Origin of the sequence: Nocardioides pinisoli (assembly GCF_024199985.1) — a bacterium.
In the GTDB taxonomy this organism is placed as follows: Bacteria; Actinomycetota; Actinomycetes; order Propionibacteriales; family Nocardioidaceae; genus Nocardioides; species Nocardioides pinisoli.
The window spans coordinates 1-55,537 of record NZ_JANARS010000012.1; the positions used below are offsets into that span (position 1 = coordinate 1).

56 protein-coding genes, 1 tRNA gene, 1 rRNA gene and 1 other RNA gene (1 of these 59 cut by a window edge) are annotated in these 55,537 nt (G+C 72.8%); 31 read left to right on the forward strand and 28 right to left on the reverse strand.

Annotated elements, in window-relative coordinates:
- Nucleotides 1-26: 26 nt before the first annotated feature.
- The 3 genes from rrf to NCI01_RS20220 all read left to right on the forward strand — a co-directional run bounded on the left by rrf (nt 27) and on the right by NCI01_RS20220 (nt 1,904).
- Nucleotides 27-144: ribosomal RNA gene (rrf, locus tag NCI01_RS20210) — 5S ribosomal RNA — on the forward strand.
- Nucleotides 145-534: 390 nt separating this feature from the next.
- Nucleotides 535-1,233, forward strand: a complete 699-nt coding sequence (locus tag NCI01_RS20215; protein WP_254183293.1) for a tetratricopeptide repeat protein — start codon at nt 535-537, stop codon at nt 1,231-1,233.
- A gap of 191 nt (nt 1,234-1,424) precedes the next feature.
- Nucleotides 1,425-1,904 (forward strand): DUF3145 domain-containing protein, encoded by a 480-nt coding sequence (locus NCI01_RS20220; RefSeq protein ID WP_254183388.1) that lies wholly within the window; start codon nt 1,425-1,427, stop codon nt 1,902-1,904.
- A 273-nt stretch (nt 1,905-2,177) separates the two neighbouring features.
- On the opposite strand, the gene NCI01_RS20225 is transcribed toward NCI01_RS20220, so the two are convergent.
- The 6 genes from NCI01_RS20225 to NCI01_RS20250 all read right to left on the reverse strand — a co-directional run bounded on the left by NCI01_RS20225 (nt 2,178) and on the right by NCI01_RS20250 (nt 8,749).
- A complete protein-coding gene (locus NCI01_RS20225; RefSeq protein WP_254183294.1) occupies nt 2,178-3,608 on the reverse strand; it encodes an acyl-CoA carboxylase subunit beta in 1,431 nt (476 codons plus the stop codon).
- A gap of 29 nt (nt 3,609-3,637) precedes the next feature.
- Entirely contained in the window at nt 3,638-4,888 is a 1,251-nt protein-coding gene (locus NCI01_RS20230) for a beta-ketoacyl-[acyl-carrier-protein] synthase family protein (protein WP_254183295.1), read from the reverse strand.
- 110 nt (nt 4,889-4,998) lie between these two features.
- A complete protein-coding gene (locus NCI01_RS20235; RefSeq protein WP_172260204.1) occupies nt 4,999-5,244 on the reverse strand; it encodes an acyl carrier protein in 246 nt (81 codons plus the stop codon).
- Nucleotides 5,245-5,300: 56 nt separating this feature from the next.
- On the reverse strand, nt 5,301-6,314 hold the full coding sequence (locus NCI01_RS20240) for a beta-ketoacyl-ACP synthase III (protein WP_254183296.1): 1,014 nt from the start codon (nt 6,312-6,314) through the stop codon (nt 5,301-5,303).
- Entirely contained in the window at nt 6,314-7,498 is a 1,185-nt protein-coding gene (locus NCI01_RS20245; protein ID WP_254183297.1) for an acyltransferase domain-containing protein, read from the reverse strand. Before NCI01_RS20245 ends, NCI01_RS20240 begins: the two co-directional genes overlap by 1 nt.
- A gap of 78 nt (nt 7,499-7,576) precedes the next feature.
- The gene (locus NCI01_RS20250) at nt 7,577-8,749 is read right to left on the reverse strand and encodes a PucR family transcriptional regulator (protein ID WP_254183298.1); all 1,173 of its coding nucleotides are present in this window, start codon (nt 8,747-8,749) and stop codon (nt 7,577-7,579) included.
- 187 nt (nt 8,750-8,936) lie between these two features.
- On the opposite strand from NCI01_RS20250, the gene NCI01_RS20255 reads away from it, so the two are divergent.
- Nucleotides 8,937-9,923, forward strand: coding sequence for an alpha/beta fold hydrolase (locus tag NCI01_RS20255; RefSeq protein ID WP_254183299.1), 987 nt, complete (start codon nt 8,937-8,939; stop codon nt 9,921-9,923).
- A 59-nt stretch (nt 9,924-9,982) separates the two neighbouring features.
- On the opposite strand, the gene aceE is transcribed toward NCI01_RS20255, so the two are convergent.
- On the reverse strand, nt 9,983-12,763 hold the full coding sequence (aceE, locus tag NCI01_RS20260; protein WP_254183300.1) for a pyruvate dehydrogenase (acetyl-transferring), homodimeric type: 2,781 nt from the start codon (nt 12,761-12,763) through the stop codon (nt 9,983-9,985).
- A 246-nt stretch (nt 12,764-13,009) separates the two neighbouring features.
- Here aceE and NCI01_RS20265 point away from each other — a divergent pair, with 246 nt between their 5' ends.
- The 6 genes from NCI01_RS20265 to NCI01_RS20290 all read left to right on the forward strand — a co-directional run bounded on the left by NCI01_RS20265 (nt 13,010) and on the right by NCI01_RS20290 (nt 17,342).
- Nucleotides 13,010-13,438: a DUF3052 domain-containing protein gene (locus NCI01_RS20265; RefSeq protein ID WP_308213240.1), complete on the forward strand. Its 429-nt coding sequence runs from the start codon at nt 13,010-13,012 to the stop codon at nt 13,436-13,438.
- Nucleotides 13,435-15,126, forward strand: coding sequence for an AMP-binding protein (locus tag NCI01_RS20270; RefSeq protein WP_254183301.1), 1,692 nt, complete (start codon nt 13,435-13,437; stop codon nt 15,124-15,126). Before NCI01_RS20265 ends, NCI01_RS20270 begins: the two co-directional genes overlap by 4 nt.
- The gene (locus NCI01_RS20275; RefSeq protein WP_254183302.1) at nt 15,123-15,608 is read left to right on the forward strand and encodes a peroxiredoxin; all 486 of its coding nucleotides are present in this window, start codon (nt 15,123-15,125) and stop codon (nt 15,606-15,608) included. Before NCI01_RS20270 ends, NCI01_RS20275 begins: the two co-directional genes overlap by 4 nt.
- 233 nt (nt 15,609-15,841) lie before the next feature.
- Nucleotides 15,842-15,913: transfer RNA gene (locus NCI01_RS20280), tRNA-Val, on the forward strand.
- 112 nt (nt 15,914-16,025) lie between these two features.
- Nucleotides 16,026-16,418: a hypothetical protein gene (locus NCI01_RS20285; protein WP_254183303.1), complete on the forward strand. Its 393-nt coding sequence runs from the start codon at nt 16,026-16,028 to the stop codon at nt 16,416-16,418.
- Nucleotides 16,419-16,442: 24 nt separating this feature from the next.
- The gene (locus tag NCI01_RS20290; protein ID WP_254183304.1) at nt 16,443-17,342 is read left to right on the forward strand and encodes a serine/threonine-protein kinase; all 900 of its coding nucleotides are present in this window, start codon (nt 16,443-16,445) and stop codon (nt 17,340-17,342) included.
- A gap of 27 nt (nt 17,343-17,369) precedes the next feature.
- Here the strand turns inward: NCI01_RS20290 and NCI01_RS20295 are convergent, their stop codons facing one another.
- From NCI01_RS20295 to NCI01_RS20305, 3 genes are read right to left on the reverse strand one after another with little or no spacing between them, the layout of a single operon-like run.
- Complete coding sequence (locus tag NCI01_RS20295; protein WP_254183305.1) at nt 17,370-18,041, reverse strand: response regulator transcription factor; 672 nt, start codon at nt 18,039-18,041, stop codon at nt 17,370-17,372.
- Nucleotides 18,042-18,066: 25 nt separating this feature from the next.
- On the reverse strand, nt 18,067-19,545 hold the full coding sequence (locus NCI01_RS20300; RefSeq protein WP_254183306.1) for a sensor histidine kinase: 1,479 nt from the start codon (nt 19,543-19,545) through the stop codon (nt 18,067-18,069).
- Nucleotides 19,478-19,900, reverse strand: a complete 423-nt coding sequence (locus NCI01_RS20305; protein ID WP_254183307.1) for a hypothetical protein — start codon at nt 19,898-19,900, stop codon at nt 19,478-19,480. Before NCI01_RS20305 ends, NCI01_RS20300 begins: the two co-directional genes overlap by 68 nt.
- A 149-nt stretch (nt 19,901-20,049) precedes the next feature.
- Here NCI01_RS20305 and NCI01_RS20310 point away from each other — a divergent pair, with 149 nt between their 5' ends.
- The 4 genes from NCI01_RS20310 to NCI01_RS20325 are packed head-to-tail and all read left to right on the forward strand — an operon-like array spanning nt 20,050 to nt 24,602.
- Nucleotides 20,050-21,582 carry an AMP-binding protein gene (locus tag NCI01_RS20310; RefSeq protein WP_254183308.1) on the forward strand — a complete coding sequence of 511 codons (1,533 nt, stop codon included), beginning with the start codon at nt 20,050-20,052 and terminating at the stop codon, nt 21,580-21,582.
- A 22-nt stretch (nt 21,583-21,604) separates the two neighbouring features.
- Nucleotides 21,605-22,723, forward strand: coding sequence for a Nif3-like dinuclear metal center hexameric protein (locus NCI01_RS20315; protein WP_254183309.1), 1,119 nt, complete (start codon nt 21,605-21,607; stop codon nt 22,721-22,723).
- 29 nt (nt 22,724-22,752) lie between these two features.
- Nucleotides 22,753-23,493, forward strand: coding sequence for a zinc ribbon domain-containing protein (locus NCI01_RS20320; protein ID WP_254183310.1), 741 nt, complete (start codon nt 22,753-22,755; stop codon nt 23,491-23,493).
- Nucleotides 23,494-23,507: 14 nt separating this feature from the next.
- The gene (locus NCI01_RS20325; RefSeq protein ID WP_254183311.1) at nt 23,508-24,602 is read left to right on the forward strand and encodes an FUSC family protein; all 1,095 of its coding nucleotides are present in this window, start codon (nt 23,508-23,510) and stop codon (nt 24,600-24,602) included.
- Nucleotides 24,603-24,611: 9 nt separating this feature from the next.
- Here the strand turns inward: NCI01_RS20325 and yaaA are convergent, their stop codons facing one another.
- Nucleotides 24,612-25,391, reverse strand: coding sequence for a peroxide stress protein YaaA (gene yaaA / locus NCI01_RS20330; protein WP_254183312.1), 780 nt, complete (start codon nt 25,389-25,391; stop codon nt 24,612-24,614).
- Nucleotides 25,392-25,443: 52 nt separating this feature from the next.
- On the opposite strand from yaaA, the gene NCI01_RS20335 reads away from it, so the two are divergent.
- Nucleotides 25,444-26,895, forward strand: coding sequence for an RNB domain-containing ribonuclease (locus tag NCI01_RS20335; RefSeq protein ID WP_254183313.1), 1,452 nt, complete (start codon nt 25,444-25,446; stop codon nt 26,893-26,895).
- A 92-nt stretch (nt 26,896-26,987) separates the two neighbouring features.
- The gene (locus tag NCI01_RS20340) at nt 26,988-28,103 is read left to right on the forward strand and encodes a superantigen-like protein SSL4 (RefSeq protein WP_254183314.1); all 1,116 of its coding nucleotides are present in this window, start codon (nt 26,988-26,990) and stop codon (nt 28,101-28,103) included.
- A gap of 67 nt (nt 28,104-28,170) precedes the next feature.
- Here NCI01_RS20340 and NCI01_RS20345 read toward each other — a convergent pair whose 3' ends face one another.
- The 3 genes from NCI01_RS20345 to map all read right to left on the reverse strand — a co-directional run bounded on the left by NCI01_RS20345 (nt 28,171) and on the right by map (nt 30,437).
- The gene (locus NCI01_RS20345) at nt 28,171-29,055 is read right to left on the reverse strand and encodes a DUF559 domain-containing protein (RefSeq protein ID WP_254183315.1); all 885 of its coding nucleotides are present in this window, start codon (nt 29,053-29,055) and stop codon (nt 28,171-28,173) included.
- Nucleotides 29,056-29,199: 144 nt separating this feature from the next.
- Nucleotides 29,200-29,575: RNase P RNA component class A (gene rnpB, locus NCI01_RS20350), an RNA gene on the reverse strand.
- Nucleotides 29,576-29,588: 13 nt separating this feature from the next.
- Complete coding sequence (gene map, locus NCI01_RS20355; protein WP_254183316.1) at nt 29,589-30,437, reverse strand: type I methionyl aminopeptidase; 849 nt, start codon at nt 30,435-30,437, stop codon at nt 29,589-29,591.
- A 123-nt stretch (nt 30,438-30,560) separates the two neighbouring features.
- Between map and NCI01_RS20360 the strand changes: the two genes are divergently transcribed.
- Nucleotides 30,561-30,785 (forward strand): hypothetical protein, encoded by a 225-nt coding sequence (locus tag NCI01_RS20360; protein WP_254183317.1) that lies wholly within the window; start codon nt 30,561-30,563, stop codon nt 30,783-30,785.
- On the opposite strand, the gene NCI01_RS20365 is transcribed toward NCI01_RS20360, so the two are convergent.
- Nucleotides 30,786-31,406 carry a hypothetical protein gene (locus NCI01_RS20365; RefSeq protein WP_254183318.1) on the reverse strand — a complete coding sequence of 207 codons (621 nt, stop codon included), beginning with the start codon at nt 31,404-31,406 and terminating at the stop codon, nt 30,786-30,788.
- A gap of 75 nt (nt 31,407-31,481) precedes the next feature.
- Here NCI01_RS20365 and NCI01_RS20370 point away from each other — a divergent pair, with 75 nt between their 5' ends.
- Nucleotides 31,482-31,763 (forward strand): hypothetical protein, encoded by a 282-nt coding sequence (locus NCI01_RS20370; protein ID WP_254183319.1) that lies wholly within the window; start codon nt 31,482-31,484, stop codon nt 31,761-31,763.
- A gap of 19 nt (nt 31,764-31,782) precedes the next feature.
- On the opposite strand, the gene panB is transcribed toward NCI01_RS20370, so the two are convergent.
- The 8 genes from panB to NCI01_RS20410 form a co-directional block, all read right to left on the reverse strand.
- Entirely contained in the window at nt 31,783-32,640 is an 858-nt protein-coding gene (gene panB, locus NCI01_RS20375) for a 3-methyl-2-oxobutanoate hydroxymethyltransferase (protein WP_302182379.1), read from the reverse strand.
- Nucleotides 32,641-32,760: 120 nt separating this feature from the next.
- On the reverse strand, nt 32,761-33,261 hold the full coding sequence (locus NCI01_RS20380; protein WP_254183320.1) for a hypothetical protein: 501 nt from the start codon (nt 33,259-33,261) through the stop codon (nt 32,761-32,763).
- Between the two features lie 20 nt (nt 33,262-33,281).
- Nucleotides 33,282-35,252: an alpha/beta hydrolase gene (locus tag NCI01_RS22880; RefSeq protein ID WP_254183321.1), complete on the reverse strand. Its 1,971-nt coding sequence runs from the start codon at nt 35,250-35,252 to the stop codon at nt 33,282-33,284.
- A complete protein-coding gene (locus NCI01_RS20390; RefSeq protein ID WP_254183322.1) occupies nt 35,249-35,578 on the reverse strand; it encodes a hypothetical protein in 330 nt (109 codons plus the stop codon). Before NCI01_RS20390 ends, NCI01_RS22880 begins: the two co-directional genes overlap by 4 nt.
- Nucleotides 35,575-36,090, reverse strand: coding sequence for a hypothetical protein (locus NCI01_RS20395; protein WP_254183323.1), 516 nt, complete (start codon nt 36,088-36,090; stop codon nt 35,575-35,577). The genes NCI01_RS20390 and NCI01_RS20395 overlap by 4 nt, the downstream gene beginning before the upstream one ends.
- 70 nt (nt 36,091-36,160) lie before the next feature.
- Entirely contained in the window at nt 36,161-37,339 is a 1,179-nt protein-coding gene (locus NCI01_RS20400) for a PQQ-dependent sugar dehydrogenase (protein ID WP_254183324.1), read from the reverse strand.
- A gap of 83 nt (nt 37,340-37,422) precedes the next feature.
- Nucleotides 37,423-37,932, reverse strand: a complete 510-nt coding sequence (locus NCI01_RS20405) for a hypothetical protein (protein ID WP_254183325.1) — start codon at nt 37,930-37,932, stop codon at nt 37,423-37,425.
- A gap of 9 nt (nt 37,933-37,941) precedes the next feature.
- The gene (locus NCI01_RS20410; RefSeq protein WP_254183326.1) at nt 37,942-38,823 is read right to left on the reverse strand and encodes a GNAT family N-acetyltransferase; all 882 of its coding nucleotides are present in this window, start codon (nt 38,821-38,823) and stop codon (nt 37,942-37,944) included.
- Nucleotides 38,824-38,941: 118 nt separating this feature from the next.
- Between NCI01_RS20410 and NCI01_RS20415 the strand changes: the two genes are divergently transcribed.
- The 3 genes from NCI01_RS20415 (at nt 38,942) to NCI01_RS20425 (ending at nt 42,034) form a co-directional block, all read left to right on the forward strand.
- Nucleotides 38,942-40,984, forward strand: coding sequence for an NAD(+) synthase (locus NCI01_RS20415; RefSeq protein WP_254183327.1), 2,043 nt, complete (start codon nt 38,942-38,944; stop codon nt 40,982-40,984).
- 241 nt (nt 40,985-41,225) lie between these two features.
- Nucleotides 41,226-41,612 (forward strand): hypothetical protein, encoded by a 387-nt coding sequence (locus NCI01_RS20420; RefSeq protein ID WP_254183328.1) that lies wholly within the window; start codon nt 41,226-41,228, stop codon nt 41,610-41,612.
- Nucleotides 41,613-41,656: 44 nt separating this feature from the next.
- Nucleotides 41,657-42,034, forward strand: coding sequence for a hypothetical protein (locus tag NCI01_RS20425; RefSeq protein WP_254183329.1), 378 nt, complete (start codon nt 41,657-41,659; stop codon nt 42,032-42,034).
- A 41-nt stretch (nt 42,035-42,075) separates the two neighbouring features.
- Here the strand turns inward: NCI01_RS20425 and NCI01_RS20430 are convergent, their stop codons facing one another.
- Both NCI01_RS20430 and NCI01_RS20435 read right to left on the reverse strand, forming a co-directional pair.
- Nucleotides 42,076-43,374: a sensor histidine kinase gene (locus NCI01_RS20430; protein WP_254183330.1), complete on the reverse strand. Its 1,299-nt coding sequence runs from the start codon at nt 43,372-43,374 to the stop codon at nt 42,076-42,078.
- A 1-nt stretch (nt 43,375) separates the two neighbouring features.
- Nucleotides 43,376-44,068: a response regulator transcription factor gene (locus tag NCI01_RS20435; RefSeq protein WP_254183331.1), complete on the reverse strand. Its 693-nt coding sequence runs from the start codon at nt 44,066-44,068 to the stop codon at nt 43,376-43,378.
- Nucleotides 44,069-44,169: 101 nt separating this feature from the next.
- On the opposite strand from NCI01_RS20435, the gene NCI01_RS20440 reads away from it, so the two are divergent.
- The 7 genes from NCI01_RS20440 to NCI01_RS20470 all read left to right on the forward strand — a co-directional run bounded on the left by NCI01_RS20440 (nt 44,170) and on the right by NCI01_RS20470 (nt 51,900).
- Nucleotides 44,170-44,601 (forward strand): hypothetical protein, encoded by a 432-nt coding sequence (locus tag NCI01_RS20440; RefSeq protein ID WP_254183332.1) that lies wholly within the window; start codon nt 44,170-44,172, stop codon nt 44,599-44,601.
- Nucleotides 44,602-44,678: 77 nt separating this feature from the next.
- The gene (locus tag NCI01_RS20445) at nt 44,679-45,296 is read left to right on the forward strand and encodes a hypothetical protein (RefSeq protein WP_254183333.1); all 618 of its coding nucleotides are present in this window, start codon (nt 44,679-44,681) and stop codon (nt 45,294-45,296) included.
- Nucleotides 45,297-45,370: 74 nt separating this feature from the next.
- Nucleotides 45,371-46,717, forward strand: coding sequence for a type I glutamate--ammonia ligase (gene glnA / locus NCI01_RS20450; protein ID WP_254183334.1), 1,347 nt, complete (start codon nt 45,371-45,373; stop codon nt 46,715-46,717).
- 14 nt (nt 46,718-46,731) lie between these two features.
- Nucleotides 46,732-47,472 (forward strand): type 1 glutamine amidotransferase, encoded by a 741-nt coding sequence (locus NCI01_RS20455; RefSeq protein WP_254183335.1) that lies wholly within the window; start codon nt 46,732-46,734, stop codon nt 47,470-47,472.
- Nucleotides 47,469-50,447, forward strand: a complete 2,979-nt coding sequence (locus tag NCI01_RS20460) for a bifunctional [glutamine synthetase] adenylyltransferase/[glutamine synthetase]-adenylyl-L-tyrosine phosphorylase (protein ID WP_254183336.1) — start codon at nt 47,469-47,471, stop codon at nt 50,445-50,447. The genes NCI01_RS20455 and NCI01_RS20460 overlap by 4 nt, the downstream gene beginning before the upstream one ends.
- Before the next feature lie 53 nt (nt 50,448-50,500).
- Nucleotides 50,501-51,169 carry a SatD family protein gene (locus NCI01_RS20465; protein WP_254183337.1) on the forward strand — a complete coding sequence of 223 codons (669 nt, stop codon included), beginning with the start codon at nt 50,501-50,503 and terminating at the stop codon, nt 51,167-51,169.
- Nucleotides 51,166-51,900 (forward strand): hypothetical protein, encoded by a 735-nt coding sequence (locus tag NCI01_RS20470; RefSeq protein ID WP_254183338.1) that lies wholly within the window; start codon nt 51,166-51,168, stop codon nt 51,898-51,900. Before NCI01_RS20465 ends, NCI01_RS20470 begins: the two co-directional genes overlap by 4 nt.
- Before the next feature lie 75 nt (nt 51,901-51,975).
- Here the strand turns inward: NCI01_RS20470 and NCI01_RS20475 are convergent, their stop codons facing one another.
- Entirely contained in the window at nt 51,976-53,250 is a 1,275-nt protein-coding gene (locus NCI01_RS20475; RefSeq protein ID WP_254183339.1) for an SMI1/KNR4 family protein, read from the reverse strand.
- Between the two features lie 217 nt (nt 53,251-53,467).
- Here NCI01_RS20475 and NCI01_RS20480 point away from each other — a divergent pair, with 217 nt between their 5' ends.
- Both NCI01_RS20480 and NCI01_RS20485 read left to right on the forward strand, forming a co-directional pair.
- Complete coding sequence (locus NCI01_RS20480; protein WP_254183340.1) at nt 53,468-54,049, forward strand: TerD family protein; 582 nt, start codon at nt 53,468-53,470, stop codon at nt 54,047-54,049.
- Between the two features lie 141 nt (nt 54,050-54,190).
- The gene (locus NCI01_RS20485; protein WP_254183341.1) at nt 54,191-54,445 is read left to right on the forward strand and encodes a hypothetical protein; all 255 of its coding nucleotides are present in this window, start codon (nt 54,191-54,193) and stop codon (nt 54,443-54,445) included.
- A gap of 112 nt (nt 54,446-54,557) precedes the next feature.
- On the opposite strand, the gene NCI01_RS20490 is transcribed toward NCI01_RS20485, so the two are convergent.
- Nucleotides 54,558-54,875 carry a hypothetical protein gene (locus NCI01_RS20490; RefSeq protein ID WP_254183342.1) on the reverse strand — a complete coding sequence of 106 codons (318 nt, stop codon included), beginning with the start codon at nt 54,873-54,875 and terminating at the stop codon, nt 54,558-54,560.
- A 126-nt stretch (nt 54,876-55,001) separates the two neighbouring features.
- Here NCI01_RS20490 and NCI01_RS20495 point away from each other — a divergent pair, with 126 nt between their 5' ends.
- Nucleotides 55,002-55,190 (forward strand): hypothetical protein, encoded by a 189-nt coding sequence (locus NCI01_RS20495; RefSeq protein ID WP_254183343.1) that lies wholly within the window; start codon nt 55,002-55,004, stop codon nt 55,188-55,190.
- Nucleotides 55,191-55,203: 13 nt separating this feature from the next.
- On the opposite strand, the gene NCI01_RS20500 is transcribed toward NCI01_RS20495, so the two are convergent.
- A protein-coding gene (locus NCI01_RS20500; protein WP_254183344.1) for a nucleotidyltransferase domain-containing protein crosses the window boundary here: on the reverse strand, nt 55,204-55,537 show its 3' portion. The gene runs 278 nt beyond the window's last position; 334 of the gene's 612 nt are visible here — the last part of the coding sequence; the start codon falls outside the window, past its right edge; its stop codon occupies nt 55,204-55,206.

Consider the following 55,537-nt stretch of genomic DNA (forward strand, 5'->3'; position numbering starts at 1 on the left):
CGGAGGTTTGGACAGGTTGAAAGAGTTACGGCGGCCATAGCGAAACGGGAAACACCCGGTCCCATACCGAACCCGGAAGTTAAGCCTTTCAGCGCCGATGGTACTGCAACCGAGAGGTTGTGGCAGAGTAGGACGCCGCCGGACAAACATTTGGCAGGGGCCACCAGTGATCTGGTGGCCCCTGTGCCATTTCATGGCGCGGTATGAGTAGCGTTGACCCCGAGCGGGGACCCACGCGTGGAGAAGGGAAGTGCGGCTGTGGCCGAGGACCGTGGAGGACAGCGACCGTCGCGAGGCGGATCCGGTGCCGGCCGAGGAGGGTCGCCGAGCGGAGGCCGTGGCGGCTCCAGCTCGCGCTCCGGCCAGCGCGGTGAGTCCCGTGGGGATGCACGGAGCGACTCCCGTGGTGGCTCCGGCCGCTCCGGCGACTCCCGTGGCAAGACCGGAGGACGTCCGTCCCAGGGTGGCAAGCCGTCCGGCAAGCGTCCGGAGCGCTCGCAGGACCGCGCCTACCGGGGACGCTCGGAGGAGAAGGTGCGCACGGCCGACCAGGCGGCGTACGACGGCCCGGACCTGCCCGAGGGCATCACCGGCGCCGAGCTCGACCGGGGCGTCCGCGCCCAGCTGAAGGGCCTGCCCGAGAAGCTGGCGGCCCGCGTTGCCCGGCACCTGGCCGCGGCGGGCGTCTTCATCGACGAGGACCCCGAGCTCGCCTACCGTCATGCCCTCGCTGCCCGCGCCCGCGCGTCACGCATCGCTGTCGTTCGCGAGGCAGCGGGCGAGACCGCCTACGCCGCCGGCCACTACGCGGAGGCGCTGGCCGAGCTGCGCGCCGCCAAGCGGATGAACGGCGCGACCGACTACCTGCCGATCATGGCGGACTGTCACCGCGCCCTGGGCCACCCCGAGCAGGCGATCAAGCTCGCCAAGAGCCCGTCGGTGGCCAACTTCAGCTCGGAGGCCAAGGCCGAGATGACGCTCGTCGAGGCCGGCGCCCGGCGCGACATGGGGCAGCTGGACGCCGCCCTGCGCACGCTCGAGCTGGCCCCCCTGACCTCGAAGAGCCGCTCGTCGTGGGTCGTCCGGCTGCGCTACGCCTACGCCGACACGCTCGAGGCCGCGGGCCGCGAGTCCGACGCGCTGGCGTGGTTCCACCGCACGCACGCGATCGACTCCGACGAGCTGACCGACTCGGCCGAGCGGGCCGAGCTGCTGGAGCGGCGTCAGGCCTGATCGGCGTGACTGCTGGCGCTCGGGCGCCACATGGGTCACAATGGGGTCACTAATCACATAGGTGTCACTTGAGTCTCGTTGAGCACTGACGACAGAACGCTGGGGAAGGCGCATCTGGAGCGTCGGAACTCAAGGAGGTCACAGTGACCACACGCATTGCTTCCCGTCCGGACGGTCCGGCCACGAGGGGCATTCTCTACGTGCACTCTGCTCCCTCCGCACTCTGCCCGCACATCGAGTGGGCCGTGGGCGGGGTCCTCGGAGTTGCCGTCTCGCTCGACTGGACGCCGCAGCCTGCCCAGCCGGGGTCCTACCGTGCCGAGCTGTCCTGGTCCGGCTCCGCCGGCACCGCGGCGGCCGTCGCGTCGGCGCTGCGCGGCTGGAACCACCTGCGCTTCGAGATCACCGAGGAGCCGACCAGCTCCACGGAGGGCACCCGGTTCTCCTGCACGCCCGACCTCGGCATCTTCCACGCCATCACCGGCCCGCACGGGGACATCCTGATCCCCGAGGACCGGCTGAAGGCCGCGGTCGTGAAGGCCGCGCTGGGCGACACCACGCTGCTGCTCGAGATCGACAACCTGCTTGGCAAGCCGTGGGACGACGAGCTGGAGACCTTCCGCCACGCCGGCGAGGGCGCTCCGGTGCGCTGGCTGCACCAGGTCGTCTGAGGACGTCTCAGCGGTTGCGCCGATGAAGCGTGGACGTCCCAGTCACGCGGACCGCCGTCTCCTGCGCCGTGTCGTCGTACGACGCGAGGACGCCGCTGACGGTGAAGTGCCCCGGCCTCGTGACCCGCCGGCGCAGGCGGTAGGTCAGGACCGCTGACCTCGGCGTCGTCGGGCCCGATCAGCGGCTGGGCGCCGACGCCCGTGCCGTTGCGGACCTCCGCGCGCGTCGAGGTGTCCGACGAGCGACCGTGACGTGAGGTGCGTCCTGGCGGATTAGAGGGGGATGTTGCCGTGGCGCCCGCGGCGCACGCCCGCCGTGTCGATCTCGTGGCGCATGGCCTGGGCGATCGCGCTGCGGGTGCGGGAGGGCTCGACGACCTCGTCGACGACGCCGATCTCGACGGCCTTGTCGACACCGCCGGCGATCCGCTCGTGCTCGGCCGCCAGCTCGGCCTCGACCTGCGGCCGGATCTCGGGGGAGACCTCCGCGAGCTTGCGGCGGTGCAGGATCCGGATGGCGGCCACGGCGCCCATCACGGCCACCTCGGCGCCCGGCCAGGCGAGGACGCGCGTGGCGCCCAGCGAGCGGGCGTTCATCGCGATGTAGGCGCCGCCGTAGGTCTTGCGGGTCACCAGCGTCACGCGCGGCACGACGCACTCGCCGAAGGCGTGCAACAGCTTGGCCCCGCGACGGACGACGCCGTCCCACTCCTGCCCGACGCCGGGGAGGTAGCCCGGGACGTCCACGAGCACGACGAGGGGGACACCGAACGCGTCGCACATGCGCACGAAGCGGGAGGCCTTCTCCGCCGACAGCGAGTCGAGGCAACCGCCGAGGCGCAGCGGGTTGTTGGCGACGACGCCGACGGTGCGACCGCCGAAGCGGCCCAGGGCGGTGACGATGTTGGGGGCCCACCGGGCGTGGAGCTCCTGCATCGTCCCGTCGTCGAGCACCGCCTCGACGAGGGGGTGCACGTCGTAGGCACGCTTCTTGGACTCCGGCAGGAGCGCCTCGAGGTCGCGATCCTCGACGGCCTCGACGTCGAGGCTGTGCTGGGCGCCGAGGAGGGAGGCGACGGTGCGCGCCCGGTCGAGGGCCTCGCGCTCGGACTCGGTGAGGATGTGCACCACGCCGGAGCGCCGTCCGTGCGGCTCGGGTCCGCCGAGGCGGAGCATGTCGACGTCCTCGCCCGTGACGGACCGGACCACGTCGGGGCCGGTCACGAAGATGCGGCCCTCGGGGCCGAGGATGACCACGTCGGTGAGCGCGGGGCCGTAGGCCGCGCCGCCCGCGGCGGGGCCGAGGACGACGGAGATCTGCGGGATCACGCCGGACGCCTGGGTCATCACCTGGAAGATCCGGCCCACGGCGTGGAGCGAGAGCACGCCCTCGGCCAGCCGGGCCCCGCCCGAGTGCCACAGCCCGATGATGGGCACGCCGTCGGTGATGGCGCGGTGGTAGGCGTCGACGACGACGCGACACCCCAGGTCGCCCATGGCGCCGCCCATGACGGTGGCGTCGCTGCAGAAGGCGACGACGGACGTGCCGTCCACGCGCCCGACCGCAGCGAGCATGCCGGAGTCGTCGTCAGGGGTGAGCAGCTCCAGGGTGCCCTCGTCGAGGAGCGCGGTGAGGCGGTGGACCGGGTTGCGCGGGTCCTCCTCGCGGGGCAGCTTGGCGGGCTTGGTGGCGGTGGTCGTCATCGGTCGTCCTCCGTGGGTGGTGTCGGGTCTCAGACGCTGCCGAAGGCGACCGCGACGTTGGCGCCACCGAAGCCGAAGGAGTTGTTGAGGGCGACGATGTCGCCGTTGGGCAGGTCGCGCCGCGACGTCGGGATGTCGAGGTCGACCGCGGGGTCCTTGTCGTCGAGGTTGATCGTCGGCGGGCTGACCCGGTCGTGCAGGGCCATCACGGTGGCGACGGCCTCGAGCGCACCGGCACCGCCGAGCAGGTGGCCGGTCATCGACTTCGTGCTCGTGACCACGCAGCGGTCGACGTGCTCGCCGAGGACCGCGTGCAGCATCAGGCCCTCGGCGATGTCGCCCTTCGGGGTCGACGTGGCGTGGGCGTTGACGTGGACCACGGTGGCCGGGTCGACGTCGCCCTCGCGCAGCGCCATCTTGATGGCGCGGGTGCCGCCGCGACCCTCGGGGTCGGGCTGGGCGATGTCGTGGGCGTCGTTGCTGATGCCGGCGCCGCGCACCTCGGCGTAGATCGTCGCGCCGCGGGCGCGGGCGTGCTCCTCGGACTCGAGGACGAGCACGGCGCCGCCCTCGCCGAGGACGAACCCGTCGCGGCCGGTGTCCCAGGGGCGCGAGACGGTCGTCGGGTCGCCGCCCTCCTCGCTGCCCGTCTTGGACAGCGCCATCATGTTGGCGAACGCCGCCATGGGGAGCGGGTGGATCGCGGCCTCGGTGCCGCCGGCGAGGACGACGTCGGCGCGGCCGAGCCGGATCAGGTCGATGGCCATCGCGATGGCCTCGTTGCCCGACGCGCAGGCCGAGGTCGGGGCGTGGACCGCCGCGCGGGCGCCGTAGGCGAGGCTGACGTTGGCCGCGGGGGCGTTGGGCATGAGCATCGGCACCGCGAGCGGGGAGACCCGGCGTGCGCCCTTCTCGAGGAGGGTGTCGTAGTTGGCGAGCAGGGTGGTGACCCCGCCGATCCCCGAGGCGACGGCCACGGCGAGGCGCTCGGGCTCGAGGCCGGAGCCCTCCAGCCCGGCGTCGGCCCACGCCTGGGCGGCGGCGACCATGGCGAACTGGCTCGACCGGTCGAGCCGGCGGGCCTTGACGCGCTCGAGCACCTCGGAGGGCTCGACCGCCACGCGGCCGCCGATCTTCACCGGCAGCTGGTCGACCCACTCGTCGGTGAGGCGCCGGACGCCGGACGTGCCGGACAGCATCGCCTGCCACGTGGAGGCGACGTCCCCTCCGACGGGGGAGGTGGTGCCGAGGCCGGTGACGACTACGCGGGTCGAGGGCATCAGTTGAGGTTCCGTTCTCGCGGGAGTTGAGGTCGAGAGTGGTGGGAAGGGGCTTCCCGCGTCACGGGGGCCGGGGCTGGACACCGGCCACCCGTGACGCGCGGACGAGCTCAGCCCTGGGCGCGCTCGATGTAGGCGACGGCGTCGCCGACGGTCTTGAGGTTCTTGACCTCGTCGTCCGGGATGGTCACGCCGAACTTCTCCTCGGCGGCCACGACGACCTCGACCATGGAGAGCGAGTCGACGTCGAGGTCGTCCACGAAGGACTTGTCCAGCTGGACGTCGTCGGCGTCGACGCCGGCCACCTCGTTGACGATCTCGGCGAGGTCGGCGCGGATTTCTTCGGTGCTGGCCATGGGGCCTTCCCTTCTTCTGTGTGGGTGCTGCTTGGGCTGGTCTGCGGGTGGTGCGGTCAGGGGACGGTGACGACCTGGGCGGCGTAGGACAGCCCGGCGCCGAACGCGATGAGCAGTGCGGTGTCGCCCGGCTTCGCCTCGCCCTCGGCGATCATCCGGTCGAGCGCGAGCGGGACCGACGCGGCCGAGGTGTTGCCCTGGTCGGCGACGTCGCGGGCGATCCGCACCGAGTCCGGCAGCTTCATCGAGCGGGCCATGGCGTCGATGATGCGCATGTTGGCCTGGTGGGGGACGAAGACGTCGAGCTCGTCGAGGGAGACGCCGGCGCTGTCCAGGGCCTGCTGGCCGATCTTGGCCATCGCGAAGGACGCCCAGCGGAAGACCGGGTTGCCCTGCATGGTCAGGTGCGGCATCACGCCGGAGCCCGGCTGGGTGTCGGTGCCGACGACGTCGCGCCAGTCCTCGCGCTGACGGATCAGGTCGAACTGCTCGCCGTCGGAGCCCCACACCACGGGGCCGATGCCGGGGGTGTCGCTCGGACCGACGACGGCCGCCCCGGCCCCGTCGGCGAAGATGAAGGCGGTGCCGCGGTCGGTGAGGTCGAGGATGTCGGTGAGCCGCTCCACCCCGACGACCAGGACGTGGCGGGCGCTGCCGGCGCGGACGATGTCGGAGGCCAGGGCGATGCCGTGGCAGAACCCGGAGCAGGCGGCGGAGATGTCGAAGGCGGCGGCGCCGTCGGTGCCGAGCTCGTGGGCGATCGCGGTGGCCACCGCCGGCGTCTGGAGCAGGTGGCTCACGGTGGCGACGACGACGCAGTCGATCTGGCCGACGTCGAGGCCGGCACGCTCGATGGCGATCCTCGAGGCCTCGACCGACATCATCTGCACGGACTCCTCGGGACCCGCCCAACGACGCGTCCGGATCCCGGAGCGTTGCTGGATCCACTCGTCGCTGGAGTCGATCGCGTCGACGACCTCGGAGTTGGGGACGAGGCGGGACGGGCGGTAGGCGCCGATGCCCAGGATGCGTGCGTGCGGGGCCCCGGTGGCGCCGTGGATGGTGGCCATCAGAGGGTGGCCTCGGGGTGGAGGCGGAGCAGGGGCTGACCGGGCGAGACCAGGTCGCCGTCCTCGACCAGCCACTCGACCACGGAGCCGCCGTGGGGCGCGGTGATGTCGGTGCGGTCGCGCAGGCTGGCGACGGCACCGATGGTGGCGCCGGGGGCGAGCAGGTGGAGCTGGGCCGCCTCGGGCGAGATGTGGAACGTGCCCTTGGCGGGGGAGACGACCATCCGCCAGGTCGGGGTGGTCTCGATCATCGAGGCCTCGCCGTGCTTGTCGCAGAACTCGCGGGCGTCGTCGAGCTGGTCGGGCGTCTTGAGCGCGAAGGTCTCGACCCCCTTCAGGGCCCGCTTGGCGATGCCGGTCAGCGTGCCGGCCGGGGGCATCTCCAGGACGCCGGTGACGCCGAGGTCGCTCATCGTCTCCAGGCACAGGTCCCAGCGGACGGGGTTGGAGATCTGGCCGACGATCCGGCGCAGCACGTCACGACCGTCGTGGACGATCTGGCCGTCGCGGTTGGAGATCAACGGGGTGCGCGGGTCGTGGGTGGAGACCGAGCGGGCGAGCGAGGCGAGGCGGTCGACCGCCGGAGCCATGTGGACGGTGTGGAACGCCCCGGCGACGCTCAGCGGCATCAGGCGCGCCTTGGCGGGCGGGTCCTCGGCGAAGGCCGCGAGCTGCTCCGTCGTACCGGCGGCGACGACCTGGCCGGGGCCGTTGTCGTTGGCGGCGGTGAGGCCGTGGCGCTCGATGGTCGCGAGGACCTCCTCGCGGTCGCCGCCGAGGACGGCGGTCATGCCGGTGGCGGTGGTCGCCGCCGCGTCGGCCATCGCGTTGCCGCGCTCGCGCACCAGCACCATCGCCTGCTCGGCGGTGATCACCCGGGCGCCAGCCGCCGCGGTGAGCTCGCCGACGCTGTGGCCCGCGACCCCGCCGATGCGGGCGAACGCGTCACCCGGGTGCGGGAAGAGGTCGAGGGCCGCGACCAGCCCGGTCGCGACCAGCAGCGGCTGGGCGACCTTGGTGTCGCGGATGGTGTCGGCGTCGGCCTCGGTGCCGTAGTGGGCGAGGTCGATGCCGGCCACGGTGGCCAGCCAGTCGAACCGCGCGGCGAAGGTGGGGTCCTCCAGCCAGGGCGTGAGGAAACCGGGGGTCTGGGCCCCTTGACCGGGGGCGACGATGACGAGCACACGTCCACTCTGACGGGTCAGAGCCGGTCGGCGCGGGTCCGACGCCCACGAACTGACTCCCAGATCCTTGTAGGGTTCCTACAGTTCCGTCCGGCCCGACTGGCGCCCTAGGATCAGCGCCAGCTGGAGCGCGAACGCCTCCCGCGGGCGGGTGGGGGACCAGCCGGTCGTGTCGGAGATCTGCCGCAGCCGGTAGCGCACCGTGTTGGGGTGGACGAAGAGCGCCCGGGCGGTCGCCTCGATGGAGGAGCCGTGCTCGAACCACGCCGCCAGCGTCTCCAGCAGGGTGCCGCGGGCCGCCATGAGTGGCAGGTAGACCTCGTCCACGAGGTGGCGGCGCGCGTGCCCGTCGCCGGCCAGCGCGCGCTCGGGGAGCAGGTCGCGGCTCGCCACCGGACGTGGAGCGTCGGGCCAGCCGCTGGCGGCCCGGTGCGCGGACAGCGCGGCCCGCGCCGAGGCACTGGCGTGGGCCAGGTCGGCGGTGACCGGCCCGACGACCACGGGGCCGTCACCGAAGTGGTCGAGCAGCCTGGTCGCGGCCGCCAGGGGATCGGTGACACCGCCCAGCACCACGACCAGCCGGTCGCCCTGCGAGGCGCACAGCGCGTCCATGCCGCCGGCGCGCGCGGAGCGTCGTACGGACTCGAAGACGTCGAGCTCGGCCCGGTGCGGGGGCGTGGCGCCCAGCACGACGGCCACGTCGCCGTGCGCGCCCCAGCCGAGCGCGCTCGCCCGCGACAGCACGCTCTCGTCGGCCTCGGCACGGACGACCGCGTCGACGACGAGGGCCTCGAGCCGCGCGTCCCAGGCGCCGCGGGACTCGGCGGCCCGGGCGTAGACCGCGGCGGTGGCGAACGCGACCTCGCGGGCGTAGAGCAGGACCGCGTCGTGCACCTCGCGGGCGTCGTCGGCGTCGAGGAGGGTGTCGATGGTGGTCTCGACGACCCGGATGCTCAGCCGCACCAGCTCGACGGTCTGCTGCAGCGAGATGACGCCGGTCAGCTCGCGCGGCGCGGCGCCGAACACGACGACGTCGAGCGGATCGTGGGACGACGCCTCGACCTCGCGGTCGTACCAGTCGACGAAGCCGCGGATGCCGGCCTGGACGATGAGACCGACCCAGGAGCGGTCCTCGGCGCTGAGGTCGTCGAACCACGGCAGGTCGGTCGACATGCGGCCGGTGGCCGCGGTGCTGAGCGCCCCCGTGGAGTTGCGCAGGGCCTCGGCTGCGCGGCGACGGGAGGGGGTCACGGCTCCGACTGTAGTGGGGTGCGTCACGTAGTGGGATTCCCACGAACTGCGGGCCGCGCTCGGCGGCTGCAGGACACGTCCACCACGTGACCCGGTCAGGTCACGACTTGGCATCGGGAGGAGGGCGGCGGGGTACGGGGCCGCACGCTCTGGTTGAATCCCGGACAGTCCCAGCCCTGGAGGTCGAGTGACGCGACGCAGCAGCCCGCAGGTCGAGCACGTGACCGTGCACGGGCACCGGCGCGCCTACGTCCGGGCCGGGACGGGGCCCGTCGTGCTGCTGCTCCACGGCCTCGGCTGCGACCACACGACGTGGGCGCCGGTGATCGACTCGCTCTCGCGGACCCACACCGTCATCGCGCCCGACCTGCTCGGCCACGGCGTCTCCGACAAGCCACGCGCCGACTACAGCGTGGGCGGCTACGCCAACGGCATGCGTGACCTGCTCACGGTGCTGGGCGTCGACACCGCGACCGTCGTCGGTCACAGCTTCGGCGGGGGCGTGGCGATGCAGTTCGCCTACCAGTACCCCGAGCGCACCGAGCGCCTCGTCCTGGTGGGCTCCGGCGGCCTCGGCCCCGAGGTCAGCCCGGCCATCCGCGCGATCACCACCCCGGGCTTCCACCAGGTGATGGGTGTGCTGTCGGCGCCCGGCCTGCGCCACGCCGCCACGACGACCATGCGGGTGCTCGCCCGCAGCGGCATCAGCCAGCTGCGCGACCTGGGCGAGGTGGCCACGATCTACGACTCCTTCAAGGACCCCCACGCGCGCGCCGCGATCCGCCACGTGGTGCGCGCCGTCGTGGACTGGAAGGGCCAGATCGTCACCATGGCCGACCGCGCCTACCTCACCGAGGCGATGCCGATGTGCGTCGTCTGGGGTGCCGACGACCACGTCATCCCGGTCAGCCACGCCAGCAACGCCAGCGCCCTCGCGCCCACGGCGCGCGTCGAGATCATCCCCAATGCCGGTCACTTCCCGCACCGGGACCACCCGGAGCGGTTCGCCAAGCTCGTGCGGGACTTCATCCGCACCACCGAGCCCAGCCACTACGACCGCAACCACTGGCGCGACCTGCTCCGCGACGGGGCCCCGGTCCGGCCGGCGGAGGCGAGCGCCGGTGAGCCGCCGGTCGACCCGCTGGACGACGTACGACACGCGACGCCCGCCTGACGTACGACACCCGCCTGACCCGGGCGGGTCAGGCGGGTGTCGTCGCGCGGTGACGGCCCTCAGGCGTCGCCGCCCTCCTGCTTGATGTCCTTGGTGGCGGTGGGGTCGTCGATCCGGTAGCGCTTCGCCGCCTCCACGGCCTTCTCCATCGGGAGCTCGCCGGCGTCGGCGAGCGCCTGGAGCGCCTGGACGACGACGCTCTGGGCGTCGATGTGGAAGAAGCGACGGGCCGCCGGCCGGGTGTCGGCGAAGCCGAAGCCGTCGGCACCGAGCACGCGGTAGTCGGCCGGGACCCAGCGGGCGATCTGCAGCGGGACGGCCCGCATGTAGTCGGACACGGCGACGACCGGGCCCTGGACTCCGGCGAGCTTGTCGCTGACGTAGGCCGTGCGGCGCTCCTCGCCGGGGTTGAGCAGGTTCCACTGCTCCGCTGCGGCGCCGTCGCGGGCGAGCTCGTTCCACGACGTGACCGACCACAGGTCGGCCTGGACGCCCCACTCGTCGGCGAGGAGGCGCGCGGCCTCCTCGACCCACGGGAAGCCCACGCCGGAGGCCATCAGCTGGACCCGCGGGCCCTCGCCGTCGGCGGTGGCGACCTTGTGGATGCCCCGGAGGATCCCGTCGACGTCGACGTCGGAGGGCTCCGCCGGCATCGAGACCGGCTCGTTGTAGACGGTGAGGTAGTAGATGACGTCCTCGCCCTGGCCGTCGGGCCCGCCGGTGCCGTACATCCGCTCGAGGCCGTCCTGCATGATGTGCGCGATCTCGTAGGAGAACGCCGGGTCGTAGTGCACGACGGCCGGGTTGGTCGAGGCGAGCAGCGGCGAGTGGCCGTCGGCGTGCTGGAGGCCCTCGCCCGTCAGCGTCGTGCGACCCGCGGTCGCGCCGATGAGGAAGCCGCGGGCCAGCTGGTCGGCCATCGCCCAGATGGAGTCACCCGTGCGCTGGAAGCCGAACATCGAGTAGAAGATGTAGAACGGGATCATGTGCTGGCCGTGCGTGGAGTACGACGACCCGGCGGCCGTGGCCGACGCCATCGCGCCCGCCTCGGAGATGCCCTCGTGGAGCATCTGGCCCTGCACGGACTCCTTGTAGGACAGGAGCATCTTGCGGTCGACCGACTCGTACTGCTGGCCGCCCGGGTTGTAGACCTTGGCGCTCGGGAACATCGAGTCCATGCCGAACGTGCGGTACTCGTCGGGGGCGATGGGGACCAGCCGGTCGCCGATCTCCGGGTCCTTCATCCAGTCGCGCAGCAGCCGGACGACGGCCATCGTGGTGGCGAACTTGTTCTTGCCCGAGCCCTGCTTGAGCTCGGCGTAGAGCTCGTCGCCGGGGAGCTTGAGCGCCGTCGCGCGGTTGACGCGGCGGGGGATCGAGCCGCCCAGGGCCTTGCGGCGCTCGAGCATGTACTCGATCTCCGGGGCGTCGGCGCCGGGGTGGAAGAACGGCGCGCCGCCCGTCTTCTCGTAGGACTCCTCGAGGTCGCGGTCGCTGATCGGCAGGTAGAGCCGGTCGCGGAACTTCTTGAGGTCGGGAAGCGTCAGCTTCTTCATCTGGTGGGTGGCGTTCTTGCCCTCCAGCGCGTCGATCGTCCAGCCCTTGATGGTGTGGGCGAGGATCACGGTCGGCTGACCGGTGTGCTTGGTCGCGGCGTCGAAGGCGGCGTACACCTTGCGGTAGTCGTGGCCGCCGCGGGGCAGCTTCTCGATCTGCGAGTCCGACATGTGCTCGACCATCTTGCGCAGGCGCGGGTCGCCGCCGAAGAAGTGCTCGCGGACGTAGGCGCCGTCCTCGGTGGAGTAGGTCTGGAACTGCCCGTCGGGCGTGGTGTTCATCCGGTTGACCAGGACGCCGTCGACGTCGCGCGCCAGCAGGGCGTCCCACTCGCGGCCCCAGACGACCTTGATGACGTTCCAGCCGGCGCCGCGGAAGTTGGCCTCGAGCTCCTGGATGATCTTGCCGTTGCCGGTGACCGGGCCGTCGAGCTGCTGCAGGTTGCAGTTGATGACCCAGGTGAGGTTGTCGAGCTCCTCGCGCGCGGCGACGCGGATCGCGCCGAGCGACTCGGGCTCGGCCATCTCGCCGTCGCCCATGAAGGCCCACACGTGCTGCTGGGTGGTGTCCTTGATGCCGCGGTTGTCGAGGTAGCGGTTGAAGCGCGCCTGGTAGATCGAGCCGATGGCCGTCAGGCCCATCGACACGGTCGGGAACTCCCAGAAGTCGGGCATCAGGCGCGGGTGCGGGTAGGACGGCAGGCCGGCGCCCTTGCCGTGCTGGACCTCCTGGCGGAAGCGGTAGAGCTGCTCCTCGCTGAGGCGGCCCTCGAGGAACGCGCGGGCGTAGACGCCCGGCGAGCCGTGGCCCTGGATGTAGATCTGGTCGCCGCCGCCGTCGTGGTCCTTGCCGCGGAAGAAGTGGTTGAAGCCGACCTCGTAGAGGCTGGCCGAGGACTGGTAGGTGGCGATGTGGCCGCCGACCTCGAGGCCCTTGCGGTTGGCCGACGACACCATCACCGCGGCGTTCCAGCGGATGAACGCGCGGATGCGGCGCTCGACCTCCTCGTCACCGGGGAACCAGGGCTCGCGCTCAGGCGGGATCGTGTTGATGTAGTCGGTCGAGCGCAGGGCCGGGACGCCGACCTGCTTCTCTCGCGCGCGCTCGAGCAGGCGCAGCATGACGTAGCGGGCCCGGTCGCGACCGCGGTCGTCGAGCATCGCGTCGAACGAGGCGAGCCACTCCTGCGTCTCGTCGGGGTCGATGTCGGGGAGCTGGGTGGGGAGGCCCTCGTGGATCACCGATGCGACGGGGCTCTTGGTGGACTTGTCGGCGTCACTCACCTGCTCATCGTGTCACGCTCGTCCGCGCCACGAAATCTACCCGTGGGTAGTCCCACGGCTCGCGCGCCACACCGCGCGCGGCCATCCCTGTCAGCGCCCCGCCGGTGCCCCCCACCGGCCGCGACCGGCAGGCGGGCGGCGACGGGGAGTGGACCGGGGTTGCGGCTCCTGCCGTGTTCCTGTGGACTGTGCGCAACCACGCCTGACCGCCCCCGGTCAGGCACCCCAGGACACAGGAGGCACTGCGTGAGCTCGACGGTGGGCGATTCTGCCCCGGTGACAGGAACGGGGGAGCGGCTCGGGCTGAAGCCCGGCATGGTCGTCCAGGAGCTCGGCTGGGACAACGACACCGATGACGAGCTGCGCATCGCCGTCGAGGACTGCATCGACGCCGACATGGTCGACGGCGACTACGGCAACGTCGTCGACGCGGTGCTGCTGTGGTGGCGCGCCGACGACGGCGACCTCGTCGACGGCCTCGTCGACGCGCTCACCGACCTGGTCGGCGGCGGGTCGATCTGGCTCCTGACCCCGAAGGTCGGCCGGCCGGGCACCGTCGACCCGTCCGACGTCACGGAGGCCGCCCCCATCGCGGGCCTGTCGCAGACCACCACGGCTGCCGTCAGCAAGGACTGGCAGGCCATCCGGCTGGTCGCGCCGAAGACCCCCGCGTGACCGTTCGGGACCTGCCGTCCACCCTCGCGGCCCGGGCGTCCGGGGCCGCCACGACCGTCCGCGTGCTGGGGCGCGCGGGCGTCATCCGGCCCTACGGCCCGCACACCCTGTTCGACATCGGGCGGCTGGTCCTGCGCTGGGGTACCGGCCCGGCGGGGGGTTTCGCCACCCTCGCGGCCCGCGACCCGCACCAGGTGGGCGTGGTCGACGAGCTCGGCGAGCTCACGTGGGGTGAGCTGCAGCGGCGCTCCAACTCCCTCGCGCGGGCGCTCGCCGAGCGCGGCGTCAGCGAGGGCGACTCCGTCGCGGTCATGTGCCGCAACCACCGCGGCTTCGTCGACGCCACCATCGCGATCGCCAAGCTGGGCGCCGACATCCTCTACCTCAACACCGCCTTCGCCGGCCCGCAGCTGGTCGACGTGCTCGAGCGCGAGGCGCCGAGCATGGTGATCCACGACGAGGAGTTCACCGGCCTGCTCGCCGGCGCCGACCTCGAGCGCCGGGTGCTGGCCTGGACCGACGGCGACCCCGACGACGCGGCGGGCGGCGAGACCCTCGAGCGGCTCGTGACGGCGTACGACGAGGGCGACCTGCAGCCGCCCGCGCGGCACGCCCGCGTCGTGATCCTGACCTCGGGCACGACCGGCGCCCCCAAGGGCGCCCCCCGCAAGGAGGCCGGCATCGACGCCGCCGTCTCGCTGCTGTCGCGGATGCCGCTGCGAGCAGGGTGGCGCACCCACATCGCGGCGCCGCTGTTCCACACGTGGGGCTTCGCGCACCTGGCGCTGGCGATGCTGCTCGGGTCGACGGTGGTGCTGCGCCGCACCTTCGACCCGGTGGAGGCGCTGCGGACCACGCAGGCCGAGCGCTGCCAGTCGATGGTGGTGATCCCGGTGATGCTGCAGCGGATCCTGGCGCTCGACCCCGAGCAGCTCGAGGGGGTGGACCTCTCGCGCGTCGAGGTGGTCGCATCGTCCGGCTCGGCGCTGCCGGCCACGCTCGCGCAGGAGTGGATGGACCGTTTCGGCGACAACCTCTACAACATCTACGGCTCCACGGAGGTCGCCTACGCCTCGATCGCGACGCCGGAGGACCTGAGGGCCGACCCCACCTCGGCGGGCAAGCCGCCCTACGGCACCGTCGTGAAGATCCTCGACGACGCGGGGCACGAGCTGCCGCGCGGTGAGACGGGACGGATCTTCGTGGGCAACGGCCTGCTCTTCGAGGGCTACACCCACGGCGGGTCCAAGGAGGTCGTCGAGGGCCTGATGTCGTCGGGCGACGTGGGCTGGTTCGACGAGGCCGGCCGGCTGCACGTCGCGGGCCGCGACGACGACATGATCGTCTCCGGCGGCGAGAACGTCTTCCCGCAGGAGGTCGAGGACTGCCTGTTCGCGCACGAGGGCGTGCGGGAGGTCGCTGCCGTCGGTGTCACCGACGAGGACTATGGTCAGCGTCTGCGTGCTTTCGTGGTGCGCAGCGGCGAGGTGTCGGAGGACGACCTGCGTGAGCACGTGAAGACCAACCTGGCGAGGTTCAAGGTGCCGCGCGAGATCGTGTTCGTCGACGAGCTGCCGCGCAACGCGACCGGCAAGGTCCTCAAGCGGGACCTGGCCCAGTGGGACCCGGGGGACGAGCAGGCAGACGAGCAGGCACACGAGCAGAAGGACGGCGAGGGACCAGCGTGACCGGCAACGGACTGTGCATCGGCGACGAGGCACCCGACTTCACGCTCCGCGACCAGTTCGGCCAGGACGTCCGCCTCAGCGACTTCCGCGGACGCAAGGCCGTCGTGCTGATGTTCTTCCCGTTCGCCTTCACCGGGGTGTGCACCGGGGAGCTGTCGGGCGTGCGTGACCGCCTCGACGAGTTCCTCACCTTCGACACCGAGGTGCTGGCGGTCTCCTGCGACTCGGTCTACGCCCTGCGCACCTTCGCCGAGTCCGAGGGACTCAACTTCCCGCTGCTCTCGGACTGGTGGCCGCACGGGGCCGTCTCGCGGAACTACGAGGTCTTCGACGAGGTCAAGGGCGCGCCGCGCCGGTCGTCCTACGTCGTGGACCGCGAGGGCCGGCTGCGCTGGTCGGTGCACAACGCCAACCCGGACGGCCGCGACCTCGACGAGCACCTCCGCGAGCTCCACGCGGCCCTCGAACCGCACCTCGTGTAGGCCCCGGACAGGCCCCGGACAGGCCCCCGACAGGCCCTGGTCTAGACCGATCCGCCCCAATTCCACGATTCCTCACGCTCTCTGGGAGCGCCGTGTAATCTTGGTGTTGTTGAACCGCTGGTGACCCGAGACGCCAGCGGTTCAACTCATTTCAGGACGCGGTCCGCCCGGGCCGACGAGGCCGCTGACGGTTTGCCGGGCGCCGCTCGCGGTCCCGTAGTGTGTGCCCCTGCGCGTCGGTAGCTCAGCGGTAGAGCACTCGGTTTACACCCGAGCGGTCGGCGGTTCGAAACCGTCCCGACGCACCCCGTCCTCCTCCATGAGAGGCCTCTCATCAGGGCCTCACGGTCGGCTCACGGCCGGTCCCCACTCTTGTCCTGACACCGGGCCGCACGGCCCCCGACGAGAGGAACCACGATGAGGAAGATCCTTCCCACCACCCTGCTGGGAGTGGCCGGCCTGACCGCGTTCGGCCTGATCGGCATGTCGTCGCCGGTCGTGTCCGCGACGTCCGACGAGGCCGCGAAGCGTGAGGACGACGCTCCGTCGCTCGTCCTGGTCGCCGACGACGACGATGACGACACCTTCGACGACGACGATGACGACACGCGCACCAACAGCCCCTCCTACACCGGCCAGAGCCGCGACACCAACGACGACACCAACAGCCGCGTCACCGACGTGAGCCGGGACCGCGACAAGAGCCGCGGCGACAAGACCCGCGACTGGACCCGCGACGGCGGCGACAAGACCCGCGACAAGACCGCCAACAACACCAACGACCGCAGCCGCAACGACACCCGCGGCTGACCGCGGTCGGTGAGGGAGGCGAGCATGGGCCGCAACGACGACGGCTGGCACCTCGAGGAGGGCGAGCTCCTCGCCCCCGGGCTGAGCGCCCTGAGGCGCCTCGGTGGCGGGGCCGCCTACGAGGCCTGGCTGTGCTTCGACGAGGTGACCTGGTCGCCGGTCGTGGTCAAGGTGCTGCGTCCCTCCCAGCTCGAGGACGAGTCCTCCCGGCGCGGCCTGCGCCGGGAGGTCCTCGCCCTCGCCACCGTCAACCACCCGGTCGTCGTGCGGGGCCTGCGCGACGGGCAGGACGGCGACCGACCGCACGTGGTGCTCGAGCACGTCGACGGGCCCCGGCTCTCCAGCCTGGTCCGCCGCTACGGGCGGCTGCAGGAGCAGCAGTACCTCCCGCTCGCCATCGACGTGGCCGCGGCCCTGCACTACTTCCGCCACATCGGGTGGACCCACCTCGACATCAAGCCGAGCAACGTCATCATGGGCGCGCCGGCGCGGCTGATCGACCTGTCCGTGGCGCGTCCCGAGGAGGACGCACGCCGCCTCCGCCACCCGATCGGCACGGACGCCTACATGGCGCCCGAGCAGTGCCACCCGGGCGCGTCGCGGGACGACGGCGGACCCGTGCCGTCGTACGCGTCCGACGTGTGGGGCCTGGGCGCGACGCTCTTCCACGCGGTCGCCGGCCGGAAGCCCTTCGAGCCCGGCGATCCCGACGCGGACGACGTACGCCGGCGCTTCCCGCAGCTCGTCGACACCCCGGCGGCGCTGCCGGACGACGTGCCGCCCGTGGTCGCCGAGACCGTCCTGGCCTGCCTGCAGCGCGACCCCGACGACCGTCCCCTGCCCCACGAGGTGGCCGAGGCGCTCGAGCCGGTGCTGGCCGGGCTGCCGCGGGGGTCGCTCGCGGGCTTCAAGATCCGCGGCTAGCCGTTGCGGCCGGCCGCGGCCGGTGGCTCAGGTCGCGAGCCGGTAGCCCACCCCGCGCACGGTGGCGATCGTGTCGGTGCCGAGCTTCTTGCGCAGGTAGCCGACGTAGACGTCGACGACGTTGGACCCGGGGTCGAAGTCATAGCCCCAGACCAGGTCGAGCAGCTGCTCGCGGGTCAGGACCTGGCCCGGGTTGAGCAGGAAGATCTCGGCCAGCGCGAACTCGCGGGCCGACAGCTCGGACTCGCCGAGCGGCCCGGAGACGCGACGGGTGCGCCGGTCGAGCCGCAGGCTGCCGACGACGACGTCGTCCCCGCTCGCGGGCGCGTCGCTCGGCGCGAGCGCGCGCAGCCGGAGCCGGATGCGGGCCATCAGCTCGGCGAAGCGGAACGGCTTGGCCATGTAGTCGTCGGCCCCGCTGTCGAGTGCGGTGACCGTGTCGGTCACCGAGTCGCGCGCGGTCAGCACGATGACGGGCATCCGGCTGCCCTGCGAGCGCAGCTGGTCGAGCACCTCGAAGCCGTCCATGCCCGGGAGCCCGATGTCGAGGACCATCAGGTCGAAGCGCCCCGACAGGGCCTCGTCGAGCCCGCTGGGGCCGTCGCCGGCGACGGTCGGCTGATGGCCCTCGGCGCGCAGGCCCTTGGCCACGAACGAGGCGATCCGCTCCTCGTCCTCCACGATCAGGATCTGGGCCATCGGTCGTTGCTCCTCGGGTCGTCGGTCATCGGTCGATCCCGCGGTCGGGCAGGACGACCTCCACGTGCGCGCCGCGGGGCTCGGCGTCGGTGATGCGTACGACGCCGCCGTGGGCGTCGGCGATCGCGCGCACGATGCTGAGGCCGAGACCGAAGCCGTCGTCGCCCGCGCGCACCTGCGAGCGGCCGAAGCGCTCGAGCACGGCGTCACGGTCGTGGGCGGGGATCCCGTCGCCGGTGTCGCGGACCCAGAGCCGCACCTCGCCGTCACCGCGCGCGGAGCCGACGGCGACCTCCGCCCCCGGGTCGGTGTGCTTGACCGCGTTGTCGGCGAGCTGCAGCAGGGCCTGGGTGATCCGCTGCTCGTCGAGCACGGCCCGCCCGCGGGCCACCTCGTCCAGCCGCCACGAGCGGTCGCCGAGCGCGGTGGCCTTGGCCAGCACCGACTGGGTGAGGCCGGACAGCTCGACCTCGCCGAGCACGAGGAAGTCGGGACGGCGGCTCTTGGCCAGCAGGATCAGGTCGGTCACCAGCCGCGACATCCGGTCGACCTCGTCGAGCAGGAGCTCGCGGGTCTCGGCCAGGTCGTCGGGGTCCCGCGGGTCGAGGAGCTCCAGGTGACCGCGGACCACCGTCAGCGGCGTCTTCAGCTCGTGGCCGGCGTCGTCGAGGAACTGGCGTTGCGCGGCGAACCCGGAGTCGAGGCGCTCGAGCATGCTGTTGATCGTGCGGGTGAGGGCGGTGATGTCGTCGTTGCCGCGCTCGGGGATGCGCCGCGACAGGTCGGTGGCGGTGATCTCGCGCGCCGTCTCCTCGAGCGTGCGCAGCGGCGCGAGCAGGCGACCCGACTGGAAGGCGGCGATGGTGGTGATCAGCCCCAGGGAGAGCAGCGCGATGAGCGTGTAGGTCTGCAGGGTGCGGTCGAGCTCCTCGTGCTCGTCGCGCAGGAAGTTCACGATGACCAGCGCGCCCTCGCCCTGGGCGTTGGTCACCGGGACCAGGGTCACCCACGTCTCCCCGAACGTGGGTGACTCGATCACGCGGGTCCCGCCGACCCCGGTCAGGTCCGACAGCACCTCCCGGTAGGCCGGCTCGTCGAGGACCTCCTGCCCGTAGCGGTTGGCGGTGCGCTCGGGGGTCTGGCCGCGGACGTAGCCGACCAGCATCTCGTCGTCGTCGGGCACGTTGCGGGTGAGGAAGACGTTGAGCACCCGGCCGACGTCGTCGAACTCCTCGCCGGTGTTGGGGTCGATCCGCAGCGCGCGGAACTCGGCGATCTCTTGGTCGATCTGGGCGGTGACCTGGCGCTCGATGCGCGCCGACTCGAGGGCGTACACGAGGAGCCCGGCGCCGGTCATCGCCACCGCGGTGAGCAGCGCGATGACGACCGTGAGGCGGGTGCGGACCGAGACGCGGGCGAAGGGGCGACGGGCACGGTCAGTCGTCCCGGTCGTCGGCGTCGTCACCGTCGTCACCGTCGTCGGCGTCGTCCGTGTCGTCGTCATCGTCGTCCCCGTCGTCCCACTCGTCGTCGTCATCCTCCCCGATCGGGGTCGGCTGGGGCGTCACGACGACGGCGTCGCGTCCGCGGTCGTCCCGTTCGCCTCCTCCGCCGCCACCGTCGCGGGGCGGGGGAGGAGGCGTGGGCCGCGGGGTCGGGGTGGGCCCCGTTGTGGGCTCCGTTGTCGGCTCCGTCGTGGGCTCCGTGGTGGGCGGCGTCCCGGGCCCGGCGTCGCGCAGGATCACCGGGCTGTGGTCGGCGGGCGCAGGTGCGCCGGGCGAGGCCAGCGACCCGGCGACGTAGGCCGTCACCGGCACCACGACCGCCAGGAGGAGGAGCACCCTGGTCACCTGTCCCACGCCGGCGATCGTGGGCTCCCGGCGTGGGGACAGCGTGAGACGTGGATGAGAACCTTCTTAGGGTCCGTTCGTCGACGTCCACGCGCCGTCCGTCGCACCCGTCGCGGGAGCGCTCGCAGCGCCGGGTGACGCGTGCCACAGTGGGCGCCATGATCGTCCCCTTCAGCGTCACCGACTTCATCGAGCGCGCGGCGGCCGTCTACGGCGAACGTGCGGGATTCATCGACGAGCCCGACCAGCCGGCCGCGTCGCTCGGCACGCTGACCTACGCCGAGGCGTACGAGCTGTCGCGCCGCCAGGCGGCGCGGCTCGACGAGCTGGAGCTCGAGGTCGGCGACCGCGTCGCGATCATCAGCCACAACTCGGCGCGGCTGCTGACGTCGTTCTTCGGCGTGTGCGGGTCGGGCCGGGTGCTGGTGCCGATCAACTTCCGGCTGCGGCCCGACGAGATCGCCTACATCGTGTCCCACTCCGGCGCGCGGGTGCTCTACGTCGACCCCGAGCTCGTGGAGTCGCTGAAGGACATCGACGTCGAGCACACCTTCGTGCTGGGGGAGGACGAGTCGATGTTCGCCGCCCCCGGCGCCGAGCCGCGCGCGTGGGAGCCCGACGAGAACGCGACGGCCACGATCAACTACACCTCGGGCACGACCGCACGACCCAAGGGCGTGCAGCTGACCCACCGCAACCTGTGGACCAACGCGGTGACCTTCGGCCTGCACGCCGGGGTGAGCGACCGCGACGTCTACCTGCACACGCTGCCGATGTTCCACGCCAACGGCTGGGGCATGCCGTTCGCCATGACCGGGCTCGGCGTGCCGCAGGTGGTGCTCCGCAAGGTCGACGGCGCGGAGATCCTGCGCCGCGTCGAGCAGCACGGGGTGACCGTGATGTGCGCGGCGCCGGCCGTGGCCGCCGCGGTGCTGGAGGCCGCCCAGGACTGGGAAGGCGAGATCCCCGGGCGCGACCGGGTGCGGATCATCATGGCGGGCGCACCGCCGCCCACGAAGACCGTGGTGCGGGTCGAGGAGGAGCTCGGCTGGGAGTTCGTCCAGATCTACGGCCTCACCGAGACCTCGCCGCTGCTGACGGTCAACCGCGGGCGCGCCGAGTGGGACGACCTCCCGGCCGAGGAGCGGGCTGCCCGCCTGGTGCGTGCCGGCGCGCCGGCCATCGGCGTACGTCTGCGCACCGACGAGCACGGGGAGGTGCTGGCGCGCTCGAATGTCATCCTCGAGGGCTACTGGGAGCGGCCCGACGAGACGGAGAAGGCGCTCGTCGACGGCTGGTTCCACACCGGCGACGGCGGCGTGATCGGTGAGGACGGCTACCTCACGATCAGCGACCGCAAGAAGGACGTGATCATCACCGGCGGCGAGAACGTGTCGTCGATCGAGGTCGAGGACGTGCTGTTCTCCCACCCCGCGGTGGCTGAGGTCGCGGTGATCGGCGTGCCGAGCGAGAAGTGGGGCGAGACCATCAAGGCGCTCGTCGTCCTGGCCGAGGGTGCGAGCGCGGACGAGTCGGAGCTCATCGCCTGGTGCAAGGACAAGGCGGCCGGCTACAAGGCGCCGACGTCGATCGAGTTCCGCGACGAGCTCGCCCGCACCGCGACCGGCAAGCTGCAGAAGTTCAAGCTGCGCCAGCCCTACTGGGAGGGGCAGGAGCGCCAGGTCCACTAGCGCCTGCTCGATACTGGGCCGCATGCCCCGCCTCGCCGACGTCGTCGACCTTCTCCACGCCTGGTACCCGCCCGGCACCGCCGACTCGTGGGACGCCGTCGGCCTGGTGGCGGGGGACCCGTCGGCCGACGTGGCGCGCGTGATGCTGGCCGTCGACCCGACGACCGACGTCGCGCGCGAGGCGGTGGAGTGGGGCGCCGACCTGCTCGTGGTGCACCACCCGCTGTTCCTCACGCCGGTCAGCTCGGTCGCCGCCGACACGCCCAAGGGCCGCACGCTGCACACCCTGACCGCCGGTGGCTGCGCGCTGCTCACCGCCCACACCAACGCCGACCAGGCGGTCTCCGGCGTCTCGGAGTCGCTGGCGCTGGCGCTCGGGCTCACCGACCTCGCGCCCATCCGCCCGGCCCCGGCCGGCCCGCTCGACAAGGTGGTCGTGTTCGTGCCGGTCGACGCGGCGGAGGCCGTCCGCACGGCTATCACCGACGCGGGCGCGGGGCGCATCGGTGACTACGACTCCTGCACCTGGACCGCGACGGGCGAGGGCCGCTTCCGGCCGCTCGACGGGGCGACTCCCGCCGTCGGCGCCGTCGGCGGCCTCGAGGTGGTCGAGGAGGCCCGCGTCGAGGCGGTGGTCCCGCGAGGTCGTCGTACGGCCGTGGTGCGGGCGCTGCTGGCCGCGCACCCCTACGAGGAGCCCGCCTTCGACGTCGTCCCGCTCGCCGACCCCGGCCTCGCCACCACCGGCACCGGACGGACCGGCACGGTGGAGGAGACGTCGCTCGAGGCCTTCGCCGCCCGGGTCGCGGCCGCTCTGCCGGCCACCGCCCACGGCGTACGCGTCGCCGGTGACCCGCGACGTGCGGTGCGACGGGTGGCGGTGTGCGGCGGGGCGGGCGACTTCCTCCTCGACGAGCTCGCCCACAGCGACGTCGACGTCTACGTGACCAGCGACCTCCGCCACCACCGGGCGGCCGAGTTCCTCGAGCACGACGGGCCGGCTCTCGTCGACGTCGCCCACTGGGCGGCCGAGTGGACCTGGCTGCCGGCGGTGGAGGCTCGGCTGCAGCAGGCGCTGGGCGATAGGGTCGAGACCCGGGTCAGCACGCGGTGCACCGACCCGTGGACGTTCCGCCACTGAACCCCCGAACAGTCGAAGCAGGAGAGCCGTTGAAGGCCGATCCCACCCACCAGCTCGCGCTCCTCGATGTCGCCGAGCTCGACTCGCGCGCCGCCCAGCTGCGACACCAGCGCGGCCACCTCCCCGAGCTGGCCGAGATCAGCACGCTGGAGGCGGAGCGCACCGCGCTCACCGACCAGGTGCGCGACGCACGCATCGTCGTCGACGACCTCACCGTCGAGCAGTCCAAGGCCGACCGGGAGGTCGAGCAGGTCAAGGCCCGCCGCGAGCGCGACCGCACCCGGATGGACTCCGGGCAGATCACCAACCCCAAGGACCTCGAGCGCATGCAGCACGAGCTCGTCTCGCTCGAGCGACGCATCTCGACCCTCGAGGACGCCGAGCTCGAGGTGATGGAGAAGCTCGAGGAGGCCCAGCAGGTGCTCGACGGGCTCGGCATCCGCGCCGAGGACATCGACGCGCGGCTCGCCGAGCTGGTCGCGGCGCGCGACGAGAAGCGCGCGGCCATCGACCGCTCCCTCGAGGAGGTCGTCGCGGCACGCGGCCCGGCGACCGAGGGGATGCCCGACGACCTCATGGCGCTCTACGAGCGGCTGCGCGAGCAGAAGGGCATCGGCGCGGCGCTGCTGCGCGCCCGGCAGTGCGGCGGCTGCAACATGACCCTCGACGCGTCCGAGCTGTCCCGGATCCGCTCGGCGCCGGCCGACGAGGTCATCCGGTGCGAGGAGTGCCAGCGCATCCTGGTGCGCACCGACGAGTCCGGCCTCTGAGGGGCTGACGCGTCGTGCGCCTCATCGACGCGGAGCTCGTCGCGCAGCGCAGCCGGCTGTCGGTGCGTGCCCGCGTCGCCCGGCTGCGGGCCAAGGGCTGGGTGATCGGGCAGTGCGCCGTCGCCGCCGGGGTCGCCTGGTGGCTGGCCGCCGACGTGTTCAACCACCGGCTGCCGTTCTTCGCGCCGATCGCGGCCGTGGTGTCCCTCGGCATGTCCTACGGCCAGCGCCAGCGCCGCGTCGCAGAGGTCACCGTCGGGGTGGCGCTCGGCGTCTTCCTCGGCGACGCGGCCACCCACCTGATCGGCTCGGGAGGGTGGCAGATCGCGCTGATCGTGGCCGCCGGCATGTCGATCGCGCTGCTGCTCGATGCCGGGCAGCTGATGATCATCCAGGCCGCGGTGCAGGGTATCGTCGTCGCCGCGCTCGCCCCCGCGCCGGGCGACGCCTTCATCCGCTGGACCGACGCGATCATCGGCGGAGCCGTCGCCCTCGTGGCGGCCACCGTCGTGCCGCGCGCCCCGCTGCGCAAGCCGCGCGACCAGGCGGCCGTCGTGGTGCGCAAGATCGCCGAGCTGCTCCGCTCGTCGGCCGACCGGATCGGGGACGGTGACGTCGACAAGGCGCTGGCGGTGCTGCGCGACGCCCGGTCCACCGACACGCTCATCGCCGAGCTGCGCGCCGCGTCGCAGGAGGGCCTGTCGGTGGTGAGCTCCTCGCCGTTCCGGCGACGGCACGGCGAGCACCAGCGGCAGCTCGCCGAGCTCGTCGAGCCGCTCGACGTGGCCCTGCGCAACACGCGTGTGGTCGTGCGGCGGGTGGCGGTGGCCGCCTACCGGCGCGAGCCCGTCCCGTCGTCCTACGCCTCGCTCATGCGCGACCTGGCGGACCTGTCGGAGCGGGTCGCCGACGAGCTGGTGGCCGACCGGATGGCCACGGCCGTCATCGACGACCTCATCGCGCTGGGGCACGCCACCGCGCAGGTCGAGCACAGCGACGACCTGTCGGCCGAGGTGGTCCTCGCGCAGGTGCGCTCGATCATCGCCGACCTGCTGGCGCTGTGCGGGATGGACCCGCTCGAGGCCACCGACGTGATCCCGCTGCGCTAGGTCCTGCGCTCAGACCTCCGTCACCACGACGTCGAGCTGGGTGCCCCTCGCCGTGGGCTCGCCGACCTCGACGGTCCAGCCGAGCCGGCCGAGGGCGTCGGCCAGCGCGGCCGGCGTGCGCGGGTTGGCGCCGTCCTCGAGCAGGGCGCGGACGATGCGCCCCTTGGTCGCCTTGTTGAAGTGGCTCACCGCCGACCGCCTGCCGCCCGATTCGTGGAGGACGCGCACCGTCGCGACGCGGCGGGCCGCCTCCGGCGCCGGGCGCCAGAAGGCGGCGTAGGTCCCGGAGCGGAGGTCGACGAGCAGGCCAGTGCCGACCGCCTCGGTCACGGCCTCGCCGAGGACCTCGCGCCACACGCCGGCGACCGAGCCGGTCCCCGGCAGCGTCGCGTCGCCGGAGAGGCGGTAGGCCGGGATCCGGTCACCGGGTCGCACGATGCCGAAGAGCGAGCTGGTGACCGCCACCCGCGCGGTCGCCCGGCGGCGGGCAGCGGGGGAGAGGGTGTCGAATCCGAGCGCGTCGTAAAGCACCCCGGTGTAGATGGCATCGGCGCGGGCGGTCGGCGCGTCCGCCAGGTCGGCGTTGCGCTGCACCAGGTCGCGCTGGGCGGGACCCAGCCCCAGCACCGCAGCAGCCTTCTCCGGGTCGTCGGCGCACAGGCGGACCAGCGCCTCCAGCAGCGTCGTACGGGCGGGGGTCAGGGACGGTGAGGAGAGCGAGCCCAGGTCGAGGGGCTTGCCGCGGCGGGGAGCGGTCTTGCCCTCGCTGGGCGGCAGGAGGATGAGCACGCGCGCAAGCGTAGGCAGCGTCCGCCGTGACCACCCGGCTAGGGTCCCGGGTATGCCCAGCAACCGTGTGGTGAAGGTCCGGTCGACAGGCGACAGCGTGACGGCGCAGGAGATGCGTGACGGCATCGCTGCCATCCAGGCCGACCTCGAGGTGACGCCGACCTTCCCCGAGGCCGTCGAGCGCGCCGCCGCCGAGGCCGCTGCCGCGCCGCGCCTGCCCGAGCTCGACCGCACCGACATCCCGTTCGTGACCATCGATCCCGACTCGGCACGCGACCTCGACCAGGCGATGCACATCGAGCGTGACGGCTCGGGCTACGTGGTGCACTACGCGATCGCCGACGTGGCCGCCTTCGTCACGGCGGGCGACCCGGTGGACGTCGAGGCCAACCGTCGGGGCGAGACGCTCTACGGCGCCGACTCCAAGATCCCGCTCCACCCGCCGGTGCTCAGCGAGGGAGCCGCGTCGCTGCTGCCCGACGAGGTGCGCCCGGCGCTGCTCTGGACCATCAAGGTCGACGAGACCGGTGAGGGCACCGACGTCGGGGTCGAGCGGGCGCTGGTGCGCTCGCGGGCCAAGCTGTCCTACGAGGGCGTGCAGGCCGACCTCGACGCAGGCAGGGCCGACGAGCTCATCGGCCTGCTGAAGGAGGTCGGCGAGCTGCGCCTGGCCCGCGAGGCCGCGCGCGGCGGGGTGTCGCTGCCGCTGCCCGAGCAGGAGCTGATCGAGAACGGCGACGGGCACTGGGAGCTGGAGTTCCGCCGGCTCACCCCGGTCGAGACGTGGAACGCCCAGATCTCCCTCCTCACCGGGATGGCCGCCGCCTCGCTCATGGTCTACGCCCGCATCGGTGTCCTCCGCACCCTGCCGCCGGCCGATCCCCACGACGTGCAGCGCCTGCACCGCACCGCCCGCGCCCTCGGCATCTCCTGGCCGGCCGAGCAGCTCTACCCCGACTTCATCCGCACGCTCGACCCCGCGCAGCCCACCCACGCCGCGATGATCGTGGCCTGCACGCGCCTGCTGCGCGGCGCGGGCTACGTGACGTTCAACGGCGAGCTGCCGGAGCAGGCCCAGCACTCCGCGCTCGCCTCGGAGTACGCCCACGTGACCGCCCCGCTGCGCCGGCTCGCCGACCGCTACGCCGGCGAGATCTGCGTGGCACTGTGCGCCGGCACCGACGTCCCGTCGTGGGTCGTGGAGGCGATGGCCCAGCTGCCCGACACGATGACCGAGTCGGGTCGCCGGGCCAACCGCTACGAGAACGCCGTCGTCGACCTCTGCGAGGCCGAGCTGCTGAAGAACCGTGTCGGCGAGACCTTCGGCGCCGTCGTCGTCGAGGTCGACGAGAAGGACCCGACCAGGGGCGACGTCACGATCCAGGACCCGGCCATCGAGGCGAAGGTCTCGGGATCCACCGACCTGCCCCTCGGCGATGAGGTCCGGGTGGTGCTGGTGCAGGCCGACCCGAGGTCCCGGGCGGTCTCGTTCGAGCCGGCCTGAGCGGCGTACGCGGGTCTGGTCCCACCAGGATGTTTCAGTCCCTACGGGTGTGGGGAGCCTCTGCGAAACCGCGTTGGGTGAACGCTCAACGTATGTGGCCAGACGACGCGCCGCTCCCGACCCGGGACGCCCCCCAGCTGGCCACCGTCCTCGTGCCCAGCGACGGCGCGGTCGCTGCTGACGCATCCTCGGCCCAGGCCCCGGAGACCCCGGTCACGACGACCGACGGTCCGACGGGTGGCCCGACCCCCACCCCGACACCGACGTCCACCCCGACCTCCACCCCGACGTCCGAGCCGACCACCACCCCGGATGCCGAGACGGGCGACGACGTCACCGAACCGGACGGCAGCGACACCTGGATCTTCCCGTCCGACGAGCCGCTCGCTCCGGGGGAGGGCGACAACCAGGCCGTCTCGGTGAACACCACCGACGAGACCGCGGCCTACTCGGTGGCCTTCGCGCTGGTGTGGGCCGACGGCTCCGAGCCGGCGGAGAACACGAACGAGGCGTTCGCCGCCGCCAGCTGCACGAGCTGTGCCGCCATCGCCGTCGCGTTCCAGGTCGTGCTGGTGGTCGGCGACGTCGACGTCGCGGTTCCGCAGAACCTGGCGGTCTCCGCGAACTACGAGTGCACCAGCTGCCTGACGTACGCCCTGGCCGTCCAGCTGTTCGTCACGCTGCCGGGCCCGTTGAGCGACGACGCCGTCGCCTCCATCAACGAGCTGTGGCAGCAGATCGCCGACTTCGGCGCCGACATCGCGAACGTCCCCCTCGACCAGATCCAGGTGCAGCTGACGGCGTACGAGCAGCAGGTGCTCGACATCATCGAGGCCGACCAGGGCCCGCTCACGGACACCGACCCAGCCACCCCCACGGACGACCCGTCGTCCTCGCCGGACGAGTCGGACACGGAGTCGCCCTCGGACACGCCCACGCTCGAGCCCACCCAGCCGAGCGGATCCACGACCACCCCCGGCGCGCCGACACCCTCGGAGAGCACCAGCCCGACGCCGAGCGAGGCGCCGACCGAGACCCTCACCGAGTCGCCGACCGAGTCGCCGACCGAGAGCCCGACGGAGACCCCGACGGAGACCCCGACGGAGACCCCGACGGAGACCCCGACGACGAGCCCGACCAGCCCGGCGCCCACGAGCGCCAGCCCGACGCCGTCGGGCGACACCAGCGAGTCCGCCAGCCCCGGGTGAGGGGCGGGCGGGTGCGGCCGTACGGTCCGGCGCGTCGGACGACCAGAAGTCCGGCGCGGGCCGGTCCTCAGGCGGGACGGGCCAGGTGGTCGGCGACTTCTGGTCGTCCGACAGGCCGGACCAGCTCGGCCAGCACCCAGCGGACGTAGGCCTGGTCGTGCATCACCTGCTCCCACGTGAAGCGGAGCACGCGCCATCCGCGGAGCACCAACAGGTTGTAGCGGGCACAGTCCTTGCGGTGGGCCTTGCGCGAGGCGTGGAACGACCACGAGTCGGCCTCGAGCACCAGGCGCAGCACGTGGCACACGAGGTCGGGGTGCACGACGCCTGTGCCGAGGTCGACCTCTGCCTGCGGCTCGACGACGAGCCCGGCCTCGATGCACAGGGCTCTCAGCACCGACTCGAAAGGGTTCGCGGCCCGGCCGTCGGCGTGCCGCAGCACGCGGCGTACGGCAGCAGCGCCGGCACCGCGTACGTCGATCGCGTCGAGCTCCTCGCGGCTGACGTCGCCGTGCCTCAGGGCGGAGTCGGCGATGGCGAGGGCCTCGTCGAAGTCGAGGACGCGCGCGCAATCGACCACCGTGCGCAGTGGTGTCGTCACGCCGTCGACGACCTGGTCGTCCGCGAGGTTGGCCCAGTGGATGGCGACGTCGGCGCGTTGGCACGGGGTGAGCTTGCGGCCTCGACCCACCATCAGCTCGGGGTGCTCGGGCTGCCCCTTGAGCTCCCATCCGTGGTGCGCGGCGGCGCTGCGCAGGCACACCACGGCCGTGAGCCGGGCTGCCGCGGCCCTCGCTTCTGTCGCCGTCGCCAGGACATATCGCCCGCGCACCGGGCGCTGCAGCCGACCGAGCGCCACCGCGGTGCGCAGGCGCCGGCGGGTCGTGAGCCGGAGCAGCCGGCTCGCCGAGGCGGTGCCGCCGAGGCGCTCGAGGGCGGCGACCGGGTCCATGGGGTGCAGCCTGCCCGGTCTGCCTGCTGTCGCGCTCCGGTCATCCACAGGCGGGTCGGACGACCAGAAGCAACACCGGCGGCGACGAGCCACGCTCGCGGACGGCGTACGACGGCGGTTGTGGTCGTCCGACGCGCCGGGAGGGGAGTGGGTCGGCCTGTAGGCCGGGTTCTGTCCCGCTGACGCGGGGGCGACCATCCATCTGCGACGACCGTTGCCGGCCGCCTGGTGCGATCTACCCGGATGCTCGGGCGGGCCGCCCTCGGACGCATCCTGTCTGATCTTGCTCCGGGTGGGGTTTGCCTAGCTGCGCCGGTCGCCCGGCGCACTGGTGGTCTCTTGCACCACCGTTTCACCCTTACCGGCACCGCGCCGGAGCACGGTGCAGGCGGTCTGTTCTCTGTGGCACTGATCCCGCGGGTTGCCCCGGGTGGCTGTTGGCCACCACCCTGCCCTGTGGAGCCCGGACCTTCCTCGACCCCTCACTCGCGCGAGGTGCCGCGGCCGCCCGGCCGACCCACTCGAGGCTGAGTCTAGGGGTGCGTCAGCACCTCGGCGCCATCCTCGGTCACGAGGAGGGTGTGCTCGAACTGAGCGGAGCGGCGGCGGTCCTTGGTGACGACCGTCCAGCCGTCGTCCCACATGTCGTAGTCGGGCGTGCCGAGGTTGAGCATCGGCTCGATGGTGAAGGTCATGCCGACGCGGATCTCGTCGTCGAAGCGCTCGTCGTCGTAGTGCGGGATGATCAGCCCGGAGTGGAACGCGGTGCCGATGCCGTGGCCGGTGAAGTCGCGGACGACGCCGTAGCCGAAGCGCTTGGCGTAGGCCTCGATGACGCGGCCGATGATGTTGACGCGCCGCCCCGGCTTGACCGCCTTGATCGCGCGGTCGAGGGCCTCGCGCGTGCGCTCGACGAGGAGTCGCGACTCCTCGTCGACGTCGCCGGCGAGGAAGGTGGCGTTGGTGTCACCGTGGACACCGCCGATGAAGGCGGTGATGTCGATGTTGACGATGTCGCCGTCCTCGACGACGCGCGAGTCGGGGATGCCGTGGCAGATCACCTCGTTGACGCTCGAGCACAGCGACTTGGGGAAGCCGCGGTAGCCCAGCGTCGAGGGATAGGCGCCGTGGTCGCAGAGGAACTCGTGGCCGATGCGGTCGAGCTCGTCGGTGGTCACACCCGGTACGACGTGGGAGCCGACGAGGTCGCGGGCCTGGGCGGCCAGGCGGCCGGCGATCCGCATGCGCTCGATCGTCTCGGCATCCTTGACCTCCTCGCCCGTGAACCGCTGCGGCGTCGGCCGGTCGACGTACTCCGGGCGGGCGATGTGGGCGGGCACGGAACGACGCGCAGACACCTCTGCGGGGGACACGACAGGCACGGCGCGAGTGTAGTAAGCGGGTCTCGATACGCCCCTGTCGCGACCTCGCAAGCTCGGTCGCGGGGGCACTCGACCTCCCGCCACACGCGGGACTCGTGCCTCGTGCCCCGCTAGTGTCGTGACATGAGCGAGAACGAATACTGGTTCTGCCTGACCCACCACACGGTCGAGGGCAGGGACGGCTGCCGCAACAGCGACCGCCTCGGTCCCTACGCGTCGGCCGCGGAGGCCTCGCGCGCGCTCGAGAAGGTCGAGGAGCGCAACGAGGAGTGGGACAACGACCCGAAGTGGAACGACGACGCGCCGGGCTCCGGCGACGGTCTCAGCGACGGCACCCCGGACAACTGATCACTTCTTCTTGTTCTTCTTGCCCTTGACGGGGTTGGCCGACTGAGCGACGTCGGCGGCGACGCGGACGCTCTTGAGCGCCCGCTTGGTGTTCTTGTCGAGGGTCTTCGTGAGCTCGGCGATCGCGGCCTCGTACTGCTTGCTCACCCGGGCGGCCGTCTCGGCGGCGACCCGCTCGGCGGTGTCCTGCGCGACCTTCTGGATCATCGCCGCGGTGCTGATCGCCTGGGTGCCGGCGTCGACGGCGCGCTCGGCGGGGGAGCGGCGTGCCGGGGTCGCCACGGACGTGTCGGCGGGCGCGGACTTCGTGGCGGTGCTCGTCCCGGCGGCGGGCGTCTTCTTGGCGGGGGCCTTCCTGGCGGCGGTCGACTTCGTGGCGGTGCTCTTCTTCTTGGCCGCGGACTTCCGGGCCGTGGTCTTCTTCGCGGGGCTCTTGGTCGCGGGAGCCTTCTTCGCCGTGGACTTCTTCGCGGTGGACTTCTTCGCGGTGCTCGTCTTCTTGGCGGTGGTGCTCGCGGGCGTCTTCTTCGCGGTGGTCTTCTTCGCCGGCGTCTTCTTGGCGGTGGTCTTCTTCGCGGTGGTCGTGGTGGCTGCCGTCTTCTCGGCCGGGGTCTCGCTCACGGAGGGCTCCTCGCGTCGTCGGGTTGCCTGATCCTGCCGCGCCTGACGCGTGTTGTCACCGGCTAGCGTGTCGCCGTGCCCCGACCCGCCGTCCGCGAACGGCTCTCGCCGTGGCCGTTCGCCGGCATGGTCGGGCTGGCCTGCGTCGCGTTCCTGATCGGGGCGACCGGGGTCGCGGTCGGAGCGCCGTGGTGGGCGCTGGTGCTGCTCGCCCTCGTCTGGGTGGCGGCCCTGCTGGTGGCGGTCGCGTGGTTCACGAGCCGGCCCCGGGCGGTCGTGCTGCTCCCGGTGGCCGTCGCGCTGGTGTGGTTCGCGACCGTGGTCGGCGGCGCGCGCTGGCTCGGCTGGTCGGCCTGACCAGCGCGGCGCCCGGTGGTCAGAACGTGTGCTCGGCGCCCGGGAACGTGCCGCCGCGGACGTCGTCGGCGTAGGCCCTGGCCGCCTCGAGCAGGACGCCGTGCACGTCGGCGTACTGCTTGACGAACCGCGCCATCCGGCCGGTGCGCAGGCCGAAGGCGTCCTGCCACACCAGCACCTGGCCGTCGCACCCGGCGCCCGCGCCGATGCCGATCGTCGGGATGGTCAGCTCCTTGCTGATCCGCTCCGCGACGTCGCCGGGCACCATCTCCATGACGACGGCGAAGGCGCCCGCCTCCTGCACGGCGTGGGCGTCGGCGATGACGCGGTCGCTCGCGTCACCGCGGCCCTGGACGCGATAGCCGCCGAGGGTGTGCTCGCTCTGCGGGGTGAAGCCGATGTGCGCCATGACCGGGATGCCGCCGCGCGTGCACTTCTCGATGACCGGTGCCATCTCGGCGCCGCCCTCGAGCTTCACGCAGTGGGCGCCGGCCTCCTTCATGAAGCGCACCGCGGTGAGGTAGCCCTGCTCGGGGGACGCCTGGTAGCTGCCGAAGGGCAGGTCGCCCACGACCATCGCGCGCTTCACCGAGCGGGCCACCGCGCGGGTGAGGGGGAGCAGCTCGTCGACGGTGACCGGCAGCGACGTCTCGTTGCCCAGGACGTTGTTGGAGGCCGAGTCGCCGACCAGGAGCAGGTCGATCCCCGCCTCGTCGAAGGTGGCGGCGGTGTACATGTCGTACGCCGTCAGCATCGTGATCTTGTCGCCGCGCTCCTTCATCTCGCGCAGGTGGTGCGTGCGCACGCGCTTGACGGGGGCCGCCGGCGCGGCGGGCCCCGAGCCGTAGGGGGCGGTCTCTTCAGGCTGCTGGGACATGCTCGCTCCTCGTCATCTCGCGGCTCCCCGATGGAGTCCACGGACCGCATTCAGGCTAGACCCGACCCGCCGGTACGACGCTGTGGTGGTGCTCACACGCCCGAGGGCGGCCGCTCGCGCTCAGGGCAGCAGCGTGCGCGACGGCTCGAGGTTGGCGGCCTCGACGTAGTCCTCGTCGTCGCCGCTGTAGCGCTTGCACGGCCCGGAGAAGCTCACCTTCCAGGCTCCCTTGCCGCGGGCGGGCGAGGGCTGGAAGTCGAGGTCGACCTCCCCGCGGCTCACGCTCACGTGTCCCTCGACCTGGGTGCCGTCCTCGAACCCCGCCTCGGTCAGGGCCGAGCGCACGGCCTCGAGCTGGCCGCCCGCGCCGCCGGCGGGTGCCACGAGGGTGCCGCCGCCGGAGTAGACATGGCCGACACCGCCCGGGCAGGAGCCCCAACCGGCTCCGACCTCCACCTTCGTGGCCCGCAGGGCCCGCTCGACGAGGGGCACCGCGTCGGAGACGGCGTCGACGACCTGCTGCTCCCGCTCCTTGGCCGACACCTCGTCCTCGCCGAGGCTGCAGGACGAGACGCCGACGACGAGCGCCACGATCGTGAGGACGGTGAGCGTGGCGCGCATGGCAGTCACGGTAGCGGTCCTCATGGCCAGTGGTCCGGCCACAGGTCGTCCCAGGCGTCCCGAGCACCGTCGACCGCGTCGCCGAGCCCGTCGCGTACACCCTCGTAGGTCGCGACGGTGCCGTCGCGCACCTCCTCGGCGGTGTCCACCACGGTGTCGACGACAGGATCGACCACGTGGTGCTGGACCTCGCCACCGACCCAGTCGTAGAGGTAGTCGTGCGCCTCCTGGGTGCGGCCGCCGGTGTCGACGACGGCGTCGCTGTTGCCCGAGACGATGTGGGCCATGTTGACGAGTGCGGCGTTGTCGTGGGTGGGGCTCGGGTCGTCGAAGTAGTTGGTGTGGTTCTCCATGAACCCGGTCGTGAGCAGTCCGGTGCCGTGGAACTGTTGTCCGTTGTCGACGGCGAAGTTGATCGCCCCGAAGTCGTGCTGCGCGGGATCGGCGCCCAGCCCGAGGCTGTCGTCCCAGGTGCCGGGCAGCAGGCCGTCCTCACCGCCGAGCCACGACACCGGGTCGTTGTCCGCCGCGCCGACGAAGACCTGACCGGCCGGCATGTCGAGGTCCGACGCGTGGTGCACGCCCTCGCTGGCGCCGGGGCTGCCGATGAGCACCAGGCTGTCGGCATCCATGCCGTCGGCAGCGGCGTAGGACGAGGTGGTCGAGCCGTAGCTGTGGCCGATCACCGTGAGGTGCGGTTGGTCGCCGCCGGTGTGGGTGCTGTTGAGCCCGTCGACGAACTGTGACAGCGCCACCCCGCCGGCCTCGGCGTTGGCCTCGGTCACCGTGTGGGACACGTCGCCGACCGAGGCGCCGATGTCGAGCAGGTGGTCCGACTCAGGGTTGAAGTTGGGGGAGTCGTAGCCGATCCAGGCGATGGTGGAGACCGAGCCGGCGCGGGGCGGGTCCTCGCCGAGCATGCTGTTGACGGTCTCCTCGTAGAGGTTGAGCGCCTGGCCGCCGTTCTCGTCGATCTGGGTGCCGTCCTGCATGATCCCCGGCACGTAGACCGCCGTGTGGTCGGCGGTGTCCGGGTCGCCGTAGGCCACGGCGGCGATGCCGTCGCCACCGAAGGCGTGCGGCTGGTAGGCCATGACGAACGCGTCGACGCCGAGGGCGGCGTACTCCGGCGAGCCCGCCTGGGCCACGGCCATCTCGATGGACTGCGCGTTCTCCAGCCAGCGCAGCTCCGAGGCGGAGAGCTCGTGCCCGGACGCCTGCCTGGCGAGGAGGTACTCGATATCGCGCTGGACCGCCGACGTGTTCGCCTCGTCGCGGTCGCCGGTCGGGATGCCGTTGACGTTGCCGACGAGGTCGGGGTCGCTGATCATCAGGGCGTTGCGCTCGGCCTGCGACAGCCCGTTCCACCAGGCGTTGACCGCGTCGGTGTCGGCGCCGAGGCGGCGCAGCTCGGCGGCCAGCGCGACGGTGTCGGCGCGCCCCGGGGCCGTCGCGGCGCGCGTGCCCTCGGTGAGCTCGTCGACGGCACCGAGCGCGCGGACGGCCCTCTGCTCGTCGTCGTCGACGCGCTCTCGCCAGGTGTCGAGGTCCCGGTGGTAGGTCTCGAAGCTGGCGCGCAGCTGCGCCGCCTGCGCCTGCAGAGCGGGCACCTGGTCCTCGGTCGCGGTCTCGATCCGGCGCAGGAGGTCCTCGCGGTCGTCGTTGAGCCGCTGGCGGCGCTCCATCAGGTCGAGGTGCTCGCTGCGGCGCTCGCGCATCGCCGTCAGGAACCGGTCGATCGCGAGCGCTCCTCGCTCGAGCGCCGCCGACACGGCGGCGGTGTCGGCGGCGAAGACGGTGACGGCATGGTCGGCGGCGTCGGCGGCGTTGCCCGAGAAGTCCTCTGGCGCGCCGTTGGCTCGGGCCCAGTCGGCGACGTCGCTGACCGCGGTCGCCGCAGCACGTACGTCGGTGAGCACGGCGTCGGAGGCGTCGGTGACCTGCAGCTCGGGCTCGCGCGGCAGCCAGGCGGGGACGGCGATCGTGGTCACGGGCCCATCACCTGCACGGGCACGGCGGTGCGGTCGTCCCACATCAGCAGCTGCTGGGTGGCCTCGGTGCTCTCCTGGTCGGTGACGAGGAAGTCCCAGGCGGTCTGGGCGAGGGCGTCGGCGTGCTGCGAGGCCCGGTCGCGCAGCGCCACGGTGCGCTGTTCCCACGTCGTGAGGAAGGCGTCGGCGGCGCCTCGGACGGCGTCGCCCAGCAGGGCGGGATCGGCCTGCGCGAGGTTCTTGCGTGGGCCGTCGAGGCCCTCGGCCTGCTCGTCCCAGGCGTCGCGTGCCTTCGCCAGCGCGGCGGTCCACATCTGCACGGTCATCGCGCGACCTCCTCGGCGGCGCGCACCTTGGCCGTGCGCACGGTCAGCACGACAGAGGTCGGCCGCACGGCGCCGGCCGCCTCGAGCCCGCCGCGACGGCGTGCCACGAGGCGGGGCCGGTCGCCGGGCACCGGACGGGCCTGCCAGCCGAGGTCGAGGAGGGCCCGGCCCGTGCTGCGCAGGAGGGCGACGTTGTCGCCCTCGCCGAGGTCGCCGACGACGGCCACCGCCTCGTACCAGGACAGCCCCCACTCGTCGGTGTGCCAGGACGCGTCACGCTCGGTGGCGTGCGGGTCGTGCTGGAGGCGCTGCAGCAGGTCGTCGAGCGCGCGCTCGACGTCGGCGGCCAGCGTGGTGCGCCTCCCGGCGTCGAGCACCGGGACGGCCGGTGCCGGGCGGGTCTGCGGCAGCACGACGATGTCGACCTCGGGGTGCTGCTCGCGCACGACCCGCAGCATCGGGTCGGCGAGGGCCGGGTCGGGGGCGCCCGGTGGGGTGGCGGGAGGCGTCATGGACACCTTGTTCCGCGCCCGCGCCCGGCTCAAACCCCGCGGACTCTCCGGGGCCGGCGCCGTGAGCCGGTCAGCGTGGGGAGACCCGCAGCACCCGGTCGCCGGTGCCGTCGGCCGTGGTGAGCAGCAGGTCGCCGTTGCGTGCGGCCGTGACCGAGCGGAGCCGGCCGAAGCGCTGGAGCCGGCCCGGGCGCGTCACCGACACCAGCGCGCCCTGGTCGTCGAAGCGCAGGAACAGCACCTCGGACCCCTTCAGCGCCGCCACCGCGAGCGTGCCCTCGAGCGCACCCCACTGCGAGCCGCTGACCCACGCCGCGCCGGAGGTGGCGACCGTCGGGTCCCCGGACGACCACTTCGCCTCCTGCTGGACGCCCGGCAGCGACTGGTCGGTCATCGGGACCGACTCGTCGTAGCCGGGCACGGGGTTCCAGCCGTAGTCGCCACCGGGCACCAGCAGGTTGACCTCGTCGTCGCGGTAGCTGCCGTGCTCGACCGACCACAACGAGCCGTCGGCGCGCTGCGCCAGGCCCTGGACGTTGCGGTGGCCGTAGGACCACACGTAGCGGCGCGGGGTGCCGGCGTCGGCGAAGGGGTTGTCGGCCATCGGCTCGCCGGTCCGCCGGTGCACCCGGAGGACCTTCCCGCCGAGGGAGTCGAGGTCGCGCGGGTTGGTGCCGACGGCGGCGTCGCCGGTGCCGACGAGCAGGGCGTCGGAGTCGCGGTCGAGCAGCAGCCGGCACCCCCCGTGCCGGCCGGAGGTCGACGGGAGACCGGTGAGGACCGTCCGCCGGTGGCCCAGCCGCTTCCACCGCGGGTCGGCGCGCCAGCGGGTGACCTGCACGTGGTTGCGGCCCCGAGCGCTGCCGTGGCAGGCCCACACGGTGCGGGAGCCGGCATCGACGGCCAGCGACATCAGGCCGGTCTCACCGGAGACCCACACCAGTCGCGACAGGTCGGCGAGCGTCCGACGGTCCCCGCGGCGTACGACGCTGATGCGGGCGCGGTCGCGCTCGGAGACCAGCAGCCGGCCGCCGGGCGCCTGCTGGACGTCCCAGGGATGCTGCAGGCGACGTGCGACGGTGCGCACGCGGAGGGCGGGCACCTGGGCGCGCGGGGCGTCCGCGGTGGGCGCCGTGGCCGCCGAGGGCGGGACCACGCCGGACGACAGGGTGCCCAGGGGGGCTGTCACGGCCAGCGCGACAGCGGCGACGAGGGTCCGGGACGACGAGAGGGCGCTCGATCGGTGCACCCGGGTCACGCTACGCAGGACGCCGGGGCCTGACCAGCGTCGGCGGCGGGCGACGACGCCCCGGGATCTGTCGTCCGGGGACGTCAGCGGTCGCCGGAGAGGTCGCCGGAGAGGTCGACGACGCCTTGCTGTCGCGCCTGGTCGGCGCCCTCGTCGGAGAACGCGACGCACGGCCCGGTGAGACTGACGCGCCACACCACGCCCTCGTCGGTGCGCTCCTGGCGTTGGACGAAGAGCTCGAGGCCCTCACGCGTCCCCGCGACGCTGTGGTCGTCGACGGTGTCCTTCAGGGCCCAGCCGGCATCGGCCAGCTCCGTGGTCAGGGCGTCGATGCCGTTGCGCCACGACGCCGCGTCGCCGATGAGACCACCGGAGATGTCGTACTCGAAGGTCTCGTTGTGGAGGCCGCACGGCAGGTGGTTCCCCCCGAAGGTGCTGGACGAGGCGCTGACCGCCGAGGTCATCGCCGGCTTCGCGGAGCGGAGGGCGTCGAGCCCGGCCTCCTCCTGGGTGCCGGGGTCGCTCTTCTCACCGGCGCAGCCGCCGGACGCCATCAGCAGGAGCACGACCAGGACCGACCCGAGAATCCGCACGTCGCGAGCCTAGGTCCTCCGCGTCGGCCGCGAGAGCTGGATGCCGACACGGGTGGTGGCGTAGCCCAGCCGCGTGTTGAGCGCGCGCATCGCCGCGTTGCCGTCCTGCGTCCAGGTGTAGACCTCCTCGACGCCGTGCGCGGCGGCCCAGTCCAGGGCGACGAGCTTGAGGTGCACCGCGAGGCCGCGGCCGCGCCAGTCGCGTCGTACGGCGGTGAGGCCGTTCTCGGCACGCGTCGCGTCGTCGGCGTCGAGGCCGAGCCCGGCACAGCCGACGACCTCGCCGTCGTGCAGGGCGAGGAACATCGGGTCGCCGAGCCAGTCCTGCGCCCAGCGCTCCGGGCTGACGTCGAGCGGGGTGTCGACGGCGAAGTCGGCCAGGCACTCGAGCCCGAAGCGCTCGTAGGCGCCCTCCCACAGTCCGGGGCGCTCCTGCGCCGTGACGACCTCGACGCCGTCGGGGACCGGTGTCACTGCCACCGGACCGTCCACGCGGTAGGTCTGCTCGACCTCCCGGTTGGCCTCCTCGAAGCCGAAGCGGTGGGCGAAGGCCAGCGATCCCTCGTCGTCGGCGCCGGCCCGGAGCGTCGGCAGGCCGAGTCCCTCGACGTGCGCGACGAGGTGGTGCAGGAGGGCGGTGCCGATGCCCTGGCGGCGGTGCTCGGGCAGCACCCGCGGGACCACCGAGCCGGCGCGGGCCATGTCGGAGCGCGCGGCGAGGCCGTGGCCCACCACGACGCCGTCCTGGCGGGCCAGCACCATCAGCCGGTCGGCCGAGGCGCTCTCCCGGAGCTCGGCGACCGAGGCCGTGCGCTCGTAGGGGAGCACCGCGATCCGCACCTGGCGCCACTGCTCGTAGTCGTCGTCGGTCGCGCACGGCGTGATGTCCATGGCAGCACGGTCGCGCACGCGGGGCAGTCGTGCCAGCGAATTCCGGGTGGCAGCGGACGACAGCCACTTCCCACTGGACCACCGCGGGGGCGGCGAGGGCCTTCCCTAGAGTGGCCGCGTGGACTTCTACTCCGCCTACGCCCAGGGCTTCGCCCGGATCGCGGCCGTCACCCTGCCGGTGCACCTCGCCGACCCCGTCGCCAACGCAGCAGCCGTGCTCGAGCAGGCGCGGGCCTGCCACGACGACTCGGTTGCCGTCGCGGTGTTCCCCGAGCTGTGCCTGACCGGCTACTCGGTCGACGACCTGTTCCTCCAGGACACGCTGCTCTCGACGGTCGAGGAGGCCATCGCCGAGATCGTGGCGGAGAGCGCCGACCTGATGACGATGCTGGTCGTCGGCGCGCCGGTCGTGCACGGCAACCGGGTCTTCAACGCCGCGGTCGTCATCCACCGCGGCGCGATCCTCGGCGTGGCGCCGAAGTCCTACCTGCCCAACTACCGTGAGTTCTACGAGCGCCGGTGGTTCGCTCCGGGCGACGACCGAGAGCTGGAGTGGATCAGGATTGCCGGGCAGGACGTCCGCTTCGGGCCCGACCTGATCTTCCGGTGCCTCGACGTCCCCGGCCTCGACCTGCACGTCGAGGTGTGCGAGGACATGTGGGTGCCGGTCCCGCCGAGCGCCGAGGCCGCGCTCGCCGGCGCCACGGTGCTCGCCAACCTCAGCGGCTCGCCGATCACCATCGCGCGTGCCGAGGACCGGCGGCTGCTGGTGCGCAGTGCGAGCTCGCGGTGCGCGGCGGCGTACGTCTATGCCGCGGCCGGGCAGGGCGAGTCGACGACGGACCTGAGCTGGGACGGCCAGACGATGGTCTACGAGTGCGGGTCGCTGCTGGGGGAGAGCGAGCGGTTCCCCGACGGACCGCGGCGCACCGTGGTGGACGTCGACCTCGACCTGGTCCGCCAGGAGCGGATGCGGCAGGTCACCTTCGACGACAACCGCCGCACCCACCACGAGCGCGTCAACCGCTTCCGCACCGTCGAGTGGGAGCTCGAGCCGCCGGCCGGCGACATCGGTCTGCTGCGCAAGGTCGACCGCTACCCGTTCGTGCCCGACGACCCCGAGCGCCTCGCCCTCGACTGCTACGAGGCCTACAACATCCAGGTCTCCGGCCTCGAGCAGCGGCTCAACGCCATCGGCACGCCCAAGGCCGTCATCGGCGTGAGCGGCGGGCTCGACTCGACGCACGCGCTGATCGTCGCCTGCAAGGCGATGGACCGGCTCGGCCGGCCGCGCAGCGACGTCCTGGCCTTCACGATGCCCGGCTTCGCGACCGGCGAGACCACCAAGTCGTACGCCACCCGGCTCTCGCAGGCGCTCGGCGTGACCTTCGAAGAGCTCGACATCCGGCCCGCCGCCGAGCAGATGCTCAAAGACCTCGGGCACCCCTACGGCCGCGGCGAGAAGGTCTACGACGTCACCTTCGAGAACGTCCAGGCCGGGCTGCGCTACGACTACCTCTTCCGCCTCGCCAACCAGCGCGGCGGCATCGTGGTCGGCACCGGCGACCTGTCCGAGCTCGCGCTCGGCTGGTGCACCTACGGCGTGGGCGACCAGATGTCGCACTACACGGTCAACGCCGGCGTGCCGAAGACGCTCGTGCAGCACCTGATCCGCTGGGTGATCAGCCACGGGGAGTTCGACGAGACCGTCGGCCAGCTGCTGGGGGAGATCCTCGAGCTCGAGATCACCCCCGAGCTGATCCCGGTCGAGGAGGGCAAGAAGCCGCAGGCCACGCAGGACACCGTGGGCCCCTACAACCTGCAGGACTTCACCCTCGCGCTCGTCGTGCGCCACGGCTTCCGGCCACGCAGGATCGCCTTCCTCGCCTGGCACGCGTGGAAGGACCTCGAGGCGGGGGAGTGGCCGCCGGGCTTCCCCGACGACGCGCGGGTGGCGTACTCGCTGGAGGAGGTCCGCACCTGGCTGCAGGTCTTCGTGAAGCGGTTCTTCGCCAACCAGTTCAAGCGCTCGGCGCTGCCCAACGGCCCCAAGGTCAGCCCCAGCGGCACGATGAGCCCCCGCGGCGACTGGCGGATGCCGAGCGACGCCAAGGGCACCGCCTGGCTCGCCGAGATCGACCGGGACGTGCCCACGTCGTGACCTGGGAGGGAAGTCCGACACCTCGAGGGGGTTGCAACGGCCTCGAAGTGGCGGACTACCCGCACGAGCGGGGAGTCCGCCGCGAGGTGGGCGGGGACCTCGCCACGAGCTGAGCGAGGGCACGGACGGGCCGTCCGACACCTTTGCCTGTCCTTAACGACGGGCTGGAGCGCGGTTAGCCGCGCCCGCGCGAACCTCCTGTCACGACGCCGCACCCGGCGTCGGACGACGAGGAGGAACCGTGCAGAAGAAGAAGGCAGTCATCGGAGGCGTCGCAGCCGCGGCGGTCGTGGTCGGGCTCGGCTCGTGGTGGGCCGTCGGCAACGCCGTCGAGGCCCAGACCAGCGAGCGCGGCACGTGCGGCGGCGCGACGTGGGAGCTCAGCGCCGAGGCCGAGGACGGCGGCACCGAGGTGGGTGCCGAGCTGCAGTCGGCCGGCCCCGGTGAGGAGTGGCAGGTCGAGGTGCTGCGCGACGACACGGCCCTGCTCGACGGCACCCGCACCACCGACGAGGACGGCGAGATCGACGTCGACGCCTTCAGCGACGGCAACCCCGGTGACGCGACGTACGCCGTCACCTTCACGCCCGCCGACGGCGAGCCCTGCACCGCCACGCTCGGCTCCTGACCCACCCGACCCCGATCCACCCAGACCGACTCGAGGAGACACCCATGAAGAAGACGCTCATCGCCACCACCCTCGTCGCCACCGCCGCGGCCGGCACCACGGTCCTCGTCGCCGGTCCGGCCAGCGCCGACGTCGAGCGACGCGGCACCTGTGCCGGGGCGACGTACGAGCTCAGCGTCGACCGCGAGCGCGGCGGCTTCGAGGTCGACGCCGACGTCGACCGGGCCCGGCCCGGCAGCGAGTGGCGCGTCGCCGTCCGCCACGACGGCACGCTCGCGACCTCGCGGGTCCTGCGGGCCGACGCCGAGGGCGAGCTCGACCTCGACACCTTCCGCCGCGACACCGCCGGCAAGGACACCTTCACGCTCACGGTGACGCCGGCCGGCGGGTCGTCGTGCTCGGTGAAGGTCACCCTGCGCTGAGCCCGTCGTGGCCGGAGAGGCCGACCGGGCCGGAGCCCGGGTCAGTCCGTCCGCAACGTGACGGCGACCCGGGCTCCACCCATGTCCGAGGCCCCCGTCGTGATGGTCCCGCCGGAGTCCTCGGCGGTGCGCGCGGCGATGAAGAGCCCGAGACCGGTGGACCCCGAGCCGCTCTCCCCGCGTCCCGTCACCTCCAGGCCGGGCGGCAGCCCCGGCCCGGCGTCCTCCACGACGAGCTCCACCACGTCGGCTTCCGCGTCGAGGGTGACCCGGACGGCGGCGTCTTCGGGCGTGTGGGAGAAGACGTTGTCGAGCAGCACGTCGACCATCGCCTCCAGGTCGGCGCGGCTGGCGCGCAGCAGCGGACCGGACGTGGCGAGGCGGAGGTCGTAGGCGCGGCCCTGGTCCTCGGCCAGGGGCTCCCAGTGGCGGACGCGCTCGGCGATGACCGGCACCGCGTCCGTCCGCGGGTCGAGGCCCTCGCGCTCGGAGCGGCGGGCCTCGCGGACGATCTCGTCGACGGTGGCCTGCAGCGCGTCGAGGTCACCGCCGAGCCGGTCGCGCAGGACGGGGTCGTCGACGGCCTCGACGCGCAGCCGCAGCGCCGTGACCGGCGTGCGGAGGCGGTGGGAGAGGTCGGCGACGTTCTCGCGCTCGCGGGCGAGGAGCAGCTGGATGCGACCGACGAGGCGGTCGACCGCGCCGGCGAGCTCCTGCACCTCCGGCGGTCCCTCGACCGTCGCCACGGGGGTGACCGCGCCCGGCCGGCCCAGTGCCTGGGTGTGCTCGGCGAGCCGCCGGATGGGCAGCACGAACGACCGGCCCAGGCGGTCGACGACGACGAGGGAGCCGGCGAGCAGGGCCAGCCCCAGCAGGGCCAGCAGGCCCCAGGCCACCCCGACGACCGACGTCACCCCCGGCTCGTCGACGACCACCCGGATGACCGGGGTCTGCGAGGGGAGGGCGGAGTTGCCGCCGCGGGACACGGGGACCAGGATCTGCGACCCGCCGGCGACGTCGTCGACCCGCGCGCGCCCGGTGTTGCGCGCGTCGAGGACGAGCTCGTCCTGCCCGCGGTCCGGACCGATCTCGAGGCCGTCGGGGTAGAGGACGGTCACCCGGGTGTGGCTCCCGGCGTCGTTGAGCCGGTCGACGTACTGCCCGACGGCACCGGCGTCCTGCCCCGACACCACCGTCTCGACGGCCTGCACCTCGAGGGCCGCACGCGCGAGCCGGTCCTCCAGCGCATAGCTGCGCACCAGGATCGCCATCGGCACGAGCATCGCGAGCAGCACCATCGAGATGGCCGCGGCCGCGGTCACCAGGAGGCTGCGGCGCACCTCAGCCGTCCTGCTCGGGCGCTGCCAGTCGTACGCCGACGCCGCGCACCGTGGTCAGGTAGCGCGGTGCGGCGGCGGTCTCGCCGAGCTTGCGCCGCAGCCACGACAGGTGCACGTCGACGGTCTTGTCCGAGCCGCCCCAGGGCTGGCGCCACACCTCGACGAGGAGGTCACGCTTGGTGACCACCTCGCCCGGGCGCTCGGCGAGGTGGGCGAGCAGGTCGAACTCGCGCGGCGTGAGGTCGACCTCGGCGCCGTCGAGGCGGACGCGCCGGCCGGCCAGGTCGACGGCGAGGCCCCCGACGGTGATGGTCGACGGCCGCTGCCGGCCCGCCTCCACCCGGCGCAGGACGGCGCGGATGCGGGCGTCGAGCTGGGCGCTGGTGAAGGGCTTGACGACGTAGTCGTCGGCGCCGGCGTCGAGCGCGCCCACCAGGGACGGGTCGTCGGCGCGGGCGCTGGCGATGATCACCGGCACCTGGCTGACCGCGCGGAGCATCGAGAGCACCTGCGTGCCGTCGACGTCGGGCAGGCCCAGGTCGAGCACGACCAGGTCCGGCGAGGAGTCCACGGCCAGCTGCAGGCCACCCATCCCAGTGGGCGCGGAGGTCACGGTGTGGCCGCACTCGCGCAGGCCGCGCACCAGCAACGGCCGGATCCGGTCGTCGTCCTCGATGATCAGCACCTCGGCCACGCCGCGACCGTACCGTCCGGCGCGGCACGCACCGCGCGCCTTATCGGTCCCTTAACCACCGCCTCACCTCGCGCTGACGTGCCAGCGGGCACGATGGGCCCGTGAGACGTCGGATGCTGCTCGTCGGCCTGTGGGCCGCCACCACGGTGGTCGCCGTGCTGGTCGGCGTCTTCGCGGTGTCGACGGTCGGCGCCACGATCCGCGACCGCGGGCCGGTCGGCGACGAGGTCGCCCGCGACGTCTCGGTGCCGTCCTCGTCGGTGCCCGAGCCCGAGGGCCCGGCCGTGTCCGACGAGATCTCCGGCGAGTGGGGAGCCTTCCTCGTCGAGTGCCGCGACACGTGGGCCTACGGCGTCGGCGTACGACCCGACGAGGCCGCGGGGTGGCGCATCGTGAGCTGGGAGGAGGGGCCGGACGACGACGTCGACGCGGTCTTCAGCGACGGACGCAACTCCGTCGACCTCGAGGTCTTCTGCAACCGCGGGAGACCGACGCTCGCCGAGCTCGAGCGCAACACGCTGGGCGACGACTGAGGTCGCCGGCCGTCCGGTGCAACCCTTTGCGGTGGGCCTGCGTCCTGTCAGGGACACACCACCAACGGGGAGAGACCATGACCAACCGGACCATCCGCAGCACCGTCCTGGGCAGCGCCGCTGCCGCCGCCCTGCTCGCGACGGTGCTCGCGCCCACCGCCGGCGCCACCGAGCGCCCGACCACGGAGCGCCCTGCAGCCGCGCGCACCACGCTGACCTTCACCGTCGACGACTGCGAGGGCTGCGAGGTGCAGCTCGTCAACGCACGCAGCACGCTCGACGCCGACGTCGTCCACGTCTGGGAGTCGCAGGCCAAGGAGGTGCGCGACGGGAAGGTCGTCTTCCGCGTCCCGACCCGGCGCACGTGGGGCATGTCGACCACCGTCGTCGCACCGTGGGAGGGCCACACCGGCTACGTCACGACCGTCGCGTGGCGCTACGCCGGCGAGGGCGTCGGCGACACCGTCACCCTGGAGGAGGCCGTGACCAAGCGGAAGGCGTCGGCCTGCTGGGAGGGCGTGCGCAGCAGTGAGGTCACGGTGCCGCTCGTCGTCGAGAAGGTGCGCGTGCGGGGCGTGCGCAAGGAGGTCGACGGCAGCATCGCCTTCGTGCCGACGACCCAGAGCTGGCTGCCGCCGATGCGCCGGGTCGTGGAGGGCGTGCTGGGGTCGCAGGACGTCAACATCTGCCGCTGACGAGGTGGGGACGCGCGCTGCCCACCCTGCGGCGGGGGCGTCGTGCACGGCACGGCGCCCCCTAGGGTGGTGCCATGGGCAAGCAAGAGGACTTCGTGCTGCGAGCGCTCGAGGAGCGTGACGTCCGGTTCGTGCGGCTGTGGTTCACCGACGTGCTGGGCTTCCTCAAGAGCGTGAGCGTGGCCCCGGCCGAGCTCGAGAACGCCTTCGAGGAGGGCATCGGCTTCGACGGCTCGGCCATCGAGGGCTTCGCCCGCGTCTACGAGGCCGACATGCTCGCCCACCCCGACGCGTCGACGTTCCAGATCCTGCCGTGGCGCACCGGGGACGACGAGTGGCCCGCGACCGCCCGGATGTTCTGCGACATCCGGATGCCCGACGGCAGCCCGTCCTACGCCGATCCCCGCCACGTGCTCAAGCGCACGCTGAGCGCCGCCGCCGACAAGGGGTTCACCTTCTACACGCACCCCGAGATCGAGTTCTACCTGTTCAAGGACGTGCCCGGGAAGGGTGACGAGCCCCAGCCGGTCGACCGCAGCGGCTTCTTCGACCACACCGCCCAGTCGCGCGGCGCCGACTTCCGGCGCGAAGCCATCACCATGCTCGAGGCGATGGGCATCTCGGTGGAGTTCAGCCACCACGAGGGCGGCCCGGGCCAGCAGGAGATCGACCTGCGCTACGCCGACGCGTTGACGACCGCCGACAACATCATGTCCTTCCGGACCATCGTCCGCGAGGTCGCGCTGAACCACGGCATCTGGGCCTCCTTCATGCCGAAGCCCTACACGACCCACCCCGGCTCGGGCATGCACACCCACGTGTCGCTCTTCGAGGGCGACCGCAACGCCTTCTTCGAGGCCGGCGCCGAGTACCAGCTCTCCAGGACGGGGCGGCAGTTCATCGCCGGCATCCTGCGCCACGCCAGCGAGATCAGCGTCGTCACCAACCAGTGGGTCAACTCCTACAAGCGGCTCCTCGCCGGCGGCGAGGCCCCGTCGGGCGTGTGCTGGGGCCACAACAACCGCTCCGCGATGGTGCGCGTGCCGATGTACAAGCCCAACAAGGGCCAGTCGACCCGCGTCGAGCTGCGCACGATCGACCCCGCCTGCAACCCCTACCTCGCCTTCGCCGTCGTGCTCGCAGCCGGCATGAAGGGCATCGAGGAGGGCTACGAGCTGCCGCGCGAGGCCGAGGACGACGTCTGGTCGCTCACCGAGCGCGAGCGCAAGGCCCTGGGCATCGCACCGCTGCCGCGCAGCCTGTGGGAGGCGATCGGCATCGCCGAGGACTCCGAGCTCTTGGCCGAGACGCTCGGCGAGCACGTCTTCGACTTCTTCCTGCGCAACAAGCGCGCCGAGTGGGAGGAGTACCGCACCCAGGTCTCCGCCTACGAGCGCGACCGGATGCTCCCGGTCCTCTGAGCGGCGGCCCGCACATGGCGTCGCTGCGCGTGCTGGTCGTCGAGCACCAGGAGTCCTGCCCGCCCCGGCTGGTGGGCGACTGGCTCGAGGAGGCCGGCTGCACGCTCGAGGTGTGCCGCCCCTACGCCGGTGACGACCTGCCCGCGCTGACGTCGTACGACGCCGCGGTGGTGCTCGGCGGCGAGATGAGCGCCAACGACGACGACACCGTGCCGTGGCTGACGCTGCTGAAGGCCGGCATCCGCGACGCGGTCGCCGCCGGCACGCCGCTGCTGGGCATCTGCCTCGGCCACCAGGTCATGGCGGCGGCGCTCGGCGGGACGGTGGAGCGCAACCCGCGCGGCCAGACCGTCGGCCTGCAGCCGGTCGGGTGGACGGACGCCGCCGCAGACGACGCGTGGTCGCGCGGGCGCACCGGCACCGAGGTCGCCATCCACTGGAACAACGACGTCGTGGTCGCGATGCCCGAGGGCGCGGTCGTCCTGGCGCGCAGCCGTGGGGGAGAGGTCCAGGCGGCGCGCTTCGGTCCCCGGGCGTGGGGGATCCAGGCCCACCCCGAGGCCGACACCGAGGTCGTACGCCGCTGGGCGGAGTCGGACCGCGAGGACCACGTCGCGCTGGGGCTGGACCAGGACGAGGTGCTGGCCGCCATCGAGGCGGCCCGTCCGGCGCTGGTGGCCCACTGGCGGCCGATCGCGCAGCGCTTCGCCGCCGTCGCCGCCACCGACACCGGGGCGAAGGAGGCGCTGCGATGAGCTCGACGGGGACCTACGTCCGCAAGGGCTTCGTCGACGGCGCGACGGCGGCGCGCGGCATCGAGCGCCTAGGCGAGGCGGGACCGCCGCTGACCGACGAGCTCGCCGCGGCGGCCGACCCCGACGCGGCGCTCGACGGGCTGCTGCGGCTGGTCGACGCCCTCGACGAGCAGTCGGAGGGAGCCGGGCCGAAGATGCTCGCCGAGCTGGCCGACGACGAGGGCACGGCGATGCGGCTCTGCAGCGTGCTCGGCGCCAGCGCCGCGCTGACCCACCACCTCGTGCGCCACCCCGACCAGTGGCGCGAGCTGACCGACCCGACGCTCGGCAGCACCCGCACCCCGGCCTACGCCCTGCGCGAGGCGATGCTGACGGCGGTCGGCGCCGACCCGCACGCAGCCGAGCCGGTGGCCGGGCTGCCGGACCAGGAGGCCGTCGACGCGCTGCGCGTGGAGTACCGCCGCCACCTGCTGCGGCTGGCGTCGCGCGACCTGGCCCACCACGTCGGGCTGGACGACGCGGCCGCCGAGATCTCCGACCTCGCCGCAGCGACCCTCGACGCCGCGCTCGCCGTCGCGCGGGTCCGCGTCGGCGAGCCGGCCCACGCGGTGCGCCTGGCGATCATCGCGATGGGCAAGTGCGGCGGCCACGAGCTCAACTACATCTCCGACGTCGACGTGGTCTTCGTCCACGAGGCCGCCGAGGACGCCGACGACGGCGTCGCCCTGAGGGCGGCCACCCAGCTGGCGTCGCACCTGATGCGGATCTGCTCCGACCACACCCGCGAGGGCACGATCTGGCCGGTGGACGCCAACCTGCGGCCCGAGGGCAGCCAGGGACCTCTCGTGCGCACCCTCGCCAGCCACCAGGGCTACTACGAGAAGTGGGCCAAGACCTGGGAGTTCCAGGCACTGCTCAAGGCGCGCGCGGTCGCCGGCGACGCGGACCTGGGGCGTCGCTACTGCGAGATGGTCGCCCCGATGGTGTGGAGCGCCGCCGGCCGCGACGGCTTCGTCGGCGACGTCCAGGCGATGCGTCGCCGGGTCGTCGAGCACATCCCGGCGCACGAGGCCGAGCGCCAGATCAAGCTGGGCTCGGGCGGCCTGCGCGACGTCGAGTTCGCCGTGCAGCTCCTCCAGCTCGTGCACGGCCGGTCCGACCCGTCGCTGCGCGAGGGCGCGACCCTGAGCGCGCTCACCCGCCTCACCGAGGGCGGCTACGTCGGCCGGGAGGACGGCGAGAAGCTGCACGAGGCCTACACCTTCCTGCGCACCCTCGAGCACCGCATCCAGCTGCACCAGCTGCGGCGCACGCACGTCCTGCCCGAGGACGAGGCGTCCCTGCGCCGGCTGGGTCGCTCCATCGGCCTCTTCTCCGAGCCGGCCGCCCAGCTCGACCGGCAGTGGCGTCACCACCGGCGCGAGGTGCGCCGGCTGCACGAGAAGCTCTTCTACCGTCCGCTGCTCGGCGCGGTGGCCAAGCTGCCCGGGGCCGAGGCCCGGCTGTCGCTCGAGGCCGCGGAGGCGCGGCTGTCCGCACTGGGCTACGCCGACCCGCGGGCCGCGCTGCGCCACCTCGAGGCGCTCACGAGCGGGGTCTCGCGCACCTCCGACATCCAGCGCACCCTGCTGCCGGTGCTGCTCGAGTGGTTCGCCGACTCGCCCGACCCCGACGCCGGGCTGTTCGGCTTCCGCCGGATCAGCGAGAGCCTGGGACGCAGCCCGTGGTACCTCACGATGCTGCGCGACGAGGGGGAGGTGGCCCAGCGCCTGGCCGTCGTCCTCGGCACCTCGCGCTACGCCACGGACCTGCTCGAGCGCGAGCCGCAGGGCGTGAAGATGCTGGGGGAGTCGCTCGTCCCGCTGAGCGCCGAGGCCGCGCTGGCGGAGATGCAGTCGCTGGTCGAGCGGGCCGAGACGCCGGAGGCCGCCGTCGCGGCCGTGCGTGCCGTACGCCGCCGCGAGCTGCTGCGGATCGCGTGCGGCGACCTCGTGGCCGGCACCGACGTGGCGCTGGTCGGGCAGGGCCTGAGCCGGCTCACCGACGCGACGCTGCAGGCGACGCTCGACGTCGCCATGGGGTCGGTGCGTCGCCAGCGCGGGCTGGACGAGCCCGCGAGCAGGATCGCGATCATCGCGATGGGCCGCTACGGCGGGTTCGAGCTGTCCTACGGCAGCGACGCCGACGTGATGTTCGTGCACGAGCCGGCCGAGGGCGTCGAGGCCCAGGCCGCGTCGTCGTACGCGACCGCGGTGGTGACGGAGGTGCGGCGCCTGCTCTCCCTGCCGGCCAGCGACCCGCCGCTCGAGGTCGACGCCGACCTGCGGCCGGAGGGGAAGAACGGGCCGATGGTCCGCACCGTCGACTCCTACGCCGCCTACTACGCGAAGTGGTCGAGCGTGTGGGAGTTCCAGGCCCTGCTGCGCGCCGACGCGGTCGCCGGCGACGAGGCCCTGCGCGCCCGCTTCACCGAGCTCATCGACCCGCTGCGCTTCCCGGCCGACGGGATCCCGGAGTCGGCGGTCGTGGAGGTGCGGCGGATCAAGGCCCGCGTCGACGACGAGCGCCTGCCGCGCGGTGCCGACCGCCACACCCACCTCAAGCTCGGCCGGGGCGGGCTGGCCGACGTCGAGTGGACCGTGCAGCTGCTGCAGATGCGGCACGCCGGCACGGTGGAGGGGCTGCGCACGCCGCAGACCCTCCCGGCGCTGCAGGCGGCGGCGGACGCCGGGCTGATCTCCGAGGACGACGCCGCGACCCTGGCCGAGGCGTGGCGGCTGGTCAGCCGCGTGCGCAACGCCGTGACCCTCGTGCGCGGTCGCCCCGCGGACCAGCTGCCGCGCGACGCCCGCGAGCGGGCCGCGGTCGCGCAGGTGCTGGGCTATCCCCAGGGAGCGTCGGACCAGATGGTCAACGACTACCTCCGGACCACCCGGCGGGCGCACGCGGTCGTGGAGCGCGTCTTCTGGGAATGAAGGCCATTGCTTCATCGATAGACAAATGAAGCAATGACCTTCATCATCGAGGGATGACTGACGCCGCTGTCGCCACGCTGATCGGGGACCTGGTGGGCTCCCGATCATCGCAGGACCGCGCCGTGCTGCACCAGCACCTGGACGCGGCGCTGGCCGAGGTCAACGACCTGCTCCACCCGCTCCGGCCGCTGTGGATCACGGCCGGCGACGAGTACCAGGGCTCCTTCGCCACGGTCGCCGAGGCCGTGCAGGCGACCCTCCTGGTCCGGGTGCGGCTGCTGCCGGCCCACGACATCCGCCACGGCATCGGCTGGGGGCCGACGACGGTGCTCGACGAGGAGACGGGCGTCGAGGACGGTCCGGGCTGGTGGGCCGCCCGGGCCGGCATCGAGGCGGCGGCCCGCGCGGGCGACAGCCCGGCCCAGCGGTGGCTGCGCACGGCGTACGTCGTCGCGGACGGCGCGGTCGGCGCGCCGGACCCCGGCCTGGTCAACGCCGCGCTCGTGCTGCGCGACGAGCGGGTGTCCGGCCTGTCGGCGCGCTCGGTGTCGGTGCTGCGTGGTCTGCTGTCCCACGTGACCCAGCGCGACGTCGCCGACGCGCTGGGGATCACCGCATCCGCGGTCTCGCAGCGGGTGCGCGCCGACGGGCTGGCGGCGATCGTCGCCGCCCACGACCTGCTCACGCCGGTGGGCGGTCACGGGGAGGAGGGCGTTCGATGAGCTGGCTCGGGATCCTGCTGATCGGGTACGCCGTGACCGACCTGACCCACTCGGTGCGCCGCACGCGCTACCTGCCGGAGTGCGTCGGGGCGCTGGTGGCGCTCTGCGTCGGGCTGCTGGCCGGGCTCACGTCAGGACGCGACGTCGCCGCGCTGCTCGTGATCGTCGCCGTCGTGCTCGTGTGGGGGCTGACCGTCACGTGGGGGTTCGGCCACCCCGGCCCCAAGGCCGCCCGCCTGCCCCTCGCGGTCTTCGTCGCCTCGCTCGTCGGCGCGATCGCGTGCTCGGGCCTCGCGCCGGAGGCCGGCGGGCCGCTCGCGCGGTGGCTGGACTCGCTGACCGTGGCCGACCTGGGCGACGTGTCGGCCGACCGGTTCCTGATGCTGCTCGGCGCCTTCGCCATCCAGCTCTCGACGGGCAACGTGCTCGTCCGCCTCGTGCTCAAGGCGACCGGCACCATCAACCCGCGCGCCGACGGCGCGATGCCGCCCACCCAGCTCAAGGGTGGCCGCCTCCTCGGCCCGCTGGAGCGGGTCTTCATCCTCGCCCTCGCGCTCGGCGGCCAGGTCACCGCTGCGAGCGTCGTCGTCGCGGCCAAGGGCCTGCTCCGCTTCCCCGAGCTGTCCTCGCGCCACGAGCAGCAGACCGTCCACGAGATGACGGAGTACTTCCTCCTGGGGTCCTTCGCGTCGTGGCTGGTCGCCCTCGGGTCGTTCGTGCTGGTGGGGTGAGGGCCGATGCGCCGCCACGGCGCGGCAACTCCCAGCTCGGGTCATTCGACCGGCCGGGGCGACGGATAGTCCGGATCAGGACCCGGCGCCCGTGGCGGATCCTCGGGGAGGCGAGAGTCGTTCGAGCAGGGCCCGCGCCAAGTATCCGTAGGCCCCGTCGAGCAGGTCGGGCGCGCGCTGCCTGACCTCCTCCGCGGCCCCGCACGCGTCGAGGGCATGCAGAATCGCGTGGCGCGTTTCGTCGAACGGCATCCGCTCATAGGCAGCGACCAGGTCGGGAACCCACGCCGGGTCCGGTAGCTGCGAGAGCAGGCGCGCTGCTGCCAGCACCGTCGAGACGTCACCGTGGCGCAGTCGAGCGGCGGCGATCGTGGGCGCGCGCGGATCGCCGGCCCGGGCGAGGTACCAGCAGGCCCCGGCAGCGGCGAGGTGGTCAAGGGCCTCAGGCGTCCCGATCCGCGCCAGCGCCGCGTGGACGAAGTCCTGCTGCCACGCCTCGAGCTGCAGCCCCCTGAGGGCCGTCACGACCTCTGGGTCACCGATGCGCGCCAGAGCAGACGTCACAGCGTGTGTCGCGACGCCCCGACGTGCCGCATCGACCAGAAGATCCTTGGCTTCCGGTGACCGTACCCGCGCCAACCGCTGGACCGCCGGCAGCTCCCCGGACTCCGCCCCAGCCACGAGCAGCAACGCCTCCGCCTCGTCCACATCGACGCCGAGGTGCTCCTCGACGGTGTCCTGCAGGTACGCACGAAACGAGGACCAGCGGATGGTGCCCTCCTTGTGGTGCTCCCAGACCTCCCACTCCTCGCCCGGACCCGGGTCGCCGACCGGGACGAGCAGCGAGCAGTTGGCATCGAAGCTGCGCGCGATGGCAAGCGCCTCCTGCATCGGCCGGTGATCACGCACCTCGCTACCCTCGAACACAGGCCCCGGCTCAGCACCGCCGTCATCCGCTGCGTCGATCTCGTCCTGCATCTCCACCCAGATCTCGACCGCGTGGGGATCGACCTCGACGTACGGTCGCACCTCGCCCGCAGGAACGAAACCCCACGCCTCGCCGACGTCGCCGGACCGATACGAGCTCGTCGTCAGTGCGCCCATCGTGTCGCCGTGTGTCCCGTCGGAGAGCAGCAGGAACTGCCGGTACGACGGCGGAAATCCCACCCCCAACCTGCGTTCAGCAGCGGCCACGGCCGACTCGGTTGCCGGCGGGCGGAGAAGGCTGCCGGTGCGCGCCGCCGCCGGCACGGGACGCTCCAGGGCCCCGACGTGCGCCAGACAGACATCGCTCCACTGGCGCAACAACCCTTCCAGGTCGTCGGCCGGCAACCGGCTCGGGTGCGCCATCCCGGCACCCTAGGGCCGGGGCCGCCTTCGCGCAGCCGATCGCCGTTTCCGGAAAGCGTCGTGAACTGCCCCGGGGGCCTGGGACAGCAGGTGAGTCCTACCGCCGCTGTCGGCCCATCCGGGGATCGGCGTCGTCGTCTGCCGCAGCACGACTCATCGGATCCGAAGGGACGCTCCATGTACGTTCTGAACCATCGCCTGACGGAGGGAGCGACCCGTGATCGAGCTGACCGAGGGCCAGGAGCTCACCCTCACCACCGCGGACGGGAAGCCCCTGACCAACGTGCAGATGGCCGTGGGCTGGGACCACGCCCCGACGGCCGGCTTCATCGGCAGCGGCGCAGCGCCCATCGACCTCGACGCCTCGGCCGTGCAGTTCGCCGGCACCCAGTTCTTCGACATCGCCTTCTTCAACCACCTCGGGACCCGGGACGGATCGGTCGTCCACCTGGGCGACAACACCACCGGGAAGGGCCAGGGTGACGACGAGGTGATCACCGTGGACCTGGGCCGGGTCTACCCCAAGGTCGACTCGATCCTGTTCCTGGTCAGCAGCTACCAGGGGCACTCCCTGGAGTACATCCGCAACGCCTACTGCCGCCTCGTCGACGACGACGGCACCGAGCTGGCGCGCTTCACCCTCACCCTCGGGGTGCGGGAGACGGGGCTCGTCATGGCGAAGCTGTTCCGCGACGGGTCGAGCTGGAAGCTCCGCGCCATCGGGACCGGCATCGCCCTGAAGACGCCGACGGACTCGATCGAGGCGCTCGTGCCCTTCGTCCAGCCTCGTCACGAGTGACCGTCATCGGTCCCGTCGAGGTGGGCGCCCCCGTCGGTGCCTAGGCTGGGCAGCCGTTCCCGAGCACGAACAGAGGTCGCTGTGCCCGCCACCCGTTCCGCCCGACAGAGGAAGGCCAGCGCCGACGCAGGAGAGCTGGCCGTGGTCCGCATCGACGTGAGCGCCGACGACTCCTACGCCTACAAGATCTCCTGCACGCAGTGCGAGGTCCCGCGGCCCGGGACCGGCACCCGCGCCTGGAGCACCCGCCGGCCGGGGGAGGACAACGGCTACCTGCCCGCGCTGGATCGGTGGATCCTCCACCTCGCGTCCAGGCACCCCGACGCCGGAGCCCCGTGCCTCGACTACCTGCCCGAGGCCCGGGCACGCCTGCAGGAGCGACGCGAGTCCCGCTGATGACGGCTGGGGAACGATCTGCAGGCCGATCGGCGCGATCACGATGCGTCTGGTTCCCCAACCGCGTGAGCAGTCGTCGCATGCCGGGGCACGCGAGCCACGGCGCTCCCGGTCAGCCACCGTCCTCGGCCTCGAAGAGGGCCTGACGCTGCCGCGCCGTGTCCATCGCCGCGAGGAACTTGTCGTCGTAGTCGGGGTCGTCCGAGCGGACCGACGCGATCACGTGCTCGTCGAGGACCCGGGTGTCTCCCTCTCTCACCTTCTGCAGCACGACGCGGGTCTCTCCCTCGACGTCGTAGTGCCCCACGCGCCAGGTGCCGGCGGGCGCCACCCGAGGACCCTGGCCCGTGGAGCGCAGGAGGTGCGACGCCGCCCAGAAGGTCACCAACCCCACGACGCCGATCAGGATGAAGGCTTCCACCATGACCACGTCCCGATTGTGCGCCGCTGCCTGTCCTGGTGTCAGCAGCGTCGTCACGGCACGTGCAGGGAAACTGCGCCTGATCTGCGGGGCTCGTGGGAGGCAACACCTCCGGGCTTCGGCTCACAGTGAGGTGTGAGCAACCAGCCCTCCGCCCGCAGCAGGGTCGCCGACGTGGTCGCCACGCTCGCGGTCCTGGTGGTCGGGGGATCGCTGCTGGCCATGACTGCTCCGCTGGTCTCCGCGCTCGCCGTCGTGCTGACCGCCGTGCTCTACGTCCCGATGCGGGTGCGCGCCATCGGCAGCCGCAGGACCGCCGGCTGAAGGACGGCCGGCTCTACAGCGCGTCGAGCCACCGGTGCCCGGGGTGGGCGAGCTCGAGGGACGAGCGGAGCCAGGCACGCGCGCCCGGGTCCAGGAGGGGTGCGCACACGTCGAAGTCGACCTGGTCCTTGGGCCGTACGACGCGGGCCTTGTGCAGCAGCTGCACCTCGGGTCGGAGGTAGGTGATGCCGTCGTGGCTCCAGAGGATCTCCGCGAGCGGGCGGGTGATCCGGGCGTCGCGCTTGTAGGTCCAGGTGGTCGGGGTGGCGTGCGTCAGGATGACGTCGTACTCCCACGGCTCGGCGCCGCTCGGGCGGAGCCAGAGGTTCTCGCACGTCTCCGGCAGG

Excerpts from the sequence above, each read along its gene's own strand:
- NCI01_RS20465 (WP_254183337.1), top strand. The coding sequence starts at position 50,501 with ATGACTGACGCCGCTGTCGCCACGCTGATCGGGGACCTGGTGGGCTCC.
- NCI01_RS20390 (WP_254183322.1), bottom strand. The coding sequence starts at position 35,578 with ATGACCGTGCAGATGTGGACCGCCGCGCTGGCGAAGGCACGCGACGCC.
- NCI01_RS20395 (WP_254183323.1), bottom strand. The coding sequence starts at position 36,090 with ATGACGCCTCCCGCCACCCCACCGGGCGCCCCCGACCCGGCCCTCGCC.
- NCI01_RS20345 (WP_254183315.1), bottom strand. The coding sequence starts at position 29,055 with ATGGACCCGGTCGCCGCCCTCGAGCGCCTCGGCGGCACCGCCTCGGCG.
- NCI01_RS20315 (WP_254183309.1), top strand. The coding sequence starts at position 21,605 with ATGCCCCGCCTCGCCGACGTCGTCGACCTTCTCCACGCCTGGTACCCG.
- NCI01_RS20360 (WP_254183317.1), top strand. The coding sequence starts at position 30,561 with ATGAGCGAGAACGAATACTGGTTCTGCCTGACCCACCACACGGTCGAG.
- NCI01_RS20335 (WP_254183313.1), top strand. The coding sequence starts at position 25,444 with ATGCCCAGCAACCGTGTGGTGAAGGTCCGGTCGACAGGCGACAGCGTG.
- NCI01_RS20445 (WP_254183333.1), top strand. The coding sequence starts at position 44,679 with ATGACCAACCGGACCATCCGCAGCACCGTCCTGGGCAGCGCCGCTGCC.
- NCI01_RS20295 (WP_254183305.1), bottom strand. The coding sequence starts at position 18,041 with ATGGCCCAGATCCTGATCGTGGAGGACGAGGAGCGGATCGCCTCGTTC.
- glnA (WP_254183334.1), top strand. The coding sequence starts at position 45,371 with ATGGGCAAGCAAGAGGACTTCGTGCTGCGAGCGCTCGAGGAGCGTGAC.
- NCI01_RS20290 (WP_254183304.1), top strand. The coding sequence starts at position 16,443 with ATGGGCCGCAACGACGACGGCTGGCACCTCGAGGAGGGCGAGCTCCTC.
- NCI01_RS20240 (WP_254183296.1), bottom strand. The coding sequence starts at position 6,314 with ATGGCCACCATCCACGGCGCCACCGGGGCCCCGCACGCACGCATCCTG.
- NCI01_RS20285 (WP_254183303.1), top strand. The coding sequence starts at position 16,026 with ATGAGGAAGATCCTTCCCACCACCCTGCTGGGAGTGGCCGGCCTGACC.
- NCI01_RS20470 (WP_254183338.1), top strand. The coding sequence starts at position 51,166 with ATGAGCTGGCTCGGGATCCTGCTGATCGGGTACGCCGTGACCGACCTG.
- NCI01_RS20410 (WP_254183326.1), bottom strand. The coding sequence starts at position 38,823 with ATGGACATCACGCCGTGCGCGACCGACGACGACTACGAGCAGTGGCGC.
- NCI01_RS20300 (WP_254183306.1), bottom strand. The coding sequence starts at position 19,545 with ATGACGACGACACGGACGACGCCGACGACGGTGACGACGGTGACGACG.
- NCI01_RS20235 (WP_172260204.1), bottom strand. The coding sequence starts at position 5,244 with ATGGCCAGCACCGAAGAAATCCGCGCCGACCTCGCCGAGATCGTCAAC.
- NCI01_RS20475 (WP_254183339.1), bottom strand. The coding sequence starts at position 53,250 with ATGGCGCACCCGAGCCGGTTGCCGGCCGACGACCTGGAAGGGTTGTTG.
- NCI01_RS20460 (WP_254183336.1), top strand. The coding sequence starts at position 47,469 with ATGAGCTCGACGGGGACCTACGTCCGCAAGGGCTTCGTCGACGGCGCG.
- NCI01_RS20425 (WP_254183329.1), top strand. The coding sequence starts at position 41,657 with ATGAAGAAGACGCTCATCGCCACCACCCTCGTCGCCACCGCCGCGGCC.
- panB (WP_302182379.1), bottom strand. The coding sequence starts at position 32,640 with ATGTCCCAGCAGCCTGAAGAGACCGCCCCCTACGGCTCGGGGCCCGCC.
- NCI01_RS20225 (WP_254183294.1), bottom strand. The coding sequence starts at position 3,608 with ATGACGACCACCGCCACCAAGCCCGCCAAGCTGCCCCGCGAGGAGGAC.
- NCI01_RS20380 (WP_254183320.1), bottom strand. The coding sequence starts at position 33,261 with ATGCGCGCCACGCTCACCGTCCTCACGATCGTGGCGCTCGTCGTCGGC.
- NCI01_RS20455 (WP_254183335.1), top strand. The coding sequence starts at position 46,732 with ATGGCGTCGCTGCGCGTGCTGGTCGTCGAGCACCAGGAGTCCTGCCCG.
- NCI01_RS20340 (WP_254183314.1), top strand. The coding sequence starts at position 26,988 with ATGTGGCCAGACGACGCGCCGCTCCCGACCCGGGACGCCCCCCAGCTG.
- NCI01_RS20230 (WP_254183295.1), bottom strand. The coding sequence starts at position 4,888 with ATGCCCTCGACCCGCGTAGTCGTCACCGGCCTCGGCACCACCTCCCCC.
- NCI01_RS20310 (WP_254183308.1), top strand. The coding sequence starts at position 20,050 with ATGATCGTCCCCTTCAGCGTCACCGACTTCATCGAGCGCGCGGCGGCC.